The 57671-nt window shown below is 68.9% G+C and carries 51 protein-coding genes (2 of these 51 running past the window's edge); 21 read left to right on the top strand and 30 right to left on the bottom strand.

What is annotated here, in order from left to right; genetic code table 11:
* Together ftsR and HW566_RS14290 are read right to left on the bottom strand one after the other, a co-directional pair.
* A protein-coding gene (gene ftsR, locus HW566_RS14295) for a transcriptional regulator FtsR (RefSeq protein ID WP_178013963.1) crosses the window boundary here: on the bottom strand, positions 1–65 show its 5' end (the start). The gene continues 616 nt to the left of window position 1, outside the view; only the first 65 of its 681 coding nucleotides appear in the window; it begins with the start codon at positions 63–65; its stop codon lies beyond the left edge, outside the window.
* Positions 62–526, bottom strand: coding sequence for an FHA domain-containing protein (locus tag HW566_RS14290; protein WP_256728967.1), 465 nt, complete (start codon positions 524–526; stop codon positions 62–64). The genes ftsR and HW566_RS14290 overlap by 4 nt, the downstream gene beginning before the upstream one ends.
* A 137-nt stretch (positions 527–663) precedes the next feature.
* Between HW566_RS14290 and HW566_RS14285 the strand changes: the two genes are divergently transcribed.
* Positions 664–1218, top strand: coding sequence for a copper resistance CopC family protein (locus HW566_RS14285; protein ID WP_178013959.1), 555 nt, complete (start codon positions 664–666; stop codon positions 1216–1218).
* A 9-nt stretch (positions 1219–1227) separates the two neighbouring features.
* Positions 1228–2628, top strand: a complete 1401-nt coding sequence (gene lpdA / locus HW566_RS14280) for a dihydrolipoyl dehydrogenase (protein WP_178013957.1) — start codon at positions 1228–1230, stop codon at positions 2626–2628.
* Between the two features lie 93 nt (positions 2629–2721).
* On the opposite strand, the gene HW566_RS14275 is transcribed toward lpdA, so the two are convergent.
* Positions 2722–3351: a CYTH domain-containing protein gene (locus tag HW566_RS14275; RefSeq protein ID WP_178013955.1), complete on the bottom strand. Its 630-nt coding sequence runs from the start codon at positions 3349–3351 to the stop codon at positions 2722–2724.
* Positions 3341–3586 carry a response regulator gene (locus HW566_RS14270; protein ID WP_178013953.1) on the bottom strand — a complete coding sequence of 82 codons (246 nt, stop codon included), beginning with the start codon at positions 3584–3586 and terminating at the stop codon, positions 3341–3343. The genes HW566_RS14275 and HW566_RS14270 overlap by 11 nt, the downstream gene beginning before the upstream one ends.
* 96 nt (positions 3587–3682) lie before the next feature.
* Between HW566_RS14270 and HW566_RS14265 the strand changes: the two genes are divergently transcribed.
* Positions 3683–4414, top strand: a complete 732-nt coding sequence (locus HW566_RS14265) for a glutamine amidotransferase (RefSeq protein ID WP_178013951.1) — start codon at positions 3683–3685, stop codon at positions 4412–4414.
* A 16-nt stretch (positions 4415–4430) separates the two neighbouring features.
* Here HW566_RS14265 and HW566_RS14260 read toward each other — a convergent pair whose 3' ends face one another.
* Genes HW566_RS14260 through adhE form a run of 5 tightly spaced genes read right to left on the bottom strand, consistent with a single transcriptional unit; the run spans position 4431 to position 10085 of the window.
* Positions 4431–5444: a YihY/virulence factor BrkB family protein gene (locus tag HW566_RS14260; RefSeq protein ID WP_178013949.1), complete on the bottom strand. Its 1014-nt coding sequence runs from the start codon at positions 5442–5444 to the stop codon at positions 4431–4433.
* 58 nt (positions 5445–5502) lie between these two features.
* Positions 5503–5973: a prepilin peptidase gene (locus HW566_RS14255; protein WP_178013947.1), complete on the bottom strand. Its 471-nt coding sequence runs from the start codon at positions 5971–5973 to the stop codon at positions 5503–5505.
* Positions 5970–6266, bottom strand: coding sequence for a DUF1905 domain-containing protein (locus HW566_RS14250; RefSeq protein WP_178013945.1), 297 nt, complete (start codon positions 6264–6266; stop codon positions 5970–5972). Before HW566_RS14250 ends, HW566_RS14255 begins: the two co-directional genes overlap by 4 nt.
* Positions 6267–6317: 51 nt before the next feature.
* Complete coding sequence (locus tag HW566_RS14245) at positions 6318–7310, bottom strand: aldo/keto reductase (RefSeq protein WP_178013943.1); 993 nt, start codon at positions 7308–7310, stop codon at positions 6318–6320.
* 57 nt (positions 7311–7367) lie between these two features.
* Entirely contained in the window at positions 7368–10085 is a 2718-nt protein-coding gene (adhE, locus tag HW566_RS14240; RefSeq protein ID WP_178013941.1) for a bifunctional acetaldehyde-CoA/alcohol dehydrogenase, read from the bottom strand.
* Between the two features lie 547 nt (positions 10086–10632).
* Between adhE and HW566_RS14235 the strand changes: the two genes are divergently transcribed.
* Positions 10633–10836 carry a cold-shock protein gene (locus tag HW566_RS14235; RefSeq protein WP_150419407.1) on the top strand — a complete coding sequence of 68 codons (204 nt, stop codon included), beginning with the start codon at positions 10633–10635 and terminating at the stop codon, positions 10834–10836.
* 64 nt (positions 10837–10900) lie between these two features.
* Here the strand turns inward: HW566_RS14235 and HW566_RS16155 are convergent, their stop codons facing one another.
* Positions 10901–11293 (bottom strand): barstar family protein, encoded by a 393-nt coding sequence (locus HW566_RS16155; RefSeq protein ID WP_256728744.1) that lies wholly within the window; start codon positions 11291–11293, stop codon positions 10901–10903.
* 235 nt (positions 11294–11528) lie between these two features.
* Between HW566_RS16155 and HW566_RS14225 the strand changes: the two genes are divergently transcribed.
* Entirely contained in the window at positions 11529–11792 is a 264-nt protein-coding gene (locus tag HW566_RS14225; protein ID WP_178013937.1) for a hypothetical protein, read from the top strand.
* A 61-nt stretch (positions 11793–11853) separates the two neighbouring features.
* Here HW566_RS14225 and HW566_RS14220 read toward each other — a convergent pair whose 3' ends face one another.
* The 3 genes from HW566_RS14220 to HW566_RS14210 form a co-directional block, all read right to left on the bottom strand.
* Positions 11854–12690: a siderophore-interacting protein gene (locus HW566_RS14220; protein ID WP_178013935.1), complete on the bottom strand. Its 837-nt coding sequence runs from the start codon at positions 12688–12690 to the stop codon at positions 11854–11856.
* Positions 12691–12806: 116 nt separating this feature from the next.
* Entirely contained in the window at positions 12807–14084 is a 1278-nt protein-coding gene (locus tag HW566_RS14215; RefSeq protein WP_256728743.1) for an MFS transporter, read from the bottom strand.
* A gap of 142 nt (positions 14085–14226) precedes the next feature.
* A complete protein-coding gene (locus tag HW566_RS14210) occupies positions 14227–15273 on the bottom strand; it encodes an NAD(P)-dependent alcohol dehydrogenase (protein ID WP_178013933.1) in 1047 nt (348 codons plus the stop codon).
* 176 nt (positions 15274–15449) lie between these two features.
* Between HW566_RS14210 and HW566_RS14205 the strand changes: the two genes are divergently transcribed.
* Both HW566_RS14205 and HW566_RS14200 read left to right on the top strand, forming a co-directional pair.
* Positions 15450–18023, top strand: coding sequence for an excinuclease ABC subunit UvrA (locus tag HW566_RS14205; RefSeq protein WP_178013931.1), 2574 nt, complete (start codon positions 15450–15452; stop codon positions 18021–18023).
* Positions 18024–18093: 70 nt separating this feature from the next.
* Entirely contained in the window at positions 18094–19128 is a 1035-nt protein-coding gene (locus HW566_RS14200; RefSeq protein WP_178013929.1) for a serine hydrolase domain-containing protein, read from the top strand.
* 42 nt (positions 19129–19170) lie between these two features.
* On the opposite strand, the gene HW566_RS14195 is transcribed toward HW566_RS14200, so the two are convergent.
* Complete coding sequence (locus HW566_RS14195; RefSeq protein ID WP_178013927.1) at positions 19171–20127, bottom strand: aldo/keto reductase; 957 nt, start codon at positions 20125–20127, stop codon at positions 19171–19173.
* A 60-nt stretch (positions 20128–20187) separates the two neighbouring features.
* Between HW566_RS14195 and HW566_RS14190 the strand changes: the two genes are divergently transcribed.
* Positions 20188–20781: a TetR family transcriptional regulator gene (locus HW566_RS14190; RefSeq protein WP_178013925.1), complete on the top strand. Its 594-nt coding sequence runs from the start codon at positions 20188–20190 to the stop codon at positions 20779–20781.
* Between the two features lie 30 nt (positions 20782–20811).
* On the opposite strand, the gene HW566_RS14185 is transcribed toward HW566_RS14190, so the two are convergent.
* Entirely contained in the window at positions 20812–21156 is a 345-nt protein-coding gene (locus tag HW566_RS14185; protein WP_178013923.1) for a carboxymuconolactone decarboxylase family protein, read from the bottom strand.
* 220 nt (positions 21157–21376) lie between these two features.
* Here HW566_RS14185 and HW566_RS14180 point away from each other — a divergent pair, with 220 nt between their 5' ends.
* Positions 21377–22477 carry an SDR family oxidoreductase gene (locus tag HW566_RS14180; protein ID WP_178013921.1) on the top strand — a complete coding sequence of 367 codons (1101 nt, stop codon included), beginning with the start codon at positions 21377–21379 and terminating at the stop codon, positions 22475–22477.
* A gap of 76 nt (positions 22478–22553) precedes the next feature.
* Here HW566_RS14180 and HW566_RS14175 read toward each other — a convergent pair whose 3' ends face one another.
* From HW566_RS14175 to HW566_RS14150, 6 genes are all read right to left on the bottom strand, one after another.
* Positions 22554–23483: a carbohydrate ABC transporter permease gene (locus tag HW566_RS14175; RefSeq protein ID WP_178013919.1), complete on the bottom strand. Its 930-nt coding sequence runs from the start codon at positions 23481–23483 to the stop codon at positions 22554–22556.
* A complete protein-coding gene (locus HW566_RS14170) occupies positions 23473–24429 on the bottom strand; it encodes a carbohydrate ABC transporter permease (protein WP_178013917.1) in 957 nt (318 codons plus the stop codon). Before HW566_RS14170 ends, HW566_RS14175 begins: the two co-directional genes overlap by 11 nt.
* 4 nt (positions 24430–24433) lie before the next feature.
* The gene (locus tag HW566_RS14165; protein ID WP_178013915.1) at positions 24434–25717 is read right to left on the bottom strand and encodes an ABC transporter substrate-binding protein; all 1284 of its coding nucleotides are present in this window, start codon (positions 25715–25717) and stop codon (positions 24434–24436) included.
* Positions 25718–25727: 10 nt separating this feature from the next.
* Complete coding sequence (locus HW566_RS14160) at positions 25728–27332, bottom strand: FAD-dependent oxidoreductase (protein WP_218621633.1); 1605 nt, start codon at positions 27330–27332, stop codon at positions 25728–25730.
* Positions 27329–28375, bottom strand: coding sequence for a LacI family DNA-binding transcriptional regulator (locus HW566_RS14155; RefSeq protein ID WP_178013913.1), 1047 nt, complete (start codon positions 28373–28375; stop codon positions 27329–27331). The genes HW566_RS14160 and HW566_RS14155 overlap by 4 nt, the downstream gene beginning before the upstream one ends.
* Positions 28376–28684: 309 nt before the next feature.
* A complete protein-coding gene (locus HW566_RS14150; protein ID WP_256728741.1) occupies positions 28685–29698 on the bottom strand; it encodes a LacI family DNA-binding transcriptional regulator in 1014 nt (337 codons plus the stop codon).
* 260 nt (positions 29699–29958) lie between these two features.
* Between HW566_RS14150 and HW566_RS14145 the strand changes: the two genes are divergently transcribed.
* Positions 29959–32796, top strand: coding sequence for a glycoside hydrolase family 9 protein (locus HW566_RS14145; protein ID WP_178013910.1), 2838 nt, complete (start codon positions 29959–29961; stop codon positions 32794–32796).
* A 53-nt stretch (positions 32797–32849) separates the two neighbouring features.
* Here the strand turns inward: HW566_RS14145 and HW566_RS14140 are convergent, their stop codons facing one another.
* The gene (locus tag HW566_RS14140; RefSeq protein WP_256728740.1) at positions 32850–33890 is read right to left on the bottom strand and encodes a hydroxyacid dehydrogenase; all 1041 of its coding nucleotides are present in this window, start codon (positions 33888–33890) and stop codon (positions 32850–32852) included.
* 201 nt (positions 33891–34091) lie between these two features.
* Here HW566_RS14140 and HW566_RS14135 point away from each other — a divergent pair, with 201 nt between their 5' ends.
* From HW566_RS14135 to HW566_RS14095, 9 genes are all read left to right on the top strand, one after another.
* Positions 34092–35477: an ABC transporter substrate-binding protein gene (locus HW566_RS14135; RefSeq protein WP_178013908.1), complete on the top strand. Its 1386-nt coding sequence runs from the start codon at positions 34092–34094 to the stop codon at positions 35475–35477.
* Positions 35474–36433: a carbohydrate ABC transporter permease gene (locus HW566_RS14130; protein ID WP_178013906.1), complete on the top strand. Its 960-nt coding sequence runs from the start codon at positions 35474–35476 to the stop codon at positions 36431–36433. Before HW566_RS14135 ends, HW566_RS14130 begins: the two co-directional genes overlap by 4 nt.
* The gene (locus HW566_RS14125) at positions 36430–37353 is read left to right on the top strand and encodes a carbohydrate ABC transporter permease (RefSeq protein ID WP_178013904.1); all 924 of its coding nucleotides are present in this window, start codon (positions 36430–36432) and stop codon (positions 37351–37353) included. Before HW566_RS14130 ends, HW566_RS14125 begins: the two co-directional genes overlap by 4 nt.
* A 3-nt stretch (positions 37354–37356) precedes the next feature.
* Positions 37357–39147: a glycoside hydrolase family 3 protein gene (locus tag HW566_RS14120; RefSeq protein WP_256728738.1), complete on the top strand. Its 1791-nt coding sequence runs from the start codon at positions 37357–37359 to the stop codon at positions 39145–39147.
* The gene (locus HW566_RS14115) at positions 39144–42179 is read left to right on the top strand and encodes an alpha-mannosidase (protein WP_178013902.1); all 3036 of its coding nucleotides are present in this window, start codon (positions 39144–39146) and stop codon (positions 42177–42179) included. Before HW566_RS14120 ends, HW566_RS14115 begins: the two co-directional genes overlap by 4 nt.
* 26 nt (positions 42180–42205) lie before the next feature.
* Complete coding sequence (locus HW566_RS14110; protein ID WP_178013900.1) at positions 42206–45046, top strand: polysaccharide lyase family 8 super-sandwich domain-containing protein; 2841 nt, start codon at positions 42206–42208, stop codon at positions 45044–45046.
* Between the two features lie 130 nt (positions 45047–45176).
* Positions 45177–46043, top strand: coding sequence for an alpha/beta fold hydrolase (locus tag HW566_RS14105; RefSeq protein WP_178013898.1), 867 nt, complete (start codon positions 45177–45179; stop codon positions 46041–46043).
* A 32-nt stretch (positions 46044–46075) separates the two neighbouring features.
* Entirely contained in the window at positions 46076–47083 is a 1008-nt protein-coding gene (locus HW566_RS14100; RefSeq protein ID WP_178013896.1) for an NADP-dependent oxidoreductase, read from the top strand.
* Between the two features lie 54 nt (positions 47084–47137).
* Positions 47138–47995, top strand: coding sequence for an alpha/beta fold hydrolase (locus HW566_RS14095; protein WP_178013894.1), 858 nt, complete (start codon positions 47138–47140; stop codon positions 47993–47995).
* 99 nt (positions 47996–48094) lie between these two features.
* Here the strand turns inward: HW566_RS14095 and HW566_RS14090 are convergent, their stop codons facing one another.
* Positions 48095–48541: a PaaI family thioesterase gene (locus tag HW566_RS14090; RefSeq protein ID WP_256728737.1), complete on the bottom strand. Its 447-nt coding sequence runs from the start codon at positions 48539–48541 to the stop codon at positions 48095–48097.
* 80 nt (positions 48542–48621) lie between these two features.
* The gene (locus HW566_RS14085; RefSeq protein WP_178013891.1) at positions 48622–49224 is read right to left on the bottom strand and encodes a TetR/AcrR family transcriptional regulator; all 603 of its coding nucleotides are present in this window, start codon (positions 49222–49224) and stop codon (positions 48622–48624) included.
* Between the two features lie 164 nt (positions 49225–49388).
* Here HW566_RS14085 and HW566_RS14080 point away from each other — a divergent pair, with 164 nt between their 5' ends.
* Together HW566_RS14080 and HW566_RS14075 are read left to right on the top strand one after the other, a co-directional pair.
* Positions 49389–50465: an alkene reductase gene (locus HW566_RS14080; RefSeq protein ID WP_178013889.1), complete on the top strand. Its 1077-nt coding sequence runs from the start codon at positions 49389–49391 to the stop codon at positions 50463–50465.
* Positions 50466–50554: 89 nt separating this feature from the next.
* A complete protein-coding gene (locus HW566_RS14075) occupies positions 50555–51268 on the top strand; it encodes an SDR family oxidoreductase (RefSeq protein ID WP_178013887.1) in 714 nt (237 codons plus the stop codon).
* Positions 51269–51367: 99 nt separating this feature from the next.
* Here the strand turns inward: HW566_RS14075 and HW566_RS14070 are convergent, their stop codons facing one another.
* The 6 genes from HW566_RS14070 to HW566_RS14045 form a co-directional block, all read right to left on the bottom strand.
* Entirely contained in the window at positions 51368–52243 is an 876-nt protein-coding gene (locus tag HW566_RS14070; RefSeq protein WP_178013885.1) for a PRD domain-containing protein, read from the bottom strand.
* Positions 52240–52752, bottom strand: a complete 513-nt coding sequence (locus HW566_RS14065) for a PTS sugar transporter subunit IIA (protein WP_178013883.1) — start codon at positions 52750–52752, stop codon at positions 52240–52242. The genes HW566_RS14070 and HW566_RS14065 overlap by 4 nt, the downstream gene beginning before the upstream one ends.
* Positions 52749–54230, bottom strand: a complete 1482-nt coding sequence (locus tag HW566_RS14060; RefSeq protein WP_178013881.1) for a glycoside hydrolase family 1 protein — start codon at positions 54228–54230, stop codon at positions 52749–52751. Before HW566_RS14060 ends, HW566_RS14065 begins: the two co-directional genes overlap by 4 nt.
* A 69-nt stretch (positions 54231–54299) precedes the next feature.
* Positions 54300–55808, bottom strand: coding sequence for a PTS transporter subunit EIIC (locus HW566_RS14055; protein WP_178013879.1), 1509 nt, complete (start codon positions 55806–55808; stop codon positions 54300–54302).
* 297 nt (positions 55809–56105) lie between these two features.
* Complete coding sequence (locus tag HW566_RS14050; protein WP_178013877.1) at positions 56106–56918, bottom strand: shikimate dehydrogenase family protein; 813 nt, start codon at positions 56916–56918, stop codon at positions 56106–56108.
* Positions 56905–57671, bottom strand: partial view of a Gfo/Idh/MocA family protein gene (locus tag HW566_RS14045; RefSeq protein WP_178013875.1) — the 3' portion only. The gene runs 454 nt beyond the window's last position; 767 of the gene's 1221 nt are visible here — the last part of the coding sequence; the start codon falls outside the window, past its right edge; the stop codon is at positions 56905–56907. Before HW566_RS14045 ends, HW566_RS14050 begins: the two co-directional genes overlap by 14 nt.

Raw genomic sequence — 57671 nt, 5'->3', positions numbered from 1 at the left:
ACCTGACCGATGCTCAGATGTCCCGCCGCCGCGGAGCGGCTGCGGGCTGCGGAGGCGGAGCTCACGCTCCCGACGCCTGGGCGCGGTCGAGGGGCGAGATGAAGAAGTTCAGGCGGAACTTGCCGACCCGCAGTTCCGCGCCGTCCGAGAGGACGGCACGATCCACGCGCTCACCGTTGACGTAGGTGCCGTTGAGCGATCGCTGATCGACGATCTCGAACGCCGAGCCGGTGCGGGTGATCTCGGCGTGACGGCGCGAGACGGTGACGTCGTCGAAGAAGATGTCGGCCTCGGGGTGGCGACCCACGGTCGTCACGTCGGTGTCGAGCAGGTAGCGGGCACCGGCCGTCGGCCCCGAACGCACGAGCAGCAGAGCCGCGCGCTCCGGAAGCGCCTGAATGGCATCGCGCTCGACCGCGGTGAGGTCGGCCCCGAACGGCACGAACGACAGGTCGAGGTCATGCCCGAACGTCTGCGTCGTGTCCGAGGAACCGCTGTGCGGCGTGCGGTCGGGCTCGCGTCGGATGTCGTCGACGTCTCGATCCTTGTCGTCCACAGTGTCCTCCTCTTCGGGGCCAGCCTAACGGATCACGGCGCCCGCGCGAACGCGGGTTCCCCCTCTCGCCGAGCGGGGTCGCAGCCGGCGCGGATAGGGTCGGATCGATGTCTCAGCGCACCCCTTCCTCCCGCCCCCGCCTGCTGGCGATCGCCGGCCTGCTCCTCGGACTCGCGGCGACGGCCGCGGCATCCCCCGCGTTCGCTCACGACGAGCTGGTCGCCTCGGACCCGGCCGCCGACAGCACCGTCGCCGAGCTCCCCGACGAGCTCACGCTGACCTTCAGCGGCGTCCTGATCGACGAAACCGGGGTCAACGCGATCTCGGCGACCGACGCCGCCGGGGCCGAGCTCGCCGAGGGCACCCCCCAGCTCGACGGCACGCGGATCACCCAGCCCCTCGTCGGCGACAGCCAGGGCACGATCACCGTGCGCTGGCGCGTCGTCTCGAGCGACGGACACCCCGTGTCGGGCGAGTACTCCTTCGTCGCGGGAGACCCTGCCCAGGCCCCGTCGGCAGCGCCCGACGCGGCACCCGAGACGACGGACGGCGAGGGCCTCCCGCCTGCCTTCTGGGTCGTCGTCTCCGTAGCCGCCGCCGGTGGCGTGACGGCGCTGATCGCCGCCCTCGTCGCGGCATCCCGCCGACGCACCGAGGACTAGGCTGAGAGCATGCCTCACTACAACGTCGTCATCCTCGGCGCGGGCCCCGGCGGGTACGTCGCAGCTGTTCGCGCTGCGCAGCTCGGACAGTCCGTCGCGATCATCGAAGAGAAGTACTGGGGAGGCGTGTGCCTGAACGTCGGCTGCATCCCCTCCAAGTCGCTGCTGAAGAACGCCGACCTCGCCCACACGTTCAACCACAAGGCCGAGCTGTTCGGCATCAGCGGTGACGTGCACTTCGACTTCGGCAGCGCGTTCGACCGCAGCCGCAAGGTCGCCGAGACGCACGTCAAGGGCATCCACTTCCTGATGAAGAAGAACAAGGTCACCGAGTACGAGGGCCGAGGCTCCTTCATCGACGCGAAGTCGATCCAGGTGACCAAGGCGGACGGCTCGCAGGAGACCGTCACCTTCGACAACGTGATCATCGCCACCGGCTCGACCGTGCGACTGCTGCCGGGCGTGCAGCTGAGCGAGAACGTCGTGACCTACGAGGAGCAGATCCTCAACCGCGAGCTCCCCGGCTCGCTCGTCATCGTCGGTGCCGGCGCGATCGGCATGGAGTTCGCGTTCGTCATGTCGAACTACGGCGTGAAGGTCACCATCATCGAGTTCCTCGACCGGGCCCTGCCCAACGAGGACGTCGAAGTCTCGAAGGAGATCCAGAAGCAGTACAAGAAGTACGGCATCGAGATCCTCACCTCGACCAAGGTCGAGCAGATCGACGACGCGGGCGACAAGGTCACCGTGACGTACTCGGCCAACGCCGACGGCGAGAAGAAGACGATCGAGACCGATCGGGTGCTGATGTCGATCGGCTTCGCTCCCCGCGTCGAGGGCTTCGGCCTCGAGAACACCGGCGTGAAGCTCACCGAGCGCGGTGCGATCGACATCGACGACCACATGCGCACGAACGTCGAGGGCGTCTACGCGATCGGCGACGTCACCGCCAAGCTCCAGCTCGCCCACGTCGCCGAGGCGCAGGGCGTCGTGGCCGCCGAGACGATCGGCGGCGCCGAGACCCAGACGCTCGGCGACTACCGCAACATGCCCCGTGCCACGTTCTGCTCGCCTCAGATCGCGTCGTTCGGACTCACCGAGCAGCAGGCGCGTGACGCGGGTTACGACGTCAAGGTCGCGAAGTTCCCGTTCTCCGCCAACGGCAAGGCCAACGGCCTGGGCGAGCCGGTCGGCTTCGTCAAGCTCATCGCCGACGCCGAGCACCTCGAGCTCCTCGGCGGCCACCTCATCGGTCCCGACGTCTCGGAGCTCCTGCCTGAGCTGACCCTCGCTCAGAAGTGGGACCTGACCGCTCTGGAGGCGGCGCGCAACGTCCACACCCACCCGACGCTCTCGGAGGGCCTGCAGGAGGCCTTCCACGGTCTCGCGGGGCACATGATCAACCTCTGACCTCCCCGGTCTCGACACGAAAGCACCGCCCGGCTCGCCGGCGGTGCTTTCGTGTCGGTCGGGTCGGTGCGCCGATTCGGCACCGCGGTCGGATCAGCGGCCGAGGGCGCGGGCGAGCTTCGATCCGGATGCCGCAGGAACTCCCCCGACGGCGCGCACGAGCTCGTCGGCGGCTCGGAAGAAGTCGTCGATGCGAGAGGGCGAGGGTGCGGCGGGTCCGAGCTCGAGCTCCCATTCCCGCCACGAGCTCTCGCGGCCGGAGCCGACATCGGTCGCGGTGACCCGGTCGTCGACGAACTCGGCGACGACGCCGCCCGACGCATCGAGCAGCGCGAACGCCGTTCGCGCGTTGCGGATCCGCGCGATCACCTCGTACGGCGGCGACGCGACGGCCGTCAGCTCGCGGAGGATCGGTTCGGGGACGTGCAGAGGCTGACCGGGTACGACCTCGTCGAGCGGCCACTGCGTCTCGTGTTTGCCCTCGGGGGTGGTTCGCTTGATGTGCCACCCCGCATCCGGACCTCCGGTACGGCGTCGCAGCGCCGTACCGGCAGCCGCCAGCCGCCCGTCGACGGTGTCGAGGTAGGAGGCGTCGAGCGCGCGAGGCTCGGCCGCGCCGACGACGGCGACGCCGGGCAGCGCCGACCAGTCGGGCAGCGGTGTCTCGGCGTCGACGTCGTACTTGCGCTCGATCTCGATCGAGCTGCGCGGCTCAGTCGTCACCGGTGACGCGATCGTCCCGCTCGTCGGCCGAAGGGGCGATGTCGTCCTCGGCCTCGACGAAGTGGAACTCGGACGAGGTCGGACCGTCGCCCTCGCCGGTGTTCTCGGCGGCGCCGGCTCGCTCGTAGACGACCTGCGTCTCGCTGTAGGGAAGGATCAGCCGGTCCGACGTCTCATCGTCCAGCGGAAGGGTCTGCCCGTCGAGCGGGCCTCCGTGCAGTCGTGCAATAGCCATGTTCTGACCTCCTGTCCCCGACCCTACCCGCGCCCCGCCGAGCGCCCGATACGCTTGCGCCATGGGCACCAGCGCACTACGGAGCGGGACCGCCGCGTGAAACCCTTCGTGTTGCTGGCGACTCGCTCCGAGGATGTCCCCGCCGATGAGGAGTACGCCCTCTTCCTGCGCCACTCCGGGCTCGACGAGGGCTCGCTCCGCCGCATCCGGCTCGAGTCGACACCGATGCCCGAGCTCGATCTCGACGAGATCTCGGGGATCTTCGTCGGGGGCGGTCCGTTCAACGCGTCCGATCCGGTCGAGCGCAAGTCGGTCGTGCAGCGTCGCGTCGAGGCGGAGTTCGCCACGCTGCTCGATCGCGTCGTGGCGGCGGATGCCCCCTTCCTCGGGGCGTGCTACGGGGTGGGGACGGTCGGCGCCCACCTCGGTGCCACCATCGACCGCCGATTCGGCGAGCCCATCAGCGTCGTCGACGTCGAGGTGAGTGAAGCCGGACGCCACGACCCGCTGTTGTCCGCCCTTCCCCCGGTGTTCTCGGCGTTCGTCGGCCACAAGGAGGCGATCTCCGTCCTGCCGCCGCGGGCGACGCTGCTGGCCTCCTCCGCGGGATGCCCGGTGCAGATGTTCCGCGTCGGCCGGAACGTCTACGCGACCCAGTTCCACCCCGAGCTGGACCTCGCGGGCATCACCACCCGTATCCACGCCTATGCCGGGCACGGCTACTTCGCCCCGGACGAGCTCGACCTGACCCTGGCGGCGGTGCGTCGCGCGGAGGTCGCCCACACCGGTTCGATCCTGCGGACCTTCGTCGAGCGCTACGGGCGCTAGCGCTCCGCCGCCCCGCTCAGGTCGACGAGCTCGAGCGCTCGTCCGCCTCGAGCGCGCGAGCCTTCTCGAGCTCGCGCGCCGCCGCAGAGACCGCGTCTTCGGCGCGCTGCACCCGCCGCTGCAGGAACGTCGCCGCACCGAAGCGGTACCGCACCCGGTCCTCCTCCTCACGGACGCTCGTGACGATGTAGGCGGTCGCGACGAGGATGACCTGCGACGAGAGGTTCAGCCACAGCAGCAGGGCGATGAGCGATGCGAACGACACCAGCAGAGGGTTCGACGTCGCGCCGCCGACGAACAGGCCCGAGAGCTGCTGGAGCACGGTCAGCCCGGCGGCGCCGAGCAGCGCCCCGCTCCAGAGCGTCTTCCTGCGGGCCCGCACGCCGGAGAGGACGCGGAAGAGCACGGCCACGGCGACGGCGTCGAGTGCGAAGACCACGAGGACCGAGACGAACCATCCGCCGAACTGCACGAGCGGGTCGGTGTCGGCGAGACCGACCAGATCGGCGAGGATGCCGACACCCGCGGTCCCGAGGAACGTCACCCCGGCTGCGGCGACCAGGGCGCCGCCGATCCCGATCGCGAGCGCCAGGTTGCGCAGCAGGACCCAGACGAACAGGACGTCGTCGCTCATCTCATCGGCGATCGCACGCATGGCCGTGCGCAGCGATCCGATTGCGCCGATCGCGGCTCCGGCGAGGCCCACCGTGGCGATGACGCCGGCGATCGTGAGTCCCGTGGGAGCGGTGATGTCGTCGAGCTTGATCAGACCGTCCTCTCCGACGAGGCCCGGGATCACCCGGTTCACCGCGTCGATGAGCGCCTGCCATGCGGCCGGATCACCGGCCAGCCAGAGCGCTGCGATGGAGAATCCGAGCAGGACCCCGGCGAACACGCTGAACAGCGTCCGATAGGTGACGCTGTCGGCCAGGACGGCGCCGCGGTGCTCGCTGTAGAGCAGGAAGGCCCGCACGGGCTTGCGCTGCAGAGCCCACGCGATCGAGCGGGAGACGAACGTGGTGTCTGCCATGCCCGCAACGATAGCGCCCGGCTGCACCGGGACCGTGACCCTTGACAGCTCGCGGCGCTCAGAACAGTGCGATCGCGAGCATCGTCCATGCCCCGGCGAGCATGAACGGCCCGAAGGGGATGCGCGTCCTCCGGTCCGCCCGCCGGAGCGCGATGAGCACGAGCGCGACGAGACCGCCGGAGAGGAAGGCAGCCGCGGTCGCCAGGACCAGGATCTCCCACCCGTGCGCACCCGTCGCGAGACCGAGAGCGCCCGCGAGCTTCACGTCTCCCCCGCCGAGACCCCCGCCGCGATACAGGAGGTAGGAGGCCGCGAACAGCACGGATGCCGAGATCGCGGCTCCGACCACCGGGAGCGCGGAGGATTCGTGGAACCCGCGCCACACGGCGTACGCGAGCGCGAACGGGTACAGCGCGAACACCAGCCGATTGGGCAGCCGATGACTGCGGAGATCGATGACGGCGAGAGCGATGCTCACGCCGAGCGCCGGCACGAGCAGCACCGCCGGGACGACCGCGGACAGCGTCACGCGTCGAGGACCTCGAGCCGCACGTGCACGACGCCGTCGCCGCCGATCGCCTCGGCGCGCCGTATCGCCTGCTTCAGCGGGAGGATGTACACGCCCCGCGCCGCGTCGGGGAAGATGGACGTCGACCAGGTCGAACCGCCGATGCCGGCCCGCACGCGGACGGCCCCGAAGCCACGCCGCATCCGCGGGATCTCACGGATGTCGGCGCTCGCCTCGTCGGGGACCGCGGCGAAGAACCAGTCCTGGGTGCGGGCGGCCCAGCGGAAGACCTCCGCGTCGAACTCGAGGATCACCCGCTCAGCGTAGAGGCCGGCGACGACACGACCGTGACGATGTCCACAGGGTCACCAGTGCGCGTGGACCTCGGCCTTCAGCATCCCGTCGTAGACGTCGGTGACGGCGTCGTCGAACGCCGTGAGGTCGGTGCCGTCGTCGAGAAGCTCGGCCGCCGCCGCGTTCGCCCGCGCCTGCTCGGGGGTGCGGGCGCCCGGTATGACGCTGGTCACGCCGGGGCGGGACGCGATCCAGGCCAGCGTCGCGGCCGGTAGCGAGACGCCCTCCGGCACGGCCGCGGCGAGGCGCCCGGCCGCTGCCACGCCGGTCTCGAAGTCGACGCCCGAGAACGTCTCGCCACGGTCGAACGCCTCGCCGTCGCGGTTGTACGAGCGGTGGTCGTCGGCGGCGAAGGTCGTGTCGCTGGTGTACCGACCGCTCAACAGACCCGACGCGAGCGGGACCCGGGCGAAGATCGCGACGCCCGCGGCCGCGGCGGCGGGCAGGACCTGCTCGAGAGGCTTCAGCCGGAACGGGTTGACGATGATCTGCACGTTCGTCACGTGAGGGCGGGCGATCGCCGCCAGCGCCTGGTCGACCGTCTCGACCGAGACGCCGTAGGCCGCGATCGCACCGGACGCGACGAGCTCGTCGAGCGCGTCGTAGGTGGCGTCCGACTCGATCACCGCGGTGGGCGGGCAATGCAGCTGCACCAGATCGAGCACGTCGACGCCGAGGTTGCGACGCGAGCGGTCGGTCCACGCGCGGAAATTGTCGCGGGTGTAATTGCCGGGCTCCTGGGCGAGGCGGCGTCCCATCTTGGTCGCCACCGTCACGGTGTGCCCGGGACGGTCGGCCAGGAAACGGCCGATGATCGTCTCGCTGCGCCCGTCTCCGTAGACGTCGGCGGTGTCGAAGAGCGTGACGCCGGCATCGACGGATGCCGCCAGAACCGAGCGCGCCTGCTCCTCGTCGACATCGCCCCAGTCGGCGCCGAGCTGCCAGGTGCCGAGGCCGATGGCCGAGACCGAGTGGGACGTGGACGCGAGGCGACGCTGCTGCATGGGTCCAGCGTAGGTGGAGGGCCGGGCACCGGGGCCCGACCCTCCGGTTCGCCCACCTCAGGCGTGGCGGGTGGCCTTGGCCTTGCCCGCCGACCTGCGGGGTGCGGCAGGAGCGGAGACGGCGTCGGCGGCCACCACCGCGCCCGCGCGGGTCGCCCGCACCTCGCCGAACGACGTGCCGTAATACGCCGCCTCCATGAGGGTCTTCATGTCGTCGATCATCGGCATCCGCGGGTTCGCCGGAGCGCACTGGTCTTCGTAGGCCGCCATCGCCAGAGCCTGCAGGTTGTCGAGGAACCGCGCCTCGTCGACGCCCTGCGCCTGGAAGGATCGCTCGATCCCGACGCGATCGCGCAGCTCCTCTACGGCGCGCACGTAGCTTTCCACGCCCTCCTCGGGAGTGGCGGCGGGCAGACCGAGATGCTGCGCGATCTGCTGGAAGCGCTCGGGCGCGATGTAGCGCTCGTACTTGGGCCAGCTCGTCAGCTTCGTGGGCACCGTGCCGTTGTACCGGATGACGTGGGGCAGGTAGACGGCGTTGGTGCGCCCGTGCACGAGCTCGTAGGTCGCACCGGTGACGTGGGCCATCGCGTGCACGATCCCGAGGAAGGCGTTTCCGAAGGCCATGCCGGCGATGGAGGCGGCGTTGTGCATCTTCTCGCGGGCGCGGCGGTCCGCGGCATCCGTGGACCCCGGCTGGGCCAGCGTGCTGCGCTCGATGTTCTCGAAGATGAGCTTGATCGCGTGGAGGCACAGACCGTCGGTGTAGTCGTTCGCGTACACCGAGACGTACGCCTCCGTGGCGTGCGTCAGAGCGTCGAAGCCGGCGTCGGCGACGAGGAAGCCCGGAAGCACCCGCGTCAGCTCGGGGTCGATGATCGCGACCGACGGCGTCAGGGCGTAATCGGCGAGCGGGTACTTCATACCCGTGGCGTCATCGGTGATCACGGCGAACGGTGTCATCTCGGAGCCGGTGCCCGAGGTGGTCGGGACGCACACGAGCTTGGCCTTCGTTCCCATCTCGGGGAACGTGAACGCGCGCTTGCGGACGTCGAAGAACTTCTCGCGCATGTCGGAGAACTCGATCTCGGGGTTCTCGTACAGCAGCCACATGACCTTCGCGGCATCCATCGGCGACCCGCCGCCGAGCGCGATGAGCGTGTCGGGCTGGAACTGGCGCAGCTGCTCGGCGCCGGCGACGACCTCCGAGACCTTCGGCTCGGGACGCACCTGGTTCAGCAGCTGGATCTGCACGCGGTTCTCGCGGCGGTTCAGCACGTCGGTGATGCGATCGACGTACCCGAGCGAGGTCATCCTCTCGTCGGTGATGATCGTGACGCGCTCGATACCGCGCATCTCGGCGAGGTAGCGGATCGCGTGCGGCTCGAAGTAGGTCTTCGCGGGGATCTTGAACCACTGCAGGTTGTTGTTGCGTCGACCGACGCGCTTGACGTTCACGAGGTTCACCGCCGAGACGTTGTTGGAGACGGAGTTGTGGCCGTACGAGCCGCATCCGAGGGTGAGGGACGGCAGGAAGGCGTTGTAGATGTCACCGATGCCGCCGAGGGCGGACGGGGAGTTCTCGATGATGCGCACGGCCTTCACCACCTCGGCGAAACGCGCGATGACCTCGGCATCGTTCGAGTGGATGGCGCCGGAGTGCCCGAGGCCGTCGAAGGCGACCATCTGCCGCGACAGCTCGATGCCCTCGGCGGGGCTCGCGGCGCGCAGCACCGCGAGGACGGGAGCCAGCTTTTCGCGGGTCAGCGGCTCATGCGGACCGACCCCCGAGACCTCGGCGAGCAGGATCGACGTGTCGGCGGGCACGGTGAAGCCCGCCTGCTGGGCGATCCAGACCGGAGACTGACCGACGACGCGTGCGTTGAGCTTGGCATCGGCGCAGGTGACGCTGTCTGCGGTGACGCCGAAGATGAACTCTTCGAGCAGCGCCTTCTCGTCGGGGCTCACGCGATAGGCGTGCAACCGGGCGAACTCGTCGAGCGCCTCATCGGCGACGGGGGCGTCGAGGATCACGGCCTGCTCGCTGGCACAGACCATCCCCATGTCGAAGGACTTCGACAGCACGATGTCGTTGACCGCGCGGCCGACGTCCGCGGAGCGCTCGATGAAAGCGGGCACGTTGCCCGCACCGACGCCGAGGGCGGGCTTGCCGCACGAGTACGCCGCGCGCACCATCGCGTTTCCTCCGGTCGCGAGGATGAGCGCCACGCCCGGGTGGTTCATCAGCTCGCCGGAGGCGTCCATGGACGGCTCCTCGATCCACTGGATGCAGTCGGCCGGAGCACCGGCGGCCACGGCGGCGTCGCGGACGATGCGGGCGGCTTCGGACGAGCACCGCTGCGCGGAGGGGTGGAAGCCGAACACGATCGGGTTGCGGGTCTTGAGCGCGATGAGCGACTTGAAGATCGCCGTCGAGGTCGGATTGGTCACGGGGGTCAGGGCGCAGATCACTCCGACGGGGTCGGCGATCTCGGTGATGCCCGTGAGCTCGTCGTGCGCGATGACGCCGACGGTCTTCTGGTCGATGATCGAGTGCGTGACGTGTTCGCACGCGAACATGTTCTTGACGGCCTTGTCCTCGAACAGGCCGCGACCGGTCTCCTCGACCGCCAGGACCGCGAGGTCGCCGTGGTGATGCAGGGCGGCGACCGATGCCTTGCGGACGATGTGGTCGATCTGTTCCTGGGTGAAACGCGCATACTCGTCGAGGGCGTGCTGTGCCCGCGTGACGAGGGCGTCGACGGCGATGGACATCGTGAGCCTTCCCGGCGCGGAAGGTGTCCGCGTCTGTGTCCGAATCCGGGATGAGGGACCTCGACCCCGTGCATCCAGTGTCGCCCGTGTGGTCTGACCACAACATCCGTTCGAGCCGGGACAAATCGACCCGAGGGCGACGGTCGGCACGCGCACCGGCCGGCGGGGCGCGCTGCACGCTCACCGTGGCGAAACTCGGCATGGGCTGCTGGGTCCGGGGCCGATTCGAGGTCTTGGAGCGAGACGTTTCGCGTCGATCTGAGGCTTCTGATGACACCGCGGCCCACAAGCGGCCGGATTTCGCGTAGCATTCGAGAGTCGGTGCGTCACGGCGCGCCTCTCCGTCGGCCTCGTCGCCGATGTGCACATCAGAAAGTCAGCCGTCGATCTCACGCATTCGGGCCCTGCTCTCGGCCCACCGCGATCCGATATTGCCATCGGTCGCCCGGCGAATTATCTCGCCCCACACACTCCGCAGCGACACCGTCGCAGCGGTACCCCGGATCATCACAGCGGTGGTCCCAGAACACAGAAGGAAAATGACGACATGGCCACTGGCACCGTCAAATGGTTCAACTCGGAGAAGGGGTTCGGCTTCATCGCTCCGGACGACGGCACCGCGGACGTGTTCGCGCACTTCAGCGCCATCGCCGGCTCTGGACACCGCAACCTTTTCGAGAACCAGAAGGTCGAGTTCGACGTGGAGCAGGGCCAGAAGGGCCTGCAGGCGACGAACATCCGCGCTCTCTGAGCGACACGACGCATGAAGGGGTCGGCCCGATCGGGCCGGCCCCTTTGTCGCACCCGGGCCGGCGTCAGTCGAGGACGAGGTCGACCTCGGGGTGATCGGCGAAGACGCGCACGACGAGGTCGAAGTACGTCGCCCCCGCTCCCCGATCGAGATCGTCGAGCGCAGCCTGCGCCGGGCCCGCGGCGAAGAGCCCGGGCCGCGCGAGCTTGCCCTGATACCAGGCCCGTGTGGCATCGACCCCGAGGGCGATGCGAGCACGCTCGTGGTCGGTCCAGACGATGCGTGCACCGGTGGCCCGCGCCAGGACCCCGTACCCGCCGTACAGCAGATCGTCGAGCGCATCCATACTCTCGCCGAGCTGCCACGGCTCGTCGGGCATGAGCACCCGGTCCAGCTCCGCGTACAGCGAGGGAATGTCGCGGATGCGACGGCCGTCGAGGCGGAACGTATCGGTCACACCGCGACGATATCCGTCGCCGCGCCAGGTCCCGTCATCGTCCCCGTCGTCGTGCTCGATCGGGCGCCCTCGCGGATGACGCGCTCGCGCAGCGCGGAGGAAGACCCCTAGGGCATCACGCCAGGCCGCTGCGCGAGGCGCCCGGGCACGCGACGGGCTTCGGGAGGGTGCCGAACCTTCCGAACACTCCGTCGACGCCGAAGACCTTCTCCGCGAAACGTCGCGCGATGAGCCGATGCGCGTCGGCGTCGGGGTGGAGCGCATCGGCGAAAGGCAGCGCGTCGGCGTCGGCGGCCCCGAACAGCTCGAGGCCGTCGAGGTAGTGAAGAGCGGCATCATCCGATCGTGCGGCGACGATTCCACGGAGCGCGTCGCGGACTACTTCGAGCGTCAGGTCGAGACCGTCAACTGCTGCAACGCGGCGAACGTGTGGTTCTCCCGGCTCGGCGCCGAACCCGACTTCGAGGCCGCGGTCGGGGCCGCCGCTCGCGGGTGCTGACGCGGGGATCGTGCCCGCAGCACGGCACGGGGAAGAGATCGCCGCGGCGCGGTCGCCGGCGTCAGCGAGCAGCGGCGAACAGCGCCTGGGTCTCCTCGCGCATGGCGCGCACCCAGTCGCCCTTGACGCCGCGCCAGGCCTCGTCGTCCATCCCGCGCCGCCAGTAGGGCGACGACGAGAGCATCTCGGGGCGGCACCACCCGCCGCGGGCGAGGACGCGCACGACCGCCAGCGACTCCGCGGCCTCGCCATGCACGAAGGCGCTGAGCCGGCCCGCCGGTGGGCCCGAGGAAGCGACGGCGTCGGCGAGCGCCGTGACGGCCCTGTCGTTGACGGCGCTGTCGGCGACGGCTGACCGGTGGACCCACACCACGTCCAGGTCTCCCGGCGATTGCAGCGCGATCTCGTCTTCCGGCGCCTCCACGAGCCCGAAGACCCGCACCCGCTTGCCCGCGGTCACCGCCTCCGCCGAGGCGGCGATGGCGGGGAGAGCCGACTCGTCGCCGACGAAGAGGTACTCGTCGGCGTCCGGATGAGGCGCGTACCCGCCCGCCGGCCCGCGCAGCTGCAGAAGGTCGCCGGGGCGCGCGCGCCCGGCCCACCGGCCGCAGTAGCCGACGTCGCCGTGGCTGACGATGTCGAGCGTCAGCTCGCCGGCATCCGCGTCCCACCGGCGGACGGACAGCCGGCGCGGACGCGGCCTGTGCTCGGCAGCCGCGGCGCGCGCCGTCTCGTCATCCCAGGGGACGGTGAGTGTCGAGCCGTCCGGCAGGAAGAGGCAGTTGACGTAGGCGTCGGTGAACTGCGAGCCCGCGAAGTCCGCGAGTCCCCCACCGCCGAGCACGACGCGGATGAGGCTGTGCGACAGCCGCTCCGTGCGGATGACTTCTCCGTGCACCTGATTCCTCACTCTTCTCGCACCCTGACAGCCAGCTTAGGACAGCCTTACCCGTGGCCCGTACTGCCGGGAACGTAGACCCGCGCAGTCTCGTCGTCGGTCGTCGCGCGCCGCCCTCACCGCGCGATGGGCTCCTCGTCGACGCTGTCGTCGTCGGCGGGTCGCGCCGCGGCGATGTGGGAGATCGGGCGCCAGACGAGCAGCAGAGTGATGGCCGCCCCCTCGAACGCGAACCACCAGGGGCCGGTCGGTCCCCACACCTGCGCGATCACGCCGCCGAGGGCCTGCCCGATCACGAAACCGCCGTAGACGCCCACCATGTTCACCGAGGCGATGCGGCCCTGGAACTCGCGGGGCACGAGTCGCTGGCGCACCGTGGTCGAGATCGTCGCCCAGACGAACGCGTAGGCGCCGAACGCGATCATGATGGCGAAGGCGAACGCTCCCGACGTCGTGAGCGCGAACGCGAGGTGCATGAGCACCTCCGCCGACAGGCAGACGCGCATCAGGGTCGCGAACGAGAACCGTTTCTCGAGCCGCCCGAAGAGCACGGTGGCCAACAGCCCGCCGATGGCGGACGCCGTGGTCAGCGCCCCGTATCCGACCGGCCCCATCTGCAGATAGTCGGTCGCATAGAGAACGAGGACGCCCCACGGCGCCGCCCAGGTGATGTTGAAGGTCAGGATGATCACCACGAGCATCCGCACCGGCGGGTTGCGCCACAACCACCGGATCCCAGTCAGGATGTCGGTGTGCACCGCCGTGCGCTCGCGCGCGGACCCGGCCGCCTCCGCCTCCCCGGACGAGGTGGCGGCGATCCGTGAGATGAGGACGACGGCGAGGGCGACGCACACGCCCTGGACGGCGAACGGCCAAAACGACCCGAGGGCGAAGAGGAACGCGCCCAGCGGCGGTCCACCCAGCTGGTTCGCCACGAGGAAACCGGCCTGCAGCCGAGCGTTGCCGATACCGAGGTCGCTCTTGCGCACCATCATCGGAAGCAGGGTGCTGCTGGTGGTATCGACGAACACCTCGGCGGTGCCGTACAGGAACGCGACGACCAGCACCATCCAGATGCTCGCGACGCCGGTCACGAGGAAGACGCACAGGCCGACGAGCACGAGGGCGCGGATGCCGTTGGCGACCATGATGAGGATGCGTCGATCCACCCGGTCGGCGATGGCGCCGGCGTGCAGCCCGAAGAGGAGCCAGGGCAGGAACTGCATGATCGCGCCGGACGCGACCAGAACGGGAGAGTCGGTCATCGACGCGATCAGCAGCGGGGATGCCGCCAGCGCGATGCCGTCGCCGATGTTGCTCGTCACCGACGACGCGAACAGCCACCGGAAGTCCCGCCCCAACCGTCGCGGCGCGACCCATTCTCCGATACCCACCGCACGAGCCTAGGGCGAGCCGCCGACACCGACCCGCCAGCACCGGCGGGGGCTGCCCCGCACCCGGCACGCTCAGCCGACGAAGGCCGACCGTGCCGGGCGCGGGTCGGGCGGGAGTGCCGCGCCGAACCTCGCGGGGACGTCAGGCCAGGGTCTTGGCGTCGATCACGAATCGGTAGCGGACGTCCGAGGCGAGGACGCGCTCATAGGCCTCGTTGATCTGCTCGGCCGAGATCAGCTCGGTCTCGGGCAGGATGCCGTGCTCCGCGCAGAAATCGAGCATCTCCTGCGTCTCGGCGATGCCGCCGATCATCGATCCGGCCCACGTGCGGCCTCCGCCGATGAGCGCGAACGCGGGGACCTCGAGCGGCTCGGACGGCGCCCCGACGTTGACCATCGCACCTTCCGGCTGCAGCAGGCCGAGGTAGTCGCTGACGCTGATCTTCGCCGAAACGGTGTTGATGATGAGGTCGAACGAGCCGGCGAGCCGGGTGAAGGTCTCGGCATCCTTCGTCGCGTAGTGCGCGGTCGCGCCGTATCGCAGCGAGTCGTCCTGCTTCGACGTCGTCTGCGACAGCACCGTGACCTCGGCGCCCATCGCGACGGCGATCTTGACGGCCATATGGCCGAGCCCGCCCATGCCGACGACGGCGACCTTGCTGCCGGGGCCGGCGTTCCACCGGCGCAGCGGCGAGTAGGTCGTGATGCCGGCGCACAGCAGCGGCGCGACCTTCTCGATGTCGAGGTTCTCGGCGACCTGGAGCACGAAGTCCTCGTTCACGACGACCGCTTCGGAGTAGCCGCCCTGCGTGATGCTCCCATCGGCGGGGTCGACGCCGCCGTAGGTCTGGATGTTGCCCTTCAGGCAGTACTGCTCCTTGCCCGCGGTGCACTGCACGCATTCGCCGCAGGAGTTCACCATGCAGCCGACGCCGACGCGGTCGCCGATGCGGTGCTTGGTGACAGCCGAGCCGACCTCGGTGACGTGACCGACGATCTCGTGGCCGACGACCTGCGGGTAGGCGATCGGGCCCCACTCGCCGCGGACGGTGTGGATGTCGGAGTGGCAGATGCCCGCGTAGGCGATGTCGATCAGCACGTCGTGCGGGCCGAGGTCGCGACGCTCGATGGTCGTCTTGACGAGGGGCTCGTCGGCAGAGGTCGCGGCGTAGGCGTTGACGGTGAGCATGGCGCTCCTTCCCCCGGCGCAGATGAGCCGGGTGTTACGTGAGGCGGGGGTTGCCCGACGGGGCTGCGTCCACGCTAAACGGACTCCCGACGGCCAGGCAGTCACTCTCAGTACACCCCTCGCACGTGGTAGAGGGCTCGCGTCCGGCGACGCCCACCGGCACCTAGGCTGGCACGATGCCCGAAAACCACCGCGCGACCCCTGACACCTTCGTGCGCGTGCGCGGAGCGAACGAGAACAATCTCCGCAACGTTGATGTCGATGTGCCGCGCGACGCGATCGTCGCCTTCACCGGGGTCTCGGGCTCCGGCAAGTCCTCGCTCGCGTTCGGCACGATCTTCACCGAGGCCCAGCGGCGGTACCTCGAGTCGGTCGCCCCCTACGCGCGGCGGCTGATCCAGCAGGGTCACAACCCGCACGTCGAGTCGATCACGGGCCTCCCGCCGGCCGTTGCGCTGCAGCAGCGGCGCGGCGCGCCCAGCTCGCGATCGAGCGTCGGGACGGTCACGACGCTGTCGAACTCGCTCCGGATGCTGTTCTCACGTGCGGGCACCTTCCCCGAGGGGTTCACGACCCGGCTCGACTCCGATGCCTTCTCCCCCAACACGGCGGCCGGCGCGTGCCCCGAGTGCCACGGTGTCGGCGTCGCGCACACGGTCACCGAGGACACGCTCGTGCCCGACCCGTCGCTCAGCATCCGCGACGGTGCGATCGCAGCCTGGCCGGGCGCCTGGCAGGCGAAGAACCTCCGCGACATCACGATCGCACTCGGTTACGACGTCGACCGCCCGTGGCGGGAACTCGCCCCCGGCGAGCGCGAATGGCTCCTGTTCACCGACGAGCAGCCGGTCGTCGAGATCACGCCCCAGCGCGACCGCGTGGCCAAGCCCTACAAGGGCATGTTCTGGAGCGCGAAGAAGTACGTCTTCCACACGCTCTCCGACTCCAAGAGCGCGACCATGCGGGAGCGCGTCCTGCAGTTCGTCCGCACCGGCATCTGCCCTCTCTGCGGCGGATCGGGGCTGCGCCGCGAGGCGCTGGCCGTCACCTTCGCCGGCCGCACCATCGCCGAGCTCAACGCGGTGCCGATGACCGAGCTCGCCGACATCCTGCGCCCGACGACGACGCTGACGGATGCCGCGCCGGCCGTCCCCAGGTCGTCGTCCGGCGAGCGCACCGATGTCGCGGTCGCGATCGCCACCGATCTGCTCGCTCGCATCGAGGTCCTCACCGAACTCGGCCTGGGCTACCTCGGACTGGGTCGCGTGACGACGACCCTGTCGCCGGGCGAGATGCAGCGCCTTCGCCTCGCGACCCAGCTGCGCTCGGGGCTGTTCGGAGTCGTGTACGTGCTCGACGAGCCGTCGGCCGGTCTCCACCCGGCCGACGCCGAGCCGCTGCTCGATGTGCTCGAGCAGCTCACCTCCTCGGGCAACTCGGTCTTCGTCGTCGAGCACAACATGGACGTCGTGCGCGGCGCGGACTGGATCGTCGACGTCGGGCCCGGGGCGGGCGAGGGCGGCGGTGAGGTGCTCTACAGCGGGCCCGTCGACGGGCTCGCCGAGGTGGGCGGGTCGGTGACGCGTCCGTTCCTCTTCCCCGAGCTCGACAACGAGCCCGCCGCCTCCCGCGCGGCGCGAACGCCCACGGGCTGGCTGAGGCTGGAGGGCGTCTCGCTGCACAACCTCGCCGGGCTCGATGCGAGCTTCCCCCTGGGAACGTTCACGGCCGTCACCGGCGTCTCGGGATCGGGCAAGTCCTCGCTCGTGGGCGGAGCGCTGCGAGACGCGGTCGACCGATACCTCCGCGGCGGCTCGGCGCAGCCGGACGAGCCCGCAGACCCGACCACGGGTGCAGCCGGTCTCGCCGAGGCGACGGTGCCCGACCCGCGGGCCGACGCGCTCACCGTTCGCGCCGCGGTGGGGCTGGAGCACCTCGACCGACTCGTCCGAGTGGATCAGAAGCCGATCGGACGCACGCCGCGCTCGAATCTCGCGACCTACACGGGATTGTTCGACGCGGTGCGCTCGGCCTTCGCGAGCACCGACTCGGCCCTCGAGCGCGGTTACACCGCCGGACGGTTCTCGTTCAACGTCGCCGGTGGCCGCTGCGAGACCTGCCTCGGCGAGGGATACGTCTCGGTCGAGCTGCTGTTCCTCCCCGGCAGCTACGGGCGCTGTCCTGTGTGCCACGGCTCCCGCTACAACGACGACACGCTCGAGGTCACCTACCGCGGCAAGAACATCGCCGAGGTGCTGGCGCTCACCGTCGAGGACGCGGCGGCTTTCCTCGACGACGTGCCCGCCGCGTCCCGGAGTCTTCGCACCCTGCGCGAGGTCGGGCTCGGGTACCTGCGTCTCGGGCAACCCGCGACCGAGCTGTCGGGCGGCGAGGCGCAGCGCATCAAGCTCGCGACCGAGCTGCAGCGCGCCCGCCGAGGCCACACGCTGTACCTGCTCGACGAGCCGACCACGGGGCTCCACCCCGCCGATATGCGCCTGCTGCTCACCCAGCTGCACACGCTCGTCGACGCCGGCAACACGGTGGTCGTCGTCGAGCACGAGATGGATGTCGTCGCCTCCGCCGACTGGGTCATCGACCTCGGTCCCGCCGGGGGCGATGCCGGCGGGCGCATCGTGGCGGCCGGGACGCCCGACGCCGTGGCGAACGAGCGGGCCAGCCGTACGGCGCCGTATCTGGCGCGGAGCCTCGCGCGGGCGACGGGACGGCGGGCCGCTCCCGCCTCGTGACGGGGGGGGCTGCGCGGGGAGGGCACCGCGCCGTTGGCGTGCGGGAACCTCCGCCTGGCACAGTGGACCCATGAGTTCACCGACGAGCATCGAGCTGGACGAGCGCGCCCTCCGGGGCGCGATCGACGACGAGGCGTTCTCGGGGGTCGTGAGCGTCGACCTCGCGGACGTCTCGGTATGGCGGAGCGCGCACGGCCTCGCGGACCGCGCGAGCCGGACCCCGGTCACCGCCGACACGCGCTTCGCCATCGCATCGGGCAGCAAGGCGTTCACCGCTCTCGTCGTGATGAGGCTCGTCGAGGACGGCACGCTCTCGCTCGACACCCCGGCGCGCAGCATCCTGGGCGAGGATCTGCCGCTCATCGGTGATGCCGTCACGATCGAGCACCTCCTCGGCCACACCTCGGGCATCGGCGACTACATCGACGAGGACGACGACCTGGACGTGTCCGAGTTCTTCCTCGACGTGCCGGTGCACACGCTCACGAGCGCCGAGGCGTTCCTGCCCCTCCTCGACGGGACTCCGGCGCGGGCGGCCGCCGGCGCGACGTTCGCCTACTGCAACAGCGGCTACATCCTGCTGGCGATCGTCTGCGAACGGGTGACCGGCCGGGGATATCACGAGCTCGTGCAGGAGCTCGTGCTCGACCCGGCCGGCCTCGACGCCACCGGATTCCCCCGCACCGACGAGCTGGGCGCCGATCACGCCCGCGGCTACGTGTTCGACGAGGGACTGCGTGCGAACACGCTGCACCTGCCGGTCCGCGCGAACGGCGACGGCGGCGCGTCGACGACGGCATCCGACATCCACCGGTTCTGGCGGGCCTTCTTCGCCGGGCGCATCGTCTCGGCCGAGTCCGTTGCGCTCATGACCACGCCGCGGTCGCACGACGAGGACGAGGGGACGAGGTACGGCCTGGGGTTCTGGCTGAACGAGACGGGCCCGGGTGTCGTGCTCGAGGGCTGCGATGTCGGCGCGTCGTTCCGAACGGTGCATCACCCCGCCGCGGCGGTCACTGCGACGGTGATGAGCAACACCGCGGACGGGGCGTGGGCCGTCGCCCGTGTGCTCGCGGAGGCGGTCGGGGCGCTGGACGAGGCCTGACACCCGCCCCGACCCGCGTCTGCATCCGGTGCGCGGGTGCGGTCAGGCGAACCGTCCGCCGATGCCCCCGTCGGGTGCGATCTCGTCGATGAGGGCCAGATCGTCGGCGGTCAGCTCGATGGCCGCCGCGGCGCTGTTCTCCTCGACCCGGCGCGGGCTGCGCGATCCGGGGATCGGGACGATGTCGTCCCTCCGGGCAAGCAGCCACGCCAGCGACAGCTGCGCGAGAGATGCCCCCTTCTGCTCGGCCAACGCCGTGAGCCGACGCACGATGGCCAGGTTCGCCTCGAAGTTGTCGTCGTTCCACCAGGCGAGCCCCCGCCGGAAGTCGCTCGCGTCGTAGTCGTCCCGGTGCTGGACCGCGCCGGTGAGGAATCCGCGCGCCAACGGCGAATAGGCGACGAAGCCGATGCCGAGCTCTTCGAGGACGGGAAGGATCGGCTCGACGTCGCGGGCGAAGATCGAATACTCGGTCTGCAGGGCCGAGATCGGGTGCACCGCGTGGGCTGCCCGGATCGTCTCGCCATCGGCTTCGGAGAGCCCCAGGTACCGGACCTTTCCGGCATCCACGAGCTCCTTCATGGTGCCGACCACGTCCTCGATCGGGACCTTGGGGTCGGGCCGGTGCTGATAGAGCAGATCGATCGACTCGACGCTCAGATTGCGCAGGCTGTTGTCGACGACCTCGCGGATGTGATCCGGACGCGAGTCGACGTCGAACTCCCGCGTGAGACCGAACTTCGTGGCGATCACGACCTCATCGCGCACCGGGGCGAGCGCGCGTCCGAGGAGCTTCTCCCCCTCGCCCCAGCCGTACATCTCCGCGGTGTCGAAGAGGGTGACGCCCAGCTCGTGCGCCCGACGGATCGTCTCGATCGATCGGGTGTCGTCGCTCGGGCCGTAGCCGGCCGCGGTGCCCATCGCACCGTATCCGATGCTCGAGACGGTGAGGCCCTGGGTGCCGAGCGCGCGCTGCTGTGGAGTATGGAGAGCTGTCATGCCGTCATGCTACGCCGCTTTTGTCTGAGTCAGACACCCTCGGCAGGATAAGCTCGCACCATGCCCCGAGACGTTGCGCGAGGGAGCCTGCGCGAGCTGACGCGAGAGGCGGTCCGCGCCCGGATCTCCGACGCCGCCATCGAGCTCTTCGACGAACACGGCTTCGACCAGGTGACGGTCGAGCAGATCGCCGCTCACGTGGGCATCTCGACCCGCAGCTTCAATCGCTACTTCCCCGCGAAGGAGGATGCGGTCATCGGAGACACGACCGCTTGGGGCGACGCGCTGTGCCACGAGCTGCTGGCGCGTCCGGCCAATGAGTCGGCGTGGGAATCGCTGCGCATCTCGTTCCAGACGTTCCTCTCGCTCGCCGACAGCCACGACGAACGACAGAAGCGCTCGATCCGCGTGTTGAACACGGCGCCCTCGCTGCGGGCGCGGAACCTCGAGAAGCACCTGCAGTGGGAACAGCGGCTCACGCCCATCATCGCCGCTCGTCTCGACGACGACGATGCGCAGCTTCGCGCACGCACCATCGTGCAGGCGAGTCTGACGTGCTTCGACGTCGCCGTGGCCACCTGGGCCGAACCCGATGAGACCCGCAGTCCGGCCGAGTTGGTCGCAGTATGCTTCGCCGCTCTACAGCGGCCCTGACCGTCGCTCCGCCGCCGGCGGGCGGAGCCGTCAGTGGTCGTGACCGCCGTCGGCGAACTGGAAGGCCAGCCGGCCGTGCGCGAACCCTCCGCCCGCGCGGATGGCCGTGGCCACCCAGGCGGCTTCGGCGAGCTCGGCCTGAGAGGCGCCGGCCTGCACCGCGCGTTCGGTATGCGCATCGATGCAGTACACGCACTGGGTCGTGATGCCGACGGCGACCGCGATGAGCTCGCGGAACTTCAACGGGATCTCTCGCCCGTCGCGCGCGAACACCGCGCCGTCGAAAGCCGTGAACGCCTGCAGGATGTCGGGGGTCTCGGACTTGTAGACCCGCGTGTAGGCGCGGTCGCGCTCCCGGTCGAAATAGGCGGTCATGCGGTCTCTCTCGTTCGATGACGTGGTGTGTCTCATCAGCGTCGCAGCACCGGCACGACAGGCGCCGGGATGCGACCGTCCGTGACGATGGGTGACCTCGTGTTTCGGCGACGGGAATGGCGGGGCGACACATGCCCCCCTCTCCCGCCGCCACTGGCCGAACGGCGGCGGTCAGCTCGAACAGCATCCGGAATGCCCACGGCTCCGCTCTGTTGACATCATGGTGACCACCTCAACGCACGCCCCCACCTCCCCCGTCCGCCGAGCTCTCGTCGTCGGCGCCTCGGGCATCACCGGGTCGGCGCTGGTCGACCATCTGGTCGCAGACGGCTGGGAGGTCCTCGCGCTCTCGCGGCGAGCGTCGTCCGACGGCGCGGTGCGTGGCATCGCGGCCGATCTGAGGAACCCCGACAGCCTGACAGCTGCCCTCGCGGGCGAACACCCCACGCACGTCTTCTTCACCGCGTGGCAGCGACAGGCCACCGAGGCCGAGAACATCGCAGTCAACGGCGCGATGGTGCGGGATCTTCTCTCTGCGCTCGCGCACGCGCCCCTCGAGCACGTCGCGCTGGTGACCGGGCTGAAGCACTATCTCGGTCCGTTCGAGGCCTACGCGGCCGGCGAGATGCCCGACACGCCCTTCCATGAGGAGGAGGAGCGCCTCGACACCCCGAACTTCTACTACGCGCAGGAGGACGAGCTGTTCGCCGCGGCAGCGGCGCAGGGCTTCACCTGGTCGGTGCACCGTTCGCATACGGTGATCGGGTACGCCGTCGGCAATGCGATGAACATGGGCCTGACGATCGCCGCGCAGGCGACGATCGCGAAGGAGCTCGACCTCGACTTCGTCTTCCCCGGCAGCGAGACGCAGTGGAACGGCCTGACCGACATGACCGACGCCGGTGTCCTTGCCGAGCAGATGGTGTGGGCCGCGACGGATCCGGCAGGCGCCGACGAGGCGTTCAACATCGTCAACGGAGACGTCTTCCGGTGGCGCTGGATGTGGCCGCGTTTGGCCGAGCACCTCGGCGTCGACCCGGACAGGGTCAAGGGATACGAGGGCGCACCGCGGCCACTCGAGCAGCAGATGGCGGCTCATGAGCAGGCCTGGCCCGACATCGCCCGCAAGCATGGGCTCGCTGAGTCCGACCTGAGCCGCATCGCCTCGTGGTGGCACACCGACGCGGACCTCGGCCGCGACATGGAGGTCGTCACCGACATGGGCAAGAGCCGGGATGCCGGGTTCCTCGCGTACCGGCGTACGGAGCAGGCCTTCGCCGACCTCTTCGACCGCTACCGCGCGGAGCGCCTGATTCCCTAGGGGCGCCGGTCCGCGAGCGCGGCCGGCCGTTGCGGTCGGGCGCCGTACTCGACCACGCCCGACCACCCGCACCGCATCAGCCTTTGAGGCCCGTCTGGGCGAGCCCTTCGACGAACTGCTTCTGCGCGAACACGAACACGATCAGCACCGGCAACGCAGTCATGGTGGATGCGGCCATCTGCACGTTCCACATCTCCCCGCCGTACGCGTCGGTGTAGCGGGTGAGCGCCTGAGGCAGCGTGAACAGCTCGGGCGACAGCAGGTAGACGGTCGGCTCGAGGTAGAGGTTCCAGACGTGCAGGAAGGTGAAGATCGCCACCGCCGCGAGCGCGGTACGCGATAGCGGAAGCGCGATCCGCCACCAGATCGCCCATCGACCGAGACCATCCAGGCGTGCAGCCTCCTCCAATTCGACCGGGAGCGTCAGGAAGAACTGCCGCATGATGAAGGTCGCCAGCACGCTCGGTGCGCCGAAGGTCGTCACGAGCAGAATCGGCCAGTGTGTGTTCACCAGTCCCAGCCCGTTGAACATCTGGAACAGCGGAACGATCGTGACCTCGCTCGGGATGAGCAGCCCCATGAGCACCACGAGGAACAGCGCGTTCTGTCCGGGGAAGCGGATGCGGGCGAAGGCGTACCCGGCCATCGCCGCGATGAGCATCGTCCCCGTGGTCACGACGATCGCGATGTACAGGCTGTTGAAGTACTGCTGGGCGAACGGCTGGATGGTGAAGGCGTCTGCGTAGGCCTGCAGCGTCGGGTCGGCCGGCCAGAGACTGGGCGGGAACGCGAAGATCTCGTTCACGGGTTTGAGGGATGACGTGATCATCCACCACGTCGGGAAGACGAAGGGTACGGCCAGCAGGCTCAGTACGCCGTAGAAGACCACCTTGCGCCCTGCCGAGGAGGGACGGCGAGGACGACGCGCGGGCCGGCGGCCCGCTGCATCCAGGTTCGGATCGAGCGAGCCCGCGGGCTCGGTATCGAACAGGGTGTCAGTTCTCATAGAAGACCCACCTCTTTCGAAGCTGCCACTGCGCGATGGTCAGGACGAGCACGATCAGGAACAGCAGGATGGCCAGCGTCGACCCATAGCCGAAGTGGTGGAAGTCGAACGCCTGCTGCACCAGGTAGTACACGAGGACGGTGGTCGAGATCCCCGGGCCACCCTGGGTGAGGACGGCGATCTGCGCATAGACCTGCAGGGACCCGACGATCGTGATGATGACGGTCAGCAGGATGGTCGGGGAGATGAGCGGGATGACGATGCGACCGAAGATCTGCCGTTCATCGGCGCCGTCGACCTTCGCCGCCTCCTGAAGCTCCCGCGGAACGCCCTGCAGAGCTGCCAGGAACAGCACCATGTTCAGGCCGACGTTCTTGAACACCTGCACCACGACGACACTGAGCAGAGCCGTCGGTCCCTCACGCAACCAGTTCGGCCCGTCGACGCCGACGAGAGCGAGAAGTCCGTTGATGCCGCCGTTGTCCTGCAGGAGGAAGCCCCACACGATCGTCCAGGCGACGAGGGAGACGACGACCGGTGAGAAGAAGATCGTGCGGAAGGCCGTGACGCCACGCCACCGACGGTTCAACAGCACCGCCAGCAGCAGCGCCAGCGAGAGGTTGAACACCACCAGCCCCACCGAGAAGATGCCGGTTGCGGTGAGCACCTCCCCCATCTGCGGGTCGGCGAAGAGCGCCTCGACGTTCTCGAGTCCCACGAACGTGAAGGTGCCGGCGAGCACGTTCCACTCGTGGACCGAGTAGTAGAAGATCAGCACGAGCGGCACGAGGACGAACCCCACGATGCCGATCAGCTGGGGTGCGATGAAGACGTAGCCGGCGAGAGCGTCCTTGCGCTGATACGTCAGCCACGGGCGCCGGCGCGGGGGGCTCCCGGGTCGCGAGGCGTCGCGACCCGGGAGCACGGGCGATACGGAGGTCGTCATCTTCTCAGAGCAGCGGTTCGATCGCGTCGCAGGTCTTCTGCAGCGTCCCCGGGATATCCGCATCGGCCACCCAGAGGCCGTCGAGCGCCGCGCGCACCTGCTGGCCGATCTCGGCCGAGTCCGTGTGACTGGGCCGCACGACGCCGTCCTCGATCGCGGGCACGACCACCGATTCAATCTGCTCCGGCGTGAGCAGGGGGTTCGCCGCCGACAACGTGTCGACGTCCAGCAACGAAGTCCGCGGCGGCGGGAAGTACTGCGCGAGGAGCGCGGCGTTCTCGGGGTTGGTGAAGTACGCGAGGAAGTCCGCGGCGGCCTGGGTGTTCTTGCCCTGCGCGAGCACGCCGAGCCCCGCCTGCCCGGTGACGGCGTACTCGCCGACCGGTCCCTCCGGCAGTGGGAGGAGGTTCCAGGCGAACCCGCCCTCGGGCAGCAGGTTGGCACGCGAGATCTGCGTCACAGTGAATGCGGCCTCCCCGGCGAAGAAGTCCGCCGACGTGCCGGGACCCGGCATGGCGGAGTCGTCGAACGCGGCGGCGTGGAGGAACTCGAAGGCTCCCACCATCTCGTCGCTGGCGAATGTGCACTCGGAACCATCCGCACTCCAGGGCGCGGCGCCCCAACCGTTCCACACGGTGGAGAGGTAGTCCCAGTTGAGGTAGTCGAAGTCGCGGACGACGAAACCCGATCGTCCGGTCGCCGCAGTGACGGCGGAGCTGATCTCGCTCACGGTCTCCCAGTCCCACGATCCGTCGGCGAGCAGCTGCGCGGAGGTCGGCTGGCCCGCTTGGGCGAGAAGATCGTCGTTCGCGAACACGACGAACGGGGACGTGCTGAACGGGTAGGCCAGGAGATCGTCGCCGGACGTCCACAGCTCCAGTGCGTTGGGCGCGAGGTCGTCGAAATCGTAGCCGTCGGTGTTCTCCAGAACGTCGTCGAGAGGCAGGAGCGCCCCGCTGGAGACGAAGTCGGGTGCCGCGTTCTCGAGGACCCACGCGAGATCCGGGGCGTTGCCGCCGGCGATCTGCGTGGTCACCGTCGAGGTGTAGTCGTCGAAGGGCAACGGCTCGAACGTGATGGAGGCGACCTCGGGATGATCCGCGATGTACGCATCGGCGATCTCCGTGAACAATGCCAGGTGATCCTCGTTGGAGGTCCAGACCGTCATGCGCAGCTCGATGTCCTCGGTGGGCTCGGCTGGGCCGGTCGGACCGCCCGCGCATGAGGCGAGGCCCCAGGTCGCGACCGCGACGATCGCGACGGCGGCCAGCGTCTTTGCTGATCTCATTGCTGTTCTCCTAATAGCCGCGGACGTCGGGCCAGTGCAGCTCGACGCCTTGTCGGGTGAGGGTTGTCTGGAACTCCTGGAGGAGCGCCGGGGTCGCGTGGACCGCGCGAGGGCGCTCGCCGCGGTCGATGCAGAAGGCGGCCAGCGCACCCGCCGCCTCGCCGATGTTCCACTCCACGGGGTGGAGGCGGAACGCGCCGTTGGTGATGTGGGTCGTGCCGGCGTTCTTGCCGCCGGGCAGCAGGTTCTCGAGCCGTCGCGGGATCAGGATGCCGAGCGGGATCTCGAAGGGCACGCTGGCGATGTCGAGATAGTTGTCGCCGCCGGTCGAGGGGTGCAGGTCTATGCGGTACATCCCGATACCGACGCTGTCGGGCACGGTGGCCGGCCGGGCATCGCCGCGGACCTCGATGGACAGGTCGTTCTCGGTCACGCGGGAGACGGCACGGATGCGACGCGACTCTCGGATGTACGGCGCCATGGCGAGTCCGTCCGGCCCCTCGGTGATGTCACCGCGCAGTCGCAGTCCGGCGAAGCCTGTGCCGCCGTCGAGCCGAGGCGCCTCCGTCTGCAGCCAGTAGAGCATCGAGAGTGACTGCTGCCGCGCGGCCGCCTCGTGCCGGGCGGCCTCCTCCGGTGACACGTCGATGATCGATCCACCCAGGTAGTCGATCATCGGCCAGTTGACGAGCACGAGGTCGCTGTCGAGAGACCCGGGCAGCAGATTGTCGCGCGCCAGAATGCGTCGGAACGTCCACAGCTCGCGATCGCCGGGATCCTTGCCCTGGTCGGCGATCGCCTTCGCACGCGCCGCATGGGGCGTGAACGTGCGCGTCAGCGTGTCGAGAGTACGCGGATCGGGTCCGGTGAGCGAGATCATCGGTGCACCCCAGTAGTCGGGCTGCACCGCGCGCCACCGGTCGTACTCCGCGGGCCGGTCGATCGTGTGGTCGCCGTCGACATGGTCCACCACGAAGCACCAGCTGAAGGCCTGCTGGTTGTTCGGCTGCGCCGTCTCGGGGGCACTCGGCTCCCCGGTGTCGGCGCGACTTTCGAACCCGGTGACGTACTCGGCCCCGGCGAGCGGGAGCAGGTCGCCGAGCTCCGTCGCATCCACCACGTACGCCGCCTCGACCTCGACGAGCGAGCCGTCATCGAGTCGCTGCACGGTGACGGATCGGATGCGGTCGCCGGCGACATCGACGGCGCGGGCGACTGCCGGCTGCACGACCGTGAGTCGCCCCGACGAACGGTACGGCGCCAGCATGCCGTCGAGCACGGCGACGCCCGCTCGCGGCTCGGCGCACATGCGGCTCACGAGGCCGTTCCCCGGATTGAGGGTGCTGTCGGCCCGCGCAGCGGGCGTGAGCGGATACCAGCGCCGGTAGTGATCGCGGATGCCGTCGCGCACGCGCCGATAGCGGGCGGTGGCGCCGAACTGCTCGATCCAGCTGTGCTCGTCCAGCGGCACCGCCTGGCTCGTGAGCTGACCGCCGAGCCAGGCGTATTGCTCGGTGAGGACGACGGATCGACCGGCCTCGAGCGCTGCCAATGCAGCCGAGACCCCGCCCAGTCCGCCACCGACGACGAGGACGTCGGTGCGCATGCCGGTCATCGAGCCACCGCCGCAGCGCCCAGGGTTTCGCCGTCGAGGATGGGACAGGGCAGGAGAACTCGCCGCTCGGCAGCCGGCACCGCGTCGCCGTCCGCGAGGATGCGGGCCAGCAACTCGACCGCCCGCTCTCCCAGCTCGGCACGCGGAGGCTGCAGGCGCGTCAGTTCGGCGGCGTCGGCGCCCGGCCGCGAGGCCGACCCGAGCGCGACGACGCTGAGGTCGGACGGCACCGAGACGCCGTCGCGAACAGCGAGCTCGAGGAGGGCTGCCGCGAGGTCCGGCTCCTCGACGACCAACAGGGTCGCCCCGCTCTCGCGGACCGCCGTCCAATCGGCTTCGACGTCGGTGCCGTCGGTCGTGCGGTCGGTCAGCGCCAGTCCCGCCTCGCGCGCGCCGTCGACGACCCCGCGCCGACGGTCGAGAACCGACTCACCGAGGCTGGAACGATGCAGGAAGATCACCTCTCGATGGCCCAGCCCTCCTGCTCGACGCAGGAGCTCACCGGCTGCCGAGGCGTAGTCGATGCCGACGTAGGGGATGCCGGGGGTGTCGCGTCGACCGACGGCGACCACGCGGAAGTTCTCGGCGACCAGACGCGCCAGCTCGTCCGGATCCATCTCGACGCCGAGCAGGAGGACTCCGTCCGCCAGTCGCAGTCGGTTGCGCTCGTGGAAAAGCTCGCGGCGACCCCCCGACACCGGAGCGCTGGTGAACAGCAGGAGGTCCGACCCGACCGTCTCGGCACCCGCCTCGATACCCGCGAGAAGCGGTGTGTAGAAGTCGAGGCTCTCGGTCGGGAAGGCGGGCTCGTACGTGAAGACGCCGAGGATGTGGTTGTCGGCTCCGGCGAGCCGACGCGCTGACGGATCGGCGACGTAGCCGGTCTCCTCGATCACCTTGAGGATCCGATCTCGCGTGTCCTGCGGGATGCGGACGCTGCCATCGGAGCGTCCGTTGAGGACGAACGAGACGGTGGACTGGCTGACCCCCGCGAGCTGCGCGATGCGCTGCTGCGTGATCCGGCCGGTGTCGCTGCGGGTCATGTGCTCTCCGTCGAGTGGTGCTGATAATGCGCATCATCACGATGCGGAGCCCACGCTAATGCGCATGATCGGATACCGCAAGACCGATTTCTCGCCGTGGAGATCGGACTGGCGGACAAGTCACGAACCGTTCTAGGCTCAGACCGCCGCGCAGGTAATGCGTATTATCGCGCGGCGCGCAAGTCCTGCTCTCGGTTCGAGACCGTTTCGGAAAGACACGATGACGTGACGAAGAAACTCCCCGCTGCACGCACCGGAGGTCCCGGGAAACTGCTCAACGCCCGCGAGCCGAGGACGCGGAGTCCCCGGTCAGGCCGGCGGTGCGGTCGAGGCCCGGAGGATCAGCCGAGGCTCGACGTGGAGATGAAGGGGCGGCTCGGCGCTCGGCTCGCGGATGAGGTCGAGCAGCGTCCGGGTCGCGAGCGCTCCCACCCGTCGCCGATCGGGCGCCACCGCCGAGATCGGCGGATCGGCGTGCGCGGAGACGTCGTCGTCGTAGGCGACGATCGACAGCCGCTCGGGCACGGCGATGTTCCGCGAGCGAGCGTTCTGGAGCAGACCGAACAGCGAGTTCTCGTCGCCGTGGCAGAACAGCGCCGTCGCGCCGGTGCGCTCGACGGCATCCATCACGATGTCGCTGCCGCCTCGCTCCCAGCGCGGGCCCGCGCCGAGTTCGTCCGGCCCCAGGATGCTGCTCGCAGGGTCCAGATCGAGTCGTTGCAGGGCGTTGCGCCACCCTTCGCGCACGAACTCCGAGCTCTGCGAACTGCCGCGGCTCACCATCAACAGTCGGCGGTGACCGAGCCCGGCCAGGTGCTGCAGGACGGCGAAGACCCCGCGTTCGTGCGCCGAGCGCACCGAGGTCACCGAACCGAAACCCCCGCCGGGGGTCTCTCGCTCGATGAACACCACAGGGACGGGCAGGCGCTCGAGCATGCTGAGGAACCCGGGCGGAGCGAGCCGCTCGGACACCGTCGGCACCCACAGGAGGCCATCGATGCCGCTCGCGACGAGCTCGTCGATGAGGCGGTACTCCTCGTCGAGGTCGTACTCCGAGATGACGAGCTTCATCTCGCCGCCGGACGCCAGGACATCGTCGATGCCCTCCACGACGTAGCGGTAGTAGTAGGACGTCGGCATGACGACGCCGATCGTGCCCGAGAAGACGGGCATCGGAGCAGGCGCGGTCAACGGCCGATCGGCGCGGAGCACAGCGCCCCCGCGGACCTTGTCGAGCATCTGCTCCGCAACGAGCGAGTCGAGGTCACGGCGGACCGTGACATGAGAGACGCCCAGATCGTCGACGAGGGCGGTGATGCTCACCGCCCCGTCCTGCTGAGCGCGACTGAGAATACGCGCACGGCGTTCGGCGGCGAGCATCGCGGTCCCCCTTCAGAGCGAATGACAGGCCTCAGCCTAACAACGGCGCACGCGTCGGATCACGACGACGCCACTCTGATCGAAGTTCTTAAATATTGTTACGAATCTTGCCATTTCTTTCGGCTCATGTCGATACTGGCTTCCGTTGCGGCGATGGAGCTGCGACGAACTCCGGAGGAGGAGCCATGACTCGAAGGCGAGCGATGCTGATCTGGAAGGCGGCTGCCGCGGCGACCGCCGTCGCGGTGGGCGGGGCGGTGATCGCTGCTCCGCCTGCGCACGCGGCCACCGTCGAACGCGTGGCCGTCAGCCAGGCCGGGTACAGTGCGGCGGGCCACAAAGCGGCTTCGGTGATCGCCGACGCCGCCCTTCCCGGCTCGACGACGTGCCGCATCCTGCAAGGCGGGAGCGTGGCAGTCCCCTCCTGCACACTCCTCGACCGTGGCACCGTGTGGGGTGATCGCGTGTACGCCGTCGACTTCAGCGCCCTCACCGCGGTCGGCGACGACTACGCGCTGGAGGTCGGTGGCGTGCTGTCGCCTCGGTTCTCGATCGCCGAGAACGTGTGGTCCGGCTACCTCGACGAGATGACGGCCTTCTACCGTCTGCAGCGTTCGGGAGTCGCCACGAGCGACGCCTACCCCGCGGGCTACAGCAGCATCTCGCCGTCGGAGAAGATCTTCCACGGGGCCGGGCATCTCGACGACGCGGCGTCGCAGGACGGCACCGTCCACTACGACCTGACCGGGGGATGGTACGACGCCGGCGACTACGGAACCTACGGCGGCAACCAGTGGGTGGGCGGCAACATCGCCATCACCTACCTTCGTTACGGCGACACCCCCGAGGTGGCCTTCGACAACGACGCCAACGGTGTCCCCGATCTCGTCGACGAGGCCCGCTTCGGCAGCGAGTACCTGCTGCGTATGCTCGAAGCCTTCGACGGGGCCTTCTGGGACGTCAAGGGCAGCGGGGGCTTCCAGCATCCGGACGCGCACACCGACGGGATCGTCGGCACGAGCGACGATCGTCGCATCTCCGGATACGGCGTCGGCGGATCGGCCAAAGCAGCGGGCTCACTGGCCGCGACCGCACGGGCCGTCGAGAAGGCCATCGCGGACGGCCGCATCCCGACCGCCGACGTGACCGACTGGCAGGCGTTCGCCGACGAGGCCGAAGCGGGGGCGGTGGCCTTCTACCAGTACGTCGACGCGCACCGGTCCGACCCGCTCGGCGGGTACTCGACGACCCGCGGCGGCATCGAAAATTCGCTCCTGTTCGCCGAGGTCCAGCTGCACCTGCTGACCGGCGACGCCGCGTATCGCGCATCGGCGGAAGCCACGATCGCTGCGACCGAGTACTCGATCCTGTCGAACACGAACTACTGGGACATGGCGCCACTGTCGATGGCGGAGCTGTATCCGGCCGCGACGGCGACGGGGAAGACCGACATCCAGCGCTACCTGGAGAAGCAGCTGGACTACTTCCTGTCGACCACGGACGACACCCCGTACGGCGTGGTGAACCAGTTCAAGAATTTCGGTGTCAACGAGCCGCACATCTCGTACGTCGCCGACGCGCTGCGCTACTACGAGCTGTTCGGTGACCAGCGGGCCCTCAAGGCGGTCCAGCGCGGCCTCTACTGGGTCTTCGGCAACAACCCATGGGGCACCAGCTGGGTCTCGGGTGTCGGAGAGGACTCGGTGAGATTCCTGCACACCCGGCTCGACGAGGAGGCGCAGAGCCAGACCGGGACGGGAGTGGTGCTGCCCGGCGCCCTGGTGAGCGGCCCCAACGCCAAGGACCCCCTCGACGCGCGTAGCGCGAGCCCGTGGTACGCCGACCGGCCGGTCTGGCAGGACAGCGGCCAGCAGTGGCGGTACAACGAGTACAGCGTGAGCATTCAGACGGGGCTGTTCTCGACGCTCTTCGGCTTGACCGCGATCGGCGACGCCGCCTGGTCCGCCGGCACCGCCCCGACGGCCCTGAATGTCACCTCTCCCCAGATCGGCGACTATGTCACGGGCGACGTGACCGTCTTCGCCCAGAGCGGCACGTCGCTCGGCCAGCATGCGCTCGGCCCGAACTGGACACCCATGACGGCGGCGGCCGGAGTCTCGACGGGAACCATCAGCACCGACGCGCTCGCACCCTTCACGACGGCGCGCGTCGACGTCCGCGGCACCCAGGCCAGCGGTGCCCACTCGTACTCCTCCACCCATTACACGGTGGCTCCGCCGCTTCCGAGCCCGGACAACCCGCTCCTCTACGACGGCTTCGGACGAGACGGCGTGTTCGGGATGCAGGGCTACACGTGGGTGAACTGGTACAACAACCATGCCGGCGTCGGGTCGGCCACCAACACCGTCATCGATGGCCGTACGGTCGCGAAGCTGTTCCAGAACCCGGCCTCCGCGATGTCCCAGGCGAAGTTCCAGCCGTGGCATCACTCGGTGGATGCGGGCGGATACCGATATCTGACCGTGACGATGCGCAGCCCCTCACCGAACCTGCGGCTTCGCATCGAGGTGTCGGATGCCGACTCCAATCACCGCGTGACCGGAACTGCGCCCATCACGGTGTCCGGGCAGTGGAACACGTACGCGTTCGACCTGGCGGCCTTCCCGGGCCTCGATCGCACGAAGGCGAAACTCGTGTTCTGGCTGCAGCAGACAGCGGACACCGATGGTGAGCTCTTGGTCGACGAGGTCAGCTTCACGAACCAGGCGAGCGGCACGCCGCCGACGCTGTCGGGGATCACCCACACCTCCGGGACGCTCACGAACGGGACCGACGTCACCGTGCAGGCGACCTACACGGACGCCGACGGCACGCCGCCGCACGCGGTGGAGTTGGTGCTCGACGGGGTCATCCACCGGATGACGGCGGTGGATCCCACCGACACCGATGTGACCGACGGCGTCCTCTACGCCGTGGTCCGACGCTGGGTGAAGGGAGTGCACAGCTACGAGGTCCGCACGACGGACACGACCTCCAGCGTCGTCGTCTCCCCCGAGGTGGCCGGGGTCGTGGTCGGATGACCGAGCGCGCGGGGGCGGACCGCTTCGGCGGTGCGTCCCCGCGCCCGCGAGGTTCAGGCGATGACGCTCAGCGACGCGACGTCGACGCGATGGCGGGGCACCCGACCGGTGACGAGAGCCTCGAGGTCGTCGAGCGCCGAATCGGCCAGACGCAGGGTCTCGGCGTGCATGGCTCCTGCGATGTGCGGGCTCAAGACGATCCCCGGAGTGTCGAACAGCGGCGACTCGGCGGGCAGCGGCTCGGGATCGGTCACGTCCAGGACGGCTCGCATGAGGCCGGCGCGACAGCGCGCGACGAGCGCGTCGGTGTCGATGAGCGAGCCGCGCGCGGTGTTGATGAGCACCGCGCCGGGGCGCAGCATCCCGAGTCGGCGCGCGTCGATCAGGTGTCGGGTCTCGGGCAGCTCCGGAGCGTGGATCGTGACGACGTCACTGGCGCTCATCAGATCGTCCAGGACGGTGAGCCGCGCCCCGACGGATGCCGCGACGGCTCGGTCGATGTGCGGATCCGCGACCAGCACCTCGAGGTCGAAGGGGCGCAGCAGTTCGGCGACCCGCCGGCCCACGCGCGACAGCCCGACGATGCCTACCGTGCCGCCGAAGGTCACGGCGGGTGGGATCGCATCGCGCCAGGCGCCCGCGACCTCGCGCGATCGGTCGTATCCCTCGATGTAGCTCGGAGCACGTTTGGCCTCCAGGAGGATCATCGCCAGCGTGAACTCCGCGACGGGGATCGCGTTGGCGTCGGCCGCGCTGGTGACGACGATCCCGCGCTCCCAGAGTTCGGGCGAGACGAGATGCTTGACCGATCCGCCCGTATGGACGACACCGCGCAGGCGCGGGGCCGCCGCCAGGACCTCGGCGTCGAGGGCTGGTCCACCCCAGCCGGTCAGGAGGTACTCGGCGGCGGCGAGGCGCGACCTAGCCCGATCGGTGGCGAGATCGTCGACGCGGATCGGGTCGACGAGATGGACGAGCTGACGCAGCCGCCGCAGGCGGGCGTCGTCGAAGAGATCGGAGAAAGCGCGAGCGCCCATGAGAAGCAGGGCCGACGGCGAGCGCTCGTCGGTGTCGTCGCTGTCGGATGCGGCCATGCGGACGAGAGAACCACATCGCGGGGGTTCTTCACAAGATTTAAATATTTGGTTTCGAACTTGAATGCATTTCTTGCATTCTGTGCCTCGCGTCCTCATACTGGGCGCAGCACACGACGGAGTGCGCCCGGGGTTCCGGTCCTCACCACCGTCGGCTACTCACGTGACCGCCGACGGCGGTCGCAACCGAACGGAGGAATCATGCATCAGCGCACCCGACGCGCCCTCGCGGCCCTCGCCGTGGTCCCTGTGCTCGCCGGTGTCGCCGCCTGCAGCAGCAGCGGGGACGCACCCGAGAGCAGCGGCAGCGGCGACGAGGAGGTCACCATCAGCATCATGGGTAAGCCTGCCGCGACCAACACCGCGGCCGTCGAGCTCTTCGAGCGTCAGGTTGCGGCGTTCGAGGAGGCCAACCCGAACATCACGATCGAGGCCTCGGATGTGCCCTGGGACGCCAAGACCTTCACGACGCGTCTGGCCGGGGGCAGCGCACCGACCCTGCTGCGCGTTCCGCTCACCGAGCCGCCCGCGCTCATCGAGCGCGGCCAGGTGGCCGACATCGCCGATGTGGCCGCTGAGCTCGAGAGCTTCGACGATCTGAACCCTCGGGTCATGCAGTTCCTGGAGGACGACGGCGCGGTCTACGGGATCCCGGAGAAGAGCTACGCGTTCGGTCTGGTCTACAACCGCGACCTGTTCGAGCAGGCGGGACTGGATCCCGACAGCCCGCCCGAGACCTGGGAAGAGGTACGCGAGTACGCCAAACAGATCTCCGACGCGACCGGCAAGACGGGCTTCGGCGAGATCACGACGAACAACAGCGGCGGCTGGCATCTCACCGGGTACGGCTACACGTTCGGCGGACGCGTGATCGAGCAGAACTCGGACGGCACGTGGGCGGCGGCGTTCAACGACGACGCCTCGCGCGACGTCATGGAGCTGTGGAAGGCGATGCGTTGGGAGGACGACTCCCTCGGAGACAACGTCCTCGGCAAGCAGGAGGACCTGGTCGCCGAGTTCACCGCGGGCAACGTCGGCATGTGGGTCTCCGCCCCACCGGACGTGTACCCCAACTACATCGCGGCCGGCGGTGACCCGGCGGCCTTCGGCGCCGGTCCGATGCCCCAGGGCGGCGCGGACGCCACCCTCGCCGGTGCGACGGTGCTCATGGTGAGCGGAACCGCCACCGAGGCGGAGAAGCGTGCCGCGGTCAAATGGATCGAGTGGCGCGCCCTGCGTCCGAACTACGACCTCGAGGTCGCCGCGGAGACGGCGAAGGCCTCCGCGGCCGACGGCCTGCCGGTCGGTGTGCCGGTGGCCCCGATCTTCAGCCAGGAGGCGTACGACGCCTACCGTGACGCGATCGCCGAGTACGTCAACGTCCCGGTCGAGAACTTTGCGCCCTATGTGGCCTCGCTCGAGGCGTTCGAGTACGTGCCCGAGCCCGCGGTGGCCTCGCAGGAGATCTATGCGGCGCTCGACCCGGTCGTGCAGGCGGTCCTGACGGACCCGGATGCCGACATCGACGCCCTGCTCGACGATGCGGAGGCACGCGTCAACCAGATCCTGGCGCAGTACGCGTCATGACTCTGAGCCCCGAACGTCTGAGCGGCACGGCTCCTGGCCGTGCCGCTCAGACGGCCGACCGCCCTCGGACGGTGCGGCGCGGCGGCGCGCGCCGCCGTGCCGCGGGGGCGGCACTGGTGTTCCTCGCCCCCACGCTGCTCATCTTCGGCTACTTCGCCTGGTGGCCGATCGCGCAGAGCGCCGTGCTGGCGTTCCAGCAGACCAACCTGGTCGACCCGGCGGAATGGGTGGGCTGGCGCAACTTCGAGGTCTTGTTCGCCGACCCGTTGCTGCCCCGCGCCGCGCTGAACACCCTGTGGTTCACCGCGCTCTCGCTCGCCATCGGCCTACCGGTGCCGCTGCTGTGCGCCGTGCTGATGTCGGAGCTGCGCCGCGGAGGCACCCTCGCGCGGATTCTGGCTTACCTGCCCGTCGTCATCCCGCCGGTGGTCTCCGTCCTGCTGTGGAAGGTGTTCTTCAGCCCGGGCGAGACCGGCGTGGTCAACAGCCTGCTCGCCGCGATCGGTCTGGGGCCGCTCCCCTGGCTCCAATCCCCCGAGCTGGCGATGCCGAGCCTGGTGATCGTGGCCACGTGGTCGGGCGCGGGCACCGCGATCCTCATCTACCTCGCCGCGCTCACCGGCGTGAGCACCGAGCTGTACGAGGCGGCCGAGCTCGACGGGGCATCGGTGTGGCAGCGCATCCTCCACATCACGCTGCCGCAGATGCGCGGCGTCATCCTCGTCCTTCTCCTCCTGCAGATCATCGGGGCTATCCAGGTGTTCACCGAGCCGTACGTCATGACCGACGGCGGTCCCGCCAACGCCACCGTGACCGTGCTGCTGATGATCTACCGCTACGCCTTCCTGTTCGGAAACTACGGCGTCGCGACCGCGCTGAGCCTGCTGCTCGCGATCGTCCTCGTCATCGTGTCCGCGATCTACCTGCGCCTCACGCGTTCCTGGAGTACCCGATGACCATCACCACCTCACCTCGTCGGCGCCTACGCCGCACCGCGGCACCGCGCGATCGCGGCATCCTGTCGAGCTTCGACTGGCGCCGACCGCGCATCCTGATCGGGTGGCGGGCGATGCACATCGTCCTATTCGTCGGGCTCGTCGCTCTCGGTGCGATCCCCCTGGTGTGGATGCTGCGCGCCGCGATCTCGACGACCACCGACCTGGTGCAGAACCCGCTCAGCCTCATGCCCGACCCGGCGAGATGGGAGAACATCACCACCGCGTGGACACTGCTCGACATCGGGCACTACCTCGGCAACACGATCGTGCTCGTGGGGGGATCGTGGGTGGTCCAACTGGTCGTGTCGGCGACGGCCGGCTTCGCGCTCGCCGTCATCCGGCCGTGGTACGGACGTTTCGTCTACGGGGCCATCCTGTTGACGCTCTTCGTGCCGGGCACCGTGACGCTGATCGCCCTGTATCTGACCGTGCTCGACCTGCCGCTCATCGGGATCGGCCTCACCGACACCCCCTGGGCGGTATGGCTGCCCGCCGGCGCCAACGCGTTCACGATCCTGCTGGTCAAGCAGTTCTTCGAGGACATCCCCCGCGACCTGTTCGAGGCTGCCCAGCTCGACGGCGCCGGGTGGTTCACGATCTTCTGGCGCATCGTGCTGCCGATGTCACGGCCGATCCTCGCCGTCGTCTCCCTGCTGTCGATCATGACGGCGTGGAAGGAGTTCCTCTGGCCGCTGATCGTGCTGACAGACCCGGACACGCAGCCGCTGGCCGTCGCGCTGCCACGTCTCGCGCAGGCCACCGATCCCGCCTTCCTGATCTCCGGACTGTTGATCGCGAGCATCCCGCCGATCCTCATCTTCGTCATCTTCCAACGCTCCATCGTGCGGGGTATCGGATTCAGCGGGCTGAAGGGCTGAGGCGTGGCCGCCCCCTATAGAGACAGCCGTCTGTTCCCGGTCGAACGGACGGCCGACCTGCTCGGTCGCCTGAGCGTGACCGAGGAGGCCGGGCTGATGTTCCACACCGTCATCGAGTCCGGCCCGAACGGCACGCTCGTCGAGACCGCCGGCGCGCTGAGCAAGTCGCCCACGAGCACGGTCGTGCTGGACAAGCACATGAACCATTTCAACGTGCACGGTCTCGGCACTCCACGCGAGGCGGCGCGCTGGGCGAATGCTTTGCAGCGGCTCGCTAGGCAGACGGAGCACGGGATTCCCCTGACCCTGAGCACCGACCCGCGGCACGCGTTCACCGAGAACGCGGGGGCGTCGTTCGCGGCGCGCGGCTTCTCGCAATGGCCCGAACCGCTGGGGCTCGCGGCCCTCGACGACGCGGACGTCCGAGCGCACGCCGAGATCGCCCGGCGCGAATACCTCGCGGTCGGGATCCGCATGGCGCTGCACCCGCAGGTCGACCTCGCGAGCGAACCGCGCTGGGGCAGGCAGTTCCAGACCTTCGGCGCCGACAGGGACCGCACCGTCCGTGCGCTCGCCGCCTACCTCGAAGGGTTTCAGGGCTCGGAGCTCGGCCGCGACTCGGTCGCCTGTGTCACGAAGCATTTCCCGGGAGCCGGACCTCAGCTGGACGGCGAGGACGCCCACTTCCCGTACGGACGCGAGCAGGTGTACCCCGGGGGCAGGTTCGACGAGCACCTCGCGCCGTTCCGCGCGGCGATCGCCGCCGGCACCGCCGGCATCATGCCCTACTACGGCATGCCGGTCGGCCTCGAACTCGACGGCGAGCCGGTGGAGGAGGTCGGCTTCGGCTACAACAAGGCGATCGTCACGCAGCTCCTGCGCGAGAGGCTGGGCTTCAACGGCATCGTGGTCACGGACTGGGAGCTGATCCACGACAACGTCGCCCAGGGCCAGGTGCTTCCGGCCAAGGCCTGGGGTGTCGAGCACCTCTCGCCTGCGGAACGGATCATCAAGGTCCTCGACGCCGGATGCGACCAGTTCGGCGGCGAGGAGTGCGTCGAACTGCTCGTCGACCTGGTGCGCTCCGGTCATGTGCCCGAGGCACGATTGGACGTCTCGGCGCGGCGCCTGCTCGAGTTGAAGTTCCGGCTGGGGCTCTTCGACGACCCGTTCGTCGACGAGGACGAGGCCGAGCGTGTCGTCGGCTCAGCAGGACATCGCGAGGCCGGATTCCGCGCGCAGGCCGCATCCGTCACTGTGCTCCGCGACGGCGACGCCGAGACCGGCCCCTTCCTCCCCCTCACCACCGATGCCCGTCGTCGGGTCTACGTCGAGGGCGGATCGCCCGAGGCGGCGCGGGAGCTCGGCGAGATCGTCAGCCGCCCCGAGGACGCCGATCTCGCCCTCGTTCGCCTTCCGGCGCCGTTCGACCCGCGCGACGACCTCCTGTTCGAGTCACTCTTCCACCAGGGTTCGCTCGACTTCCGTCCCGGACTGCTGGCACGGCTGCGGCACATAGGGTCCGTCACGACGTTGATCGTGGACGTGGGGCTCGAACGCCCCGCCATCCTGACCCCGCTCGTACCGCTCGCGCGCGTGCTCGTCGGCACTTATGGAACCAGCGATGAGGCGCTCGTCGCCGCCCTGACCGGCCGCATCCCACCGCGCGGGCGCTTGCCCTTCGAGATCCCCCGCTCGATGGAGGCGGTGCGCTCCTCGCTCGAGGACGTACCGAACGACACCGTCGACCCGCTTTTCGCCGTCGGCTTCCGCGTGGGCGGAGCAGAGCTGTGAACGGCGCGTCGGTGCAGGACCGCCTGAAGCGATTCGTCGAGGAGACCCTCCGCAAGGCCGCGGTCGTTCGCGCCGCCCCGGTCGACATCGAGGCGTGGGCCGTGCCGGGTGAGCCGGTGCCGTTCACGGATGTGGTCGGGCAGGATTTCGCCCCGTTCGCGGTCGGCCAATGGTGGGGACGCCCGTGGAGCACCCTGTGGCTCCACGTGCGCGGCGCGGTGCCCGCCGATTGGACTCGCGATGCGCGTCGACGCGTCGAGCTGGTCACGGATCCGGGGTTCTCCGGTCTCGCGCCCGGATTCCAGGCGGAAGGCCTCGCCTTCCGCCCCGACGGCACGGTGATCAAGGGCATCTCCCCCCGCAACGCGTGGCTGCCGGTGCACGGTGACAGCATCGACGTGTACCTTGAGTTGGCCGCGAACCCCACGATCCCACCTGAGTCGCATTGGCAGCCGACGACCCTCGGCGTACCGTCCGATGCCGCCGCGCCGCCGTTGTACCGGTTGCAGCGTCTCGAGCTTGCCCTCGTCGACGCGCGCGCAGAGGAGCTCCTGCACGACATCGAGGTCCTCCGCGGCCTCGCCGTCCAGCTGCCGCCGGCGACACCGCGCGCGGCGCGGATCTGGAGCGCACTGGATCGAATGCTCGACGCGATCGACCCCGACGACCTCGTCGAATCCATCGACCGGGCGCGCGGGCTACTGGCTCCCGTGCTGGCCTCCCCGGCTGCGGCGAGCGCGCACCGCATCGTCGCGGTCGGGCACGCCCACATCGACTCCGCCTGGCTGTGGCCCGTACGCGAGACCGTCCGCAAGTGCGCGCGGACCTTCTCGAACGTCCTGGACCTGCTCGAAAGGCATCCCGACCTGCACTTCGCCTGCTCGTCAGCGCAGCAGCTCGCCTGGATCGAGGAACGCTATCCCGACCTCTTCGCACGGATTCGGCAACAGGTCGCCCAGGGGCGGTTCGTTCTCGTCGGCGGACAGTGGGTGGAGCCCGACACGAACCTTCCCGGCGGCGAGCCCACGGCCCGCCAGCTCATCGTCGGCAAACGCTGGTTCCTGGAGAAGTTCGGCGTCGAGACCACCGAGGTGTGGCTGCCCGATACCTTCGGCTACTCGGCCGCGCTGCCGCAACTGGTCCGCTTGTCGGGATCGGACTGGTTCATGACCCAGAAGATCTCGTGGAACCAGACGAATCGCATGCCCCACCACTCCTTTTGGTGGGAGGGCATCGACGGCACCCGCGTCTTCACGCACTTTCCCCCCATCGAGACGTACAACGCGGAGCTCTCCCCCGCCGAACTGGCGCACGCCGAACGCACGTTCCTCGACCACGGCAGGGGCACGGTCTCGCTCGCGCCGTTCGGCTGGGGCGACGGCGGCGGCGGCCCCACCCGCGAGATGATCGCGGCCGCGCACCGGCAGGCCGACCTCGAGGGATCACCGCGCGTGGATCTCGGGACGCCGCGCGAGTTCTACGAACGAGCGGCGGCCGAGAACGCCGATCTGCCGGTGTGGTCGGGCGAGATGTACCTCGAGCTTCACCGAGGAACCCTCACGAGTCAGCTGCGCACCAAACAGGGCAATCGTCGGGTCGAGCGGATGCTCCACGAGGCCGAGCTGTGGGCGACGACCGCCGCCGTCCGGGCGGAACACCCCTACCCGCGCGAATCGCTGCGCCGCGCCTGGGAGCGGACCCTGCTGCTGCAGTTCCACGACATCCTGCCCGGCAGTTCGATCGCCTGGGTGCATCGCGAGGCCGAGGCGGAGCACGCGCGGCTGCAACAGGAGCTCGACATGATCGTGCGCACCAGCATCCTCGCCCTGACCGGCGAGGGGAATCTGGAGCTCACCGCCAACTCGGCGCCGCTCCCGTTGGACGGCATCTCCGCGGGCGCCGTCGCGCCGGCCTCCGCATCCCCGGCGCCCGCGACCCTCCGGCCGGCGGACGACGGTGGCTGGATCCTCGAGGACGGGGTCGTGCGGGCCGAGGTGGACGCGGCAGGACTGCTGCGGTCCCTGCGCGACGCCTCGGGACGCGAGGCGATCGCGCCGGGGGCGCGCGCCGGCCGCCTTCTGGTCCATCCCGATCGCCCCGACAAGTGGGATGCGTGGGACATCGACCGCCACTACCGTGCCCGGTCGGTCGATCTCGGCCACGCGGACGACGTCACCGCCGGCGTGGTCGACGGGGTGGCGCAGGTACGGGCGACCCGATCCACCGGATCGTCCACCATCGTGCAGACCGTGAGTCTGCGCCCGGGCGGCGGCGCCGTCGACATCGCGCTGCGCGTCGACTGGCAGGAGCGGCATCGCCTCCTCAGGATGTACGTACCCCTCGACGTGCATGCCGACCGGTCGAGCGCCGAGATCCAGTTCGGCCACGTCGAACGTCCCACCCACGGCAACACCTCGTGGGACGCGGCGCGATTCGAGATCGCGGCGCAGCGATGGATCCACGTCGGCGAGCCGGGCTACGGCGTGGCGATCGCGAATGACTCGACGTACGGGCACTCGGTCGAGCGCGACACGCGCCGCGACGGCGGAACGACCACGACCGTCGGGCTCTCGGTGCTGCGCGCGCCGTCGTTCCCCGACCCCGACGCGGATCGGGGCACGCATGAGCTCTCTTTCTCCATCCGGCCGGGCGCCGGCCTGCGGGAGGCGGCCGAGGAGGGGCATCGTCTGGATCGGGGCCTGCGGCGCGTGCGCGGCGCGCGTACCGTGGCGCCGCTCGTCCGATCGAGCGAGCCGGACGTGCGGATCGAGACCGTGAAGCTCGCCGAGGACGGCACCGACGACGTGATCGTCCGCCTGTACGAAGCGTCCGGCGGCCGCCGCACCACCACGCTGCGCATCGACCTACCCGGGGCGCTCGTGCGCGAAGTGGACCTGTTGGAGCGGGCGCTCATCGGCGGGCGGGTTTTCACGGACTCCGGCGACATCGTCCTGACCCTGCGTCCCTTCGAGATCGTGACCCTGCGCTGCGCGCAGAAGGCGCGGGCGGCGAGCGACGAGACCTCCCTGTAGACGACCACCACTGATTGAGGACAGACATGATCGACGATTCGATACGGCGGGTGACCGGCTTCGCCGCCGCGCTCGCGATGATCACGGGAGCCCTCGTACTGCACACGACCGATGCGCGCGCGGATGCCGCACCGATCACGCTCGATGGCGCGGCGACCGCGGGCGAGATGGAGGCCCTGCGCGAGAAGTACGCCACCATGCTGGCCGGCGGGTCGACGTTCGACGCGTCGGACGTCGACATCGCGGCACGCATCACCGGCATCACTGCCTCCGGACAGCAGTACTGGAACTCGATGAAGAAGAACCCGGACCGCAACCGGCTCTGGGACGACTCCCCCTTCGGGAACGATTCGGCCAGCACGACGCGCACATATCAACACCTGCGCGAGATGGCGCTCGCATACGCGACTCCCGGCTCCGTCCTGCACGGGAACGCTCAGCTCAAGACGGACCTCATCGCCGCCCTCGACTGGATGAACTCCAACGTCTACTACGACGGAGCCACGATGTACCAGAACTGGTGGCACTGGCAGATCGGAGCGCCGCTGGCCCTGAACGACATCGTCGCCCTGATCCACGACGACCTCACCAGCACTCAGGTGTCGACCTACATGGCCGCCATCTCGTACGCCCAGCCGACGGTCGCGATGACCGGCGCCAATCGCCTGTGGGAGAGCCAGGTCATCGCGATCTCCGGCATCAACGCGCAGGACGCCACGCGCGTCGCCGCCGGGCGTGACGGGCTGAGCGCGCTGTTCCCCCACGTCACCGCCGGAGACGGGTTCTACGCGGACGGGTCGTTCGTCCAGCACAACTACTACGCCTACAACGGCGGATACGGCGCCTCCCTCCTCTCCGGCATCGCAGACCTCATGTACCTGCTCGACGGCTCCCCGTGGGATGTGACGGACCCGAACAGCGCGAACGTGTTCGCGTGGGTCTACGACGCCTACGAGCCTTTCATCTACAAGGGCAATCTGATGGATATGGTTCGCGGCCGCGAGGTGAGCCGTTTCGGCGTGCAGGACGACGACGCCGCTGTGCCCGTGCTGGCATCCATCATCCGGCTCGCCGACGTCGCACCGGCCGCGGACGCTTCCGCGTTCTCGAGTATGGTCAAGGCCTGGCTTTCGACGGATGCGGACAAGACGTTCCTCTCGAAAGTGCCGGTGGACCTCGTCGTGTCCGCGAAGGAGATCCTCGGCGACGCTTCCGTGCCCGCACGCGCCGAGCTCGTGACGAACCGACAGTTCACCGGCATGGATCGCACCGTTCACCTGAGACCCGGTTTCGGGTTCGGCATCAGCATGGCGTCCAGCCGGATCGGCGGGTACGAGGCCATCAACTCCGAGAACGCCAAGGGCTGGCACACCGGCGACGGGATGACCTACCTCTACAACAACGACCTCAGCCAGTTCAACGACGACTTCTGGCCGACCGTCGACAGCTACCGTCTCCCAGGTACGACCGTGCTGAAGAGCACGACTCGGCCCGCGAACAGCAGAACCGACAGATCCTGGGTCGGCGGGGCCAGCATCCTCGACCGCTACGGGGTCACGGGGATGGATCTGCACCCGGTCGGGCGCTCGCTGGAGGCCAAGAAGTCGTGGTTCATGTTCGACGACGAGATCGTCGCGCTCGGAGCCGGAATCACGAGCACCGACGGCATCGGCACCGAGACGATCGTCGAGAACCGCAAGCTGAACGCCGCGGGCGACAACGCGCTGACCGTCGACGGCTCCGCGAAGCCGTCGACGCTCGGCTGGACGGAGACGGTGGCCGGAGTGAGCACCGTGCACCTCGCGGGGAGCGTCGCCGGATCCGACATCGGCTACTACTTCCCGGGTGGCGCGACGGTCAACGGGCTGCGCGAGCAGCGAGTGGGCAACTGGAAGCAGCTCAATTCCTCATCGGAATGGGCTGACACCACACCCATCACCCGCAATTTCCTCTCACTCGCGGTCGACCAGGGAACGAACCCGAGTAACGCGGCATACTCGTACGTCCTGCTACCCGACAAGACGAGTGCCCAGGTGACCGCCTATGCAGCTGCGCCCGGCATCACCATCCTCGAGAACTCCGCGTCCGTGCAGGCCGTGCGGGAGAACGCTCTGAACGTCACCGGGATCAACTTCTGGAAAGACGAATCGACCTCTGCGGGCGGTGTCACCTCCGACAGCAAGGCATCGGTCATGGTGAGCGAGACCGCGGACAGCATCGAACTCTCCGTCGCCGATCCCACCCAGAAGAACGTCGGGCACGTCTACCTGAGCCTCGACGTGGCGGCGACGGGGCTCATCTCGAAAGACCCCGAGGTCACCGTCTTGCAGTACACGCCGACCGTGGAGTTGAAGGTCGACGTGAACAATGCGAAGGGCAAGGACATCGGCGTCAAGCTCTCGCTCGGCGGAGTCCAGCAGCCCAACCCCGCGCCGATCCCGCTGCCGAGCACCTACGAGGCCGAGACGCTGCCCATCAGCTCCCTCACCGACTCCGTCTCCTTCTACAACGATGCGAACGCGACCGGCGGGCGGAGGATCGGAGTCAACAACAACGCGGTCGGCGACTTCATCGAATTCAGCCTCGATGTGCCCCGGGCCGGTGTGTACGACGTCGTGGCACGTGCCTTCAAGTCGGGCGGCACGGGGATCCACCAGCTGTCCGTCGATGGCACCGACATCGGAAGCCCCCAGGACTTCTTCTGGACCACGAACATCCCCCAGAAGGATCTAACGTTCGGCACCTACGCATTCCCCGCTCCCGGAAGCTATCTCGTGAGACTGACGACAACGGGCAAGAACAGCAGCTCGTCGGGACACAAGCTGATGCTCGACCATCTCCGGCTCGTCCCGGCAGCCGGGAGCTGATCCCGTCGTCGAAGGGAGGCGCGCCCGCACGCGGCTCGACGCCTGTGACTGAGTGAGCTCATAATTGAGTACACTCTGTTATGACGCGGCGACTCGCCCGTCGAACGAGGCCGAACGAAGCGAGAGTGCCATGACGCAGGCGCAGCAGGGAACCGGCGACCGGGCAGTGCGTTTCGTGGACGCCCCGACCCGCACCGCGTCGGTCGCCGGCGCCGGGGTGGTCTACCGTGAGCTCGGCTCCCAGCACGGCGGGGTACCGCTGGTCGCGTTGACCCATCTGGGGGCGAACCTCGACAGCTGGGACCCCGAGCTGATCGACGCGCTCGCGCGGGAGCGGCGGGTGATCCTCCTCAGCTACCGCGGGGTGGGGGCTTCCACCGGCGCGGTGCGGCGCCGATTCGAGGACACGGCGGCCGATGCCATCGCGGCGACTCGTGCTCTCGGACTCTCGCGGGTGGATCTGTTCGGATTGTCGATGGGTGGCATGGTCGCTCAGGAGATCCTGCACCAGGACCCGGACCTGGTCGAGCGGGTCATCCTCGCGGGCACCGGCCCGCAGGGCGGGCCCGGCCTGACCGGGATGACGGGAGTCACCGTGCGGGCGATCCTGCGGGGCATCGCGACCTTCACGAACCCCACCACCCTGCTGTTCTTCACCCGCACGCGTGCAGGCCGCGAGGCAGCGAGGACGTACCACGCTCGGCTGAAGCTGCGCCGTTCCGGCCGGGACGAACGCGTCACCCCGGGTGTGTTCCGTGCCCAGTTGCGCGCCGTGAATCGGTGGGGCCATCAGACACCACCCGTCACCTCCTTCACGCGCCCGGTGCTGATCTTGCACGGCGACCACGACCGGATGGTGCCGACAGGCAACACCGACGCGCTCCTCGCCCAGTACCCGCACGCTCAGGTGCGGATATTCGCCGACGCCGGCCACGGTGTCGCGTTCCAGAACCGAGACAGCGTCGCGAGAATCGTCACCGGGTTTCTACAGCGCTGACCGACCCTTCAGACCCGAGAAGAAAGAGCATCATGCGAGCGTTCGTGTTCGACAAGTACAAACAGCCCGTTCACGAGGCCGACGTGCCCGAGCCCACGGTCGGCGACCGCGACGTCCTGATCCGGGTCGAAGCCGCGGGACTGAACCACCTCGACGAACGTCTCCGAGCGGGAGAGTTCCGGGCGATCCTGCCCTACAAGACCCCCGTCACGCTCGGCCACGATGTCGCAGGCACCGTGATCCGCGTCGGCGCGGGAGTCACCCGATTCACCGCCGGGGACCGCGTGTACGCCCGGCCGCGCGATCACCGCATCGGCGCCTTCGCCGAACGCATCGCCGTGGACGAAGCAGACGTCGCCCTGGCCCCGACCTCGATCAGCACCGTGGAGGCAGCATCCCTCCCGCTGGTCGCGCTCACCGCGTGGCAGGCCCTGGTCGAGAAGGGAAACGTGCAGCCCGGGCAGAAGGTGCTCATCCACGCCGGTGCCGGCGGGGTCGGGTCGATCGCGATCCAGCTCGCCAAGCACCTCGGTGCGCACGTCGCGACCACCGTGTCGGGCAAAAACGCCGGCTTCGTCCGGGAACTCGGAGCCGACGTGGTGATCGACTACCGCACGCACGATTTCGAGTCCGAGCTCTCCGGTTACGACTTCGTCCTGGACCCGCTCGGCGGCGACAACCTCACCACGTCGCTCACGGTCTTGAAGCGCGGCGGGAAGGCCGTCGGGATCTCCGGGCCGCCCACCCCCGTGTTCGCGAAAGCCGCAGGCCTGAACCCGGTGCTGCGCCTGGCCATCACGGTCCTCAGCCGCAAGACTCGCGCACTCGCCAGGAAGCTCGGCGTGACGTACGAGTTCCTTCTCATGCACGCCTCCGGCGACCAGCTGCGCCAGATCGCCGAGCTCGTGGACGCCGGCGTCATCCGCCCGGTCGTGGGCGCGACCTTCCCCTTCGACCAGACCGTGCAGGCCCTCGCCTCCCTCGGCACCAGCAGCATCCGCGGCAAAGCCGTCATCACGGGCGCCGACCAGCCCGCATAACCCTATCCGCCAGTCCGCTTTCCGAGCACACTCAGATCCTCAAGGAGCACCCTCATGAGCACCACCGAACCCGTCATCACCTCCTACGCCAAAGCCCCCGCAAAGACCGTCACCGTGGACGGGGACACCTTCGCCTACCGGGAGCTCGGCCCGAAAGAAGAGATCCCCGTGATCTTCTTCGTCCATCTCGCCGCGACCCTGGACAACTGGGACCCGCGCATCATCGACCAGATCGCGAAGAACCGCCACGTCATCGCTTTCGACCAGCTCGGCGTCGGTGCCTCCTCCGGGCAGGTTCCCGACACCCTCGAAGAAGCCGCGGCCGACGCCTACCGGTTCATCACGAAGGGCTTGGGCTACGACAAGGTCGACATCTTCTCCTTCTCGATGGGCGGCATGATCGCCCAAGACCTCGTCGTCGCCCACCCCGAGCTGGTCCGCAAGCTCGTGCTCACCGGCACCGGCCCACGCGGCGGGAAGGACATCGACAAGGTCGTCGGCACCACCTACTGGGACATCTTCCGCTCGGTGATCACCCGATCCGACCCGAAGGAGTTCCTCTTCTTCAACCGCGACGCTGAGGGCAAGCGGGCCGGTAAAGCGTTCGTCGAACGCCTCAAGGAGCGCACCGTCGATCGCGACAAGCCGATCAGCAACAAGTCATTCAGCCGCCAGCTGAAAGCCATCCAACGGTACGGGCGCTCGACCCCCTCAGACCTGTCGGTGATCACGAGCCCGACCCTGATCGCCAACGGCGACAACGACCGCATGGTCCCCTCGGTGCTCTCCGAGGACCTGCACCGGCGGATCGTCGGCAGTGAGCTGATCATCTACCGAGACTCGGGCCACGGCGGCATCTTCCAGTACTGGCAGAAGTTCGCGCCTGCCGTTGCGAAGTTCCTCACCGCCTGATCCGTCGATTCGCAGCCGCGAAGAGATCGTGGTCAGTGCGACCGTCGTCCGTCAGCGCCGGCCCCGACGGACGAGCGCGACGAGAGCCAGCGAGACGCGTCAGGAGGCAGGGTCCGGGCGAACGACGAGACAGGTGCTGGATGCGACGGCAAGGACGCGCCCCTGGCTGTCGCGAATGTCGGCCTCCGCGAACACCGCGCTGCGACCCTTACGGGTAACCCATCCGTGCGCGGTGACGGGGCCGGTGTCTGCGGTGATCGGACGCAGGAATGAGACCTTGATCTCCAGGCTGGTGTATCCGACGCCGGCAGGGAGGGTGGAATGCACAGCGCACCCGCACGCGGAGTCGAGGACGGTGGCGAAGAACCCGCCGTGCACCGAGCCGATGGGGTTGTAGTGGGACTCGTCCGGAACCGCCGTCATCACCACGTCGCCCTCCTCGACGGTGACGATCTCGAGCCCGATGTGGCTGCTGATCGGCGGGGCCGGCGCCTCGCCTGCGGCTACGGCCCGGAGTTGCTCGAGCCCCGAACGGGCGAACAGCACCCGTTTGTCCCTGCCCGGGGCCTGGTAGCGGATCGTGCGCGACCGCTGGGAGGCCTCATCGTGTGTCGTCATGATCGGAGTCAGCCCGGCAGGATCGCCGCGACCTGGCCGCGGATGCTCGAGAGCAGTTCCGGGACCGTCGCATCTCTATTGACGCTGGCCGCGAGCTCGAGGAATTGGATGCCCGAGATCACCCGGGCGAGCGTCGCCGCCTGCCCCGCCTCGACACGCGTCCGCTCGACGAGGACAGCGGCGACGGCGTGCTCCGTCTGCGCGACGATGGAAAGCGCTTCGGCATGGTGCGGTTCTGCGGGGTCGCCGAAGACCATCTCCCGAAGATATGTGCGCCCGTTGTCGACCTGTGTGCGATTGCACTCCGCGATCGGAGCCAGCAGCGCGAGCACCGCATCGACAGCAGTGGCCTCCCGTGCGGCGGCGGCGCGGCCGCGCGCCAGAGCATCGACGTAGTGAGCGTTCTGCACCAGGAGGAGCAGCTCTCCCTTGGTCTTCGCGTACAGGAACAGCGTGCCGGTGCCGATGTCCGCCGCCTCGGCGATCTGCTGAGTCGTGACCTCGTCTACCCCGCGCGTCGCGAACAGCTCGCTCGCCGCCGCGGTTATGCGTGCGAGCTTGTCCTGCTTCTGCCGCGCGCGTCGCCCGAGCGACTCGGTCGCCACTGACATGGGATCCTCCGATGGAATAGAATCTGACTCACCTCAATTATGAGTGTAGTCACTGTCGTCTGGGCTCGAATCTGTCTCGGCTCATTCTCCCACTCCGGTGCACGTCGACCGGCGTGAACCGATGCCGGACGACACTCGCCTCTCTTACGAAGGAAATTCCCGTCATGACGTCCACGTCTCTTTGGCAGCCGTTCACCCTCGGGCGCATCGAGCTCCCGCACCGGCTCGCGCTGGCCCCGATGACCCGCAACCGCGCCAACCCCGATGGCACACCCGGTGAGCTCGCGGCAGAGTACTACGCGCAGCGTGGCTCGCTGGGGCTGCTGATCACCGAGGGAACCCAGCCCTCCGAGGATGGACAGGGGTACCTGAACACCCCCGGCATCTACACCCCCGAGCAGGTCGCGGGGTGGGCGAAGGTCGCCGAGGCCGTGCACGAGAACGGCGGGCACCTGTTCGTCCAGCTGATGCACGTGGGACGCATCTCCCATCCCGACAACACCCCGCACCACCGCCAGCCCGTGGCGCCCTCGCCGATCTCGGCCGAGCAGGACATGTTCACAGCGGAAGGCCCCCAGAAGACCCCCGCCCCTCGCGAGCTGTCGGCGGCGGAGATCCAGGAGGTGATCGGTGAGTTCCGCCACGCCGCCGCCTCCGCGATCGCGGCCGGTGCGGACGGGGTGGAGATCCACGCCGCCAACGGGTACCTGCTGCACCAGTTCCTGGCTCCCAACGCGAACCAGCGCACCGACGAGTACGGCGGGTCGATCGAGAACCGGGCCCGGTTCGTGATCGAGGTGGCCCGGGCCGTCGCCGAGGAGATCGGCGCGGACCGTACCGGCATCCGCATCTCCCCCGCCTTCCCGCTCGGCGGGCTCGATGAGGGAGACACCGAGGCGGTGCGTGCTCAGTACCGGCACCTCGTGAGTGAGCTCGCGAAGCTGAACCTGGTCTATCTGCACGTGCACCACCTCGGCGACGACGAGCTGCTGCGGTCGTTCCGGGACGTGTGGCCGACCGCCGTGCTCGTCGTCCGGTACGGTCGCGACCGCGACGGCATCGCCGCAGACATCGACGCAGGTCTCGCGGACATCGCACCGCTCGGACGCTTCGCGCTCGCGAACCCGGACGTCGTCGCACGCCTGCGGCAGGACGCGCCGTTCAACGAGCTCGACCCGGCGACGCTGTACACCGGCGGCGCGCACGGCTACACCGACTACCCCACCCTCACCCGCGTCTGACCCTCGATGTGGCCGGGGCAGGCGAACCCGACGCATCCCCGGCCACCGCGTCGACCATCCGAACAACACACATCCAGGAGACCCATTCCATGACTTCCCTCAACGGCGCCGTCGTCCTCGTCACCGGCGCGAACGGCGGCATCGGCACCCACTTCGTCCGCGACGCCCTCGCCCGAGGAGCGGCCAAGGTCTACGCCACCGCCCGCAACCCCCGCGAATGGGACGACGAGCGCATCGTCCCCCTCGCCCTCGACGTCACCGACCCCGCCTCGATCCGTGCCGCCGTGGAACAGGCGCCCGACGTCACGGTCCTGATCAACAACGCCGGCGCATCCGTCTCCTCCGCGGGCATCCTCACCCACACGGACGAGGAGATCCGCCAGAACGTCGAGACCAACTTCCTCGGACCCCTCTTCCTGTCCCGCGCCTTCGCCCCGACTCTCTCCGCCAAGGGAGGCGACACCGCCATCATCGACATCCACTCCGCGCTGTCGTGGTGGGCCGTCGCCGGCATCTACTCGGCCACGAAGGCTGCCCTCTGGTCGGCGACGAACTCCCTGCGCCTGGAACTGCATCCGGCGGGCGTGCAGGTCGTCGGCGTCCACGTCGGCTACGTCGACACCGCCATGGCCGCCCACGCCGAAGGCCCCAAGGTCGACCCCGCCGACCTCGTCGCCCAGACCTTCGACACCCTCGAAGCAGGCGGCTACGAAGTCCTCGCAGACGAGAACTCGGCGCGACTCAAGGCCGGCCTGTCCGCCCCGCTCGAGGCGGTCTACCCGCAGCTGGCTGGCGACGCGTGACTCCCGCGAGGTGGATCTCACCGGCGCTCTGACATGAGCCGGAACGACAGCAGCACCGGTGAGCGCCGCCCCACCGATGCTGCTGTCGAGCCGGTCCCGTCACTGGGTGGCATCGACGTAGAGGCGAGACGTGTGCAGCGCGAGGTAGGCCACCTCGTCCTGAGTCAGCGGGGCGCCCAGCACGGCACCGAGGATCGCGGCGCTTCTCACCGCGGCGGCCGCCGCCTCGGGGTATGCCTCGTTCACGTCGCCCATGAAGTCCACGGGTGAGTCCCGGAGCTGCTTCGACGTCGAGACACGCGCCCACAGGTACCGAAGATGCGCGACGAAGCGGGCCGCGCTCATCGAGGTCTGATCGATGCGGGTGTCCCACGTCTCCTCGATCTCACGGAAGACCCGGCTGATCGTGCCGGTCATGGAAAGCGAACGGGTCAGATCGCCGCCGGCCCACCGGTGCGTCACGAAATGCAGCGCGAAGGCCGACCACTCGCCCTCCTGCAGACTCACTCCCAGTCGATCCCGGACGAGCTGCACCGCCCGCCGCCCGACCGCCGATTCCTGGGGAAAGACCTGTCCGGTCTCCCACTGCAGCGGGTAGTCGACGGTGATCCCACCCTTCGCGCGTTCGACCGCGAACGACAGGTGGTCGAGCAGCGGCAGCAGAACGCGCTGGGTCGGCAAGGTTCCGAGCTCGGACTCGGCCATCCGGACGATCTCCTCGGCGACGTCGGCCTCCTCCATCGTCGCGTCGCTGAGCATCTCGGCGACGTGCGTCGCAGCGTACTGCTGATCGGGTACAAAGCGTTTCAGCCCCGGCGCCGACGCATCCAGCTCACCACCGGGCTTCACGGTGTAACCCAGTCCTTTGCCGACGACGACGATCTCGTCGGGGCCGTCTCGGCACAGGAGAACGTTGTTGTTGAAGATCCGCACCACCGAGACCGGGTGCGGAGCCGAGGGCGGCCTCGCGGTCATGGGCGCCGATCCGCGCGGGCGACGACGTCGCCGTCGGCCGCATCGAGGCGGAGGTCGCGGACGGCGAAGGCTTCGCTGTTCGTCACGATGACGGGCGTGACCATCGACGGCACGGCGTCGCGAACGAGCGCGAGGTCGCAGCGGATGATCTCGTCGCCGGCCTCGACGTGTTCGCCGACGGCCCGGCTCGACGCGAATCCCACGCCTCCGAGGTCGACGGTGTCGATGCCGATGTGCACGAGCACCTCAAGCCCGGACTCCGCTCGAATGGCGAAGGCGTGCAACGTCGACGCGAGAACCACGAGCTCGCCCGCGATCGGGGCACGGAACACCCCGGATGCCGGATCGACGGCGAAACCGTCGCCGAGCATCCGCTGGGCGAACATCTCGTCGGGCACGGACTCGAGCGCGATGAGTTCACCCGTCGCAGGCGAGCGCAGCGCCTCGCCGCGAGGCGCGTGGTCGTCGCGCGAGTCGCCGGCGCGACGTGAGAACCCGAAGAGCTTCACGACACGACCCCCTGAGCCGGCTCGCCGGTCGAGACGCCCAGATCGCGCCCCCGTGTTTCGATGACTCGGCGATACCAGTCGAAGCTGTCTTTCCGGTAGCGGGCGTACGTCCCGTTCCCGTCGTCGTCGACATCGACGTAGACGAACCCGTACCGCTTTCGCATCTCCCCCGTGGAGACGCTGATGATGTCGATGGCAGCCCAGGGCGTGTACGCGATGAGCTCCACACCGTCGTCGATGGCGAGCCGCATCTGCGCGATGTGCTCGCGGAGGTACGAGATTCGGTAGTCGTCGTGGACCCGACCGTCGACGAGTTCGTCGGTCGCACCCAGCCCGTTCTCGGTGATCATGATCGGCACACGGTACCGGTCGTACACCTTGTTCAGCGTGTACCGGAGGCCGACGGGGTCGATCTGCCACGCCCACTCCGACTCGTCGAGATAGGGGTTGCGTGCGCCTCCCATGATGTTTCCGGAAGTCTGCGCCACCTCGTCATCCGCACTCGCGCACACCGACATGTAATAGCTGAAGGCGTAGAAGTCGTGCGTGTTCTCGCGCAGAACGCGGCGGTCCTCGTCGGTGATGTCGAGCACGATCCCCTCTCGCTGCATCCACGTCACCTGGTAGTAGGGATACTCCCCCTGCAGCTGGACGTCGGCGCAGAAGTTGTTGCGGAGCGCATCGTCCTGTTGGGCGAGCAGAACGTCGGCGGGATTCGGCGTCAGGGGGTAGAGCGTGATGTGACAGGTCATCGACCCGAACCGGAAGTCCGGGTTGACGCGCCTGCCGAGCTCGACGGCACGGGCCGCCGCGACGAGCACGTGGTGCATCGCCTGGAAACGCAGGTCGCGATCGTCGGTGCCGTCGCCGAACGACGTCATGCCCTCGGGAATGATCCCGCCGTGCATGAACACCGTCAACGGCAGCGTCAGGTTGTTGATCTCGTTGAACGGGATCCAATAGGTGACGTCGTCGCGGTATCGCTCGAAGAGGACTTCGCACAGCGCGAGGTAGCGATCGATCATCCGCCGATCGCCCCAGCCGTCGAACTTCTGCGCGAGGCCGAGCGGCAGCTCGTTGTGCGAGATCGTGACGATGGGTCGGATGCCGTGCTTGCGCAGCTCGGCGAACACCCGATCGTAGAACTGCAACCCGGCCTCGTTCGGTGTCTCCTCGTCGCCGCGAGGGAAGATCCGGGTCCAGGCGATCGAGAGCCGCAGCACGCTGTAGCCCATCTCGGCGAAGAGTGCGATGTCGTCGGCGTAGTTGTCGTAGAAGCGCGTCGCGTCGCGAGAGGGATAGCGGCCGTCGAGGGAGAAGTCCAACGATGCGAGCCGGGGCGAACCGTGGGCGCCGCTGAGGAAGACGTCCGAGACGCTGGGGCCTTTCCCCCCTTCCCGCCATGCGCCCTCCACCTGGTTGGCGGCGATAGCGCCTCCCCACAGGAAGCTGTCGGGGAATTCGAGTTCGTGTGCCATGTCTTCCTTACGTCGGATGTGTCGGAGTGTCGGACCGGGTGCCGCCGGTGGCACGCGGCACCCGATGATTCAGCGGACGGCGTCCGGGCTCGCGGCGTCGGTTCTCGTGTCGGTATCGGTCGCGGTGACGGCGTCGACGGCGGCGTCTGCGTCGGATCGCGACTCGTAGCCGAAGACGGCGAGCACGGTGACGGTCACCGCCATCGCGACGACGACGCCGACCATGTAGAACACGAAGGTCGGGCCGAACGCGAGGATGACCGTGCCGAACGGAACGAAGCCGAAGCCGCCGTACATCACCTGGAAGGCGCCCATGATCGCCCCGCCGGCTGCCCCGCCGGCCATCACCGCCCAGAGCACCTTCTTGAAGCGGATGACGATGCCGAACAGAACGGGTTCCGAGACGCCGATGAAGGCGGAGATGGATGTCGACCCGGCGACCTGCTTGAGCGAGCGGTCGCGGCTGCGGATGAAGATGTAGGCGGCGGCCGCGGCCATGGCCGCGTTCGAGGTCGCGATGACCGGGTAGATGAAGTCGCCGCCCGTCGACTGGATGTTGGAGAGGATCACGGGCGTCAACGCGACCTGCATACCCGTCGAGAGGATGAAGGGGTAGAAGGCGCCGAGGAGCAGCCCTCCGAGGATGCCGAACGTCGTGTAGACCCAGGCGATGCCCTGCGCGACGTAGTCTCCGACCGCGCCGCCCAGCGGTGCGAGGACCCACAGGCCGATGAAAGCGCTGACGACCAGGCTGACCGTCGGCACGACGATGAGACGGATCATCTTCGGGGTCAGGCGAGTGACACCCTTCTCCACCCACGACATCAGGTACACCATGAGGATGATGGGCACGATCGAGCTCGAGTAGTCGCGCAGAGCGATCTGAACGGCACCGAGGTCAAGGCTGGTCTCACCCGCCTGGACGAGCGCCGCGATGTTCGGGTGCACGAGGATTCCGCCGAGCACGGCCGCGACGTACGGGTTGCAGCCGAAACGCTGCGCACAGCTGAAGGCGAGATAGATCGGGAGGAAGTAGAACGCGGCGTTGCTCACGATCCACAGCAGCTGGTAGATGCTCGACTCGGGCTGGATCCAGCCGAGCAGCTGGAACGAGTAGAGAGCACCCATCACCATGCCGCATCCGACGATCGCGGGGATGATGGGCGCGAAGATGCTCGCCAGGGTCTGCAGCAGCGCATCGAACCACTGGCGCGGCCCGCGCCGTTTCTTCGAGGCCTCGCGACGCCCAGCGGGCGCGGCGGGTGCCGCTTCGGGACGCGCCTCGGCGCGCGGTGACGCCGAGGGCGTCGCTTCGCTGTCGCCCGCGGCCCCGCTGCGCACCTGCTGCACGTCGGCGAAGCGTTCTTCGACGGCCCCCTGACCGATGATCAGCTGCAGCTGTCCGCCACGCGAGACGACGCCCTGCACACCGTCGATCCGCTGCAATCGCGTCCGGTCGGCGCGGTCGTCGTCGACCAAGTCGAACCGCAGGCGGGTCACACAGTGCACGAGCCCGCGTATGTTCGCGGGACCGCCGACGGAATCGACGATCTGCCGCGCGATGTCCAGATTGGCCACTTTGCCTCCTCAACGTTCTGCTCCGCCATGAGGGCAAAAAAAATACCTAGATGCTTCGCACCGAAGTGCGTTGCATCTAGGTTTTTGCCCGGGTGGTTGCAAGCCTAGTGACGTCGAAACGACGCCTGATGCGATGCTAGGCGTCGTCGGGCACGCCGTCAAGCAGAGCCGAGAGGCGCACGGCTCGACGGGCACGGAGGAGTCCCGCCAGAGGCAGCGTCCCGACCCGGCCACCGACGTCGCGCGCGATCGTTCCCGTGCGGAGGCCGCCCCGTTCGCCATCCTGTGGCGACGAACTCAGACGAAGTCCTCGACGGCAGCGCCGTCGAACCCGAAGAAAGCCAGGTATGCCGGAACCATCTCCAGCAGCATGTCCCGGCCGGCCTGGATCGCGCAGCCTCGTCGCTGGGCCGCCACCAGAAACGGGGTGAGTTCGGGTTTGTTGACGGCGTCCGCGACGAAGGTCGTGCTTTCGACGCCGTCGAGGTCGAGGGGCAGAGGATCGCCGGCATGCGCCCCGAGCGAGGTCGCATTGACGATCAGGTCGAAGCCTCGCGGGTCCTTCGACCCCAAGCGGGTCTCCACATCCGGATAGTGAGCCCGGAGGCGCTTCGACAGCTCCTCCGCCGACGTCGTGCGGCGGTTGACGAGACTGATCTCGCCGACCTTCCGGGCCGCGAGAGAGGCCGCGATGGCCGAGCCGACACCGCCGGTGCCGACGATCATGACGCGCTTGTCGGCGCAGTCGAATCCCTTGCGCGCGAGGGCACGGACGAATCCAGCGCCGTCGAACTGGTCGGCGAGGATCGAACCGTCCTCGCGCTTGACGACGGCATTGGCGGCGCCGGCGATCGCGGCCGCGGGAGTGACCTCGTCGACGAGCTCCATGGTGGTCACCTTGTGAGGCGTGGTCACGAGAGCGCCGCGGAGGTTGGTCAGGGTGAAGAGGGCACGGAACAGGTCGGGGTAGCCCTCCGCACGAGCGGACATCGGGACGACGGCGGCGTCCCATCCGTTCCGCTCGAACCAGGGGTTGCACAGCGATGACGAGGCGAAGGCGTCCGTCGGGTACCCGATGTGGGCGATGAGTGTTGCTCTACCGGTGAACACGAGGTCCTTTCGAGGTGCGCGCGGGATCGGCCGCAACCAGGAGCACGTCGTCGTACTGGCCCGCCGCGACGTCGTCGAACTGCACCGGCTTCCCCAGGGTCGACGAGACGTAGATCGATCGGATGACGGCCATCGCGTCGTACGCATGTTGGACGGTGACGGCGGGCTGGACGCCCGAGATGATCGCGTTCACGACATCCCGGTACTGCCGATGGTGGCTGGTCGGATCGAGGCTGTACTGGCCAGCGGGCGCCGGAGGGATGTCGAAGCCGAGAGGGGCGGTTCGCTCGCCGCTGTCGATGGGCACGGTGCCGACGCGATTGCCCTCCGCTGCGGTCAGGCCCATGGGACCGACGTCGATTCCCGGCGTCTCTGCGGCGTGGAAGTAGGTCAACACGTCGTCCTCGATGATGGCGGAGCCGTGAGATCCCATCACATGGAGTCGTGTGGAGAGTCCGGGGTATGCCGCCGTCGTCGCGTGCACGGCGGCGAGCGCCCCCGACTCGAACCGGATAGTCGCGACGACCGAATCCTCGACCTCGATCCTGCGGTGAGCGAGGAGGGCCATCTGCCCCGAGACCTCCACGGGTCGCCCGAGGAACGACAGCAGCAGGTCGACGTTGTGGACGCCCTGGTTCATCAGCGCTCCCCCGCCGTCGAGAGCCCACGTTCCCCGCCAGTCGGCGGAGTCGTAGTAGCTCTGGGGCCGCCACCATGCTGTCGAGGCGATGGCCGAGGTGACCCGTCCGAGCT

The organism is Microbacterium oleivorans, assembly GCF_013389665.1.
Lineage (GTDB): Bacteria > Actinomycetota > Actinomycetes > Actinomycetales > Microbacteriaceae > Microbacterium > Microbacterium oleivorans_C.
This window is presented reverse-complemented; position numbering and strand designations above follow the sequence as displayed.

Excerpts from the sequence above, each read along its gene's own strand:
- HW566_RS14285 (WP_178013959.1), top strand. The coding sequence starts at position 664 with ATGTCTCAGCGCACCCCTTCCTCCCGCCCCCGCCTGCTGGCGATCGCC.
- lpdA (WP_178013957.1), top strand. The coding sequence starts at position 1,228 with ATGCCTCACTACAACGTCGTCATCCTCGGCGCGGGCCCCGGCGGGTAC.
- HW566_RS14270 (WP_178013953.1), bottom strand. The coding sequence starts at position 3,586 with ATGGCTATTGCACGACTGCACGGAGGCCCGCTCGACGGGCAGACCCTT.
- HW566_RS14260 (WP_178013949.1), bottom strand. The coding sequence starts at position 5,444 with ATGGCAGACACCACGTTCGTCTCCCGCTCGATCGCGTGGGCTCTGCAG.
- HW566_RS14245 (WP_178013943.1), bottom strand. The coding sequence starts at position 7,310 with ATGCAGCAGCGTCGCCTCGCGTCCACGTCCCACTCGGTCTCGGCCATC.
- adhE (WP_178013941.1), bottom strand. The coding sequence starts at position 10,085 with ATGTCCATCGCCGTCGACGCCCTCGTCACGCGGGCACAGCACGCCCTC.
- HW566_RS14235 (WP_150419407.1), top strand. The coding sequence starts at position 10,633 with ATGGCCACTGGCACCGTCAAATGGTTCAACTCGGAGAAGGGGTTCGGC.
- HW566_RS14225 (WP_178013937.1), top strand. The coding sequence starts at position 11,529 with ATGCGCGTCGGCGTCGGGGTGGAGCGCATCGGCGAAAGGCAGCGCGTC.
- HW566_RS14210 (WP_178013933.1), bottom strand. The coding sequence starts at position 15,273 with ATGCTCACCGTCAACGCCTACGCCGCGACCTCTGCCGACGAGCCCCTC.
- HW566_RS14205 (WP_178013931.1), top strand. The coding sequence starts at position 15,450 with ATGCCCGAAAACCACCGCGCGACCCCTGACACCTTCGTGCGCGTGCGC.
- HW566_RS14200 (WP_178013929.1), top strand. The coding sequence starts at position 18,094 with ATGAGTTCACCGACGAGCATCGAGCTGGACGAGCGCGCCCTCCGGGGC.
- HW566_RS14195 (WP_178013927.1), bottom strand. The coding sequence starts at position 20,127 with ATGACAGCTCTCCATACTCCACAGCAGCGCGCGCTCGGCACCCAGGGC.
- HW566_RS14190 (WP_178013925.1), top strand. The coding sequence starts at position 20,188 with ATGCCCCGAGACGTTGCGCGAGGGAGCCTGCGCGAGCTGACGCGAGAG.
- HW566_RS14185 (WP_178013923.1), bottom strand. The coding sequence starts at position 21,156 with ATGACCGCCTATTTCGACCGGGAGCGCGACCGCGCCTACACGCGGGTC.
- HW566_RS14180 (WP_178013921.1), top strand. The coding sequence starts at position 21,377 with ATGGTGACCACCTCAACGCACGCCCCCACCTCCCCCGTCCGCCGAGCT.
- HW566_RS14175 (WP_178013919.1), bottom strand. The coding sequence starts at position 23,483 with ATGAGAACTGACACCCTGTTCGATACCGAGCCCGCGGGCTCGCTCGAT.
- HW566_RS14170 (WP_178013917.1), bottom strand. The coding sequence starts at position 24,429 with ATGACGACCTCCGTATCGCCCGTGCTCCCGGGTCGCGACGCCTCGCGA.
- HW566_RS14165 (WP_178013915.1), bottom strand. The coding sequence starts at position 25,717 with ATGAGATCAGCAAAGACGCTGGCCGCCGTCGCGATCGTCGCGGTCGCG.
- HW566_RS14160 (WP_218621633.1), bottom strand. The coding sequence starts at position 27,332 with ATGACCGGCATGCGCACCGACGTCCTCGTCGTCGGTGGCGGACTGGGC.
- HW566_RS14155 (WP_178013913.1), bottom strand. The coding sequence starts at position 28,375 with ATGACCCGCAGCGACACCGGCCGGATCACGCAGCAGCGCATCGCGCAG.
- HW566_RS14145 (WP_178013910.1), top strand. The coding sequence starts at position 29,959 with ATGCTGATCTGGAAGGCGGCTGCCGCGGCGACCGCCGTCGCGGTGGGC.
- HW566_RS14140 (WP_256728740.1), bottom strand. The coding sequence starts at position 33,890 with ATGGCCGCATCCGACAGCGACGACACCGACGAGCGCTCGCCGTCGGCC.
- HW566_RS14135 (WP_178013908.1), top strand. The coding sequence starts at position 34,092 with ATGCATCAGCGCACCCGACGCGCCCTCGCGGCCCTCGCCGTGGTCCCT.
- HW566_RS14130 (WP_178013906.1), top strand. The coding sequence starts at position 35,474 with ATGACTCTGAGCCCCGAACGTCTGAGCGGCACGGCTCCTGGCCGTGCC.
- HW566_RS14125 (WP_178013904.1), top strand. The coding sequence starts at position 36,430 with ATGACCATCACCACCTCACCTCGTCGGCGCCTACGCCGCACCGCGGCA.
- HW566_RS14110 (WP_178013900.1), top strand. The coding sequence starts at position 42,206 with ATGATCGACGATTCGATACGGCGGGTGACCGGCTTCGCCGCCGCGCTC.
- HW566_RS14105 (WP_178013898.1), top strand. The coding sequence starts at position 45,177 with ATGACGCAGGCGCAGCAGGGAACCGGCGACCGGGCAGTGCGTTTCGTG.
- HW566_RS14100 (WP_178013896.1), top strand. The coding sequence starts at position 46,076 with ATGCGAGCGTTCGTGTTCGACAAGTACAAACAGCCCGTTCACGAGGCC.
- HW566_RS14095 (WP_178013894.1), top strand. The coding sequence starts at position 47,138 with ATGAGCACCACCGAACCCGTCATCACCTCCTACGCCAAAGCCCCCGCA.
- HW566_RS14085 (WP_178013891.1), bottom strand. The coding sequence starts at position 49,224 with ATGTCAGTGGCGACCGAGTCGCTCGGGCGACGCGCGCGGCAGAAGCAG.
- HW566_RS14080 (WP_178013889.1), top strand. The coding sequence starts at position 49,389 with ATGACGTCCACGTCTCTTTGGCAGCCGTTCACCCTCGGGCGCATCGAG.
- HW566_RS14075 (WP_178013887.1), top strand. The coding sequence starts at position 50,555 with ATGACTTCCCTCAACGGCGCCGTCGTCCTCGTCACCGGCGCGAACGGC.
- HW566_RS14070 (WP_178013885.1), bottom strand. The coding sequence starts at position 52,243 with ATGACCGCGAGGCCGCCCTCGGCTCCGCACCCGGTCTCGGTGGTGCGG.
- HW566_RS14060 (WP_178013881.1), bottom strand. The coding sequence starts at position 54,230 with ATGGCACACGAACTCGAATTCCCCGACAGCTTCCTGTGGGGAGGCGCT.